Here is a 57,671-nt window from a genome sequence, read left to right as displayed (position 1 = left end):
ATATCCGCGCTGACATAATTCCCTGTAGGTATCTGAGTTATCAATTCATTAATAGCTGCATTTGCAACTTTAGTATCTAATTTATCCGGTTTCCTATGATAAATGAAAGTTCCTTCTTCATTAATGACATAAATATAACTAGACTCAAAGCCATTAAGACCTCTACCTTCAAGTACCGGCTTAAGGACCTCGTAGGTAACACCATCAACGCCATTAGCATTTATCTCCTGCTCAACCAACTCTGCGCAAAGAGTAGCTAAATCCTGCATGTTATGCTCATTAACAGTCTTTATTGTCTTCTTTGCACTAGGGATAATATATGCAAGATTAAGAACAATGAAGGCTATTATGCTTACAACAATAAGTAGCAAAATCTTTACATAAATAGAATGAATTGTAATTCTTCCTCTTTTTACTTTTTTGTCATCCATAATCAATCTCCTTCTAAAAGTCTTTTAGAAACCACTAGTAGGTTTATTTTAAACGTCATATATGTAATTTTCGTGAAAAAAAAAGCTGTGCAAAAAAAAGCTCTCGAATTTTTATTGTTCGAGAGCTTTTAATGTTTTTTATATGTCAAAGTTTTCCAGCTCTGACATAGCTGATAGCGCATCTATTTCTTTAATGCTATTGCTGTTAGTATTTAATCTACCAGATTCTTTTATAGGTTTTTTTAAACTGTCGGATGTAGTTTTTTCCTTAATCTCTGCCTTTACTTGCTTACTTGTAGTAAGTTTCCTACTTTCTTTTGCCTGCTTAGCCTCTGTAGTCTTCATTTGCTTGAGACTCTCCTGATACTGGGCTGCGTTGATGCCAGATTTAATTGTCATACCCCTCTCTCCAATCGTCCTGTTATAGAAAATATTATTGACACAATATTTGCATTTATTATAACACCTCGCAAGATTTCTGTCACCTGTATTTTTTGAAGCCATTTCCTCCCTCTATTTTCAGACATTTTAAATATATTTGCGCCTAACTGTCGAATAATATAAAATCAAAATTGTTATACAAAAATATAGGAGAAAAATAATGAAATCATTTTTAAAAAGAAAAAATATTGAAATCTCCGTAAAGCGTTACTTAATCGATGCTTTAGGAGCTATGGCCCAAGGTCTTTTTTGTTCCCTTTTAATAGGAACAATCATTAATACTATAGGCGGACAGCTAGGTATTGGATTTCTAATAGAGCCAGTTGCCACCATAGCAGGTACCGATTATACTGTAGGCGGTCTTGCTATGGCTATGAGTGGACCAGCAATGGCCATTGCTATCGGCTATGCACTTCAGGCTCCTCCACTTGTGCTATTTTCATTAATAACAGTAGGTTTTGCCTCTAATGCCCTAGGCGGAGCAGGCGGTCCTCTGGCTGTTTTATTTGTTGCAATCATCTCAGCAGAAGCTGGTAAAGCTGTTTCAAAGGAGACTAAAATAGATATTCTTGTAACACCACTTGTTACAATCGGTATTGGTATTGCCCTTTCTGCATGGTGGGCGCCAGCTCTTGGAAAAGCTGCCAATTACGTAGGTGACCTTGTTATGTGGGCTACAACAAAGCAGCCTTTTATCATGGGAATACTAGTTTCCGTTATTGTAGGAATCGCTCTCACACTTCCAATATCATCAGCCGCAATTTGTGCCGCTCTTTCTCTTACAGGTCTTGCTGGCGGAGCAGCTGTTGCCGGATGTTGTGCACAGATGGTAGGTTTTGCTGTAATGAGTTTTAAGGAGAATAAATGGGGAGGTCTTATTTCTCAGGGTATCGGCACATCAATGCTTCAAATGGGAAATATTATTAAAAACCCTAGAATATGGATTGCGCCTATTCTATGCTCTGCTATTACAGGCCCTCTTGCTACATGTGTATTTAAGATGGAAATGAATGGAACTCCTGTTGCCTCTGGAATGGGCACTTGTGGACTTGTAGGACAAATCGGCGTGTATACCGGTTGGGTTAATGATATAGCTGCTGGTTCTAAATCAGCTATCACTGGAATGGATTGGGCTGGACTTGTCATTATCTGTTTTGTTGCTCCAGCAATACTTTGCCCTCTCTTCAATAGATTTGCAAACAAGTTAGGCTGGGTAAAACCTGGTGACATGAAGTTAGGATAGAATATAAAAACTAGAAAAGTGCTGCCTAGGCAGCACTTTTTGTATGTTATAAAATAAGGGAGGTTTATTAATTATTTCCCACAACTGTATTTCCTGCACTGTACTCGCCGTACATTTCTTGATACTTAACGGCTGTACCTTGGGCATCGAATACGTTGTCCGAAATAATATTTGAGGAATTGCATGCATATTGTACTTTGAAACAAGTCCCTGCGGTGTTTAATATATTATTATTTTTGAATACGCAACTTGTCGCACTCCCCGTGTTTGATACATCATAACCGCCGAAACTTATTCCAGCAAACGCATTATTATTTTTCAACTCGTTATCATGCACATTGATACCTGTTACGAATGTACCAACATGCTCACTAGCCACCTCTATTCCAATATCACAAAACGATACACTATTTCCGTATATTTCAATGTCTCTTGCACCGTCAACATAAATACCTCCGGCACATTTGTCATCATAGGTAACATTGACCTCTGGATCTGATGATATGTACTCAACTATATTGGATACTATCTCACCATTTCGCGCTCTATCAGCCTCATCATATTCTTCAGCTTTTTCATAGCCAATAGCATCAATTCCAATGTTATCGCAATTATGAATGTAATTATTCGAAACTATAAAATTAGAAACATTACCGTTTAAAGCAAGAGATTCACTATTTCCAAGACTCAAGTTGTATAACTCGCATCCATCAATAGTAATCCCATCTATAGGTTCATCTACAGGAGCCGAAACAAGAATCCCATGTGCATTATAGGCATCTGAATCGTTCTTATAAATGCAACCCATATCGTGAATTTTGCAATGAGAAATGGTTATGTTGCTTGAACCCCCATCAACCTCAATTCCGATTGGCACAATTGATGTGGATGGTCCATCAAGCTTAAATTCTTTGATTTCCAGATTAGCAATTGAAACATCTGAGGCATTAACGCATATCATCGAATTGTCGCGTGAGTTAGGGGTTATTGTTGAGCCATCTAAGATAGCTCCATCTTCACCGACGATTGAAATCCCATCTGTTTCAATATATAGCTGCTCGATATAATTTCCTGCAGGAACGACGATAGTATCGCCAGAAACAGCCATATCAATAGCATCTGAAATTGTAGGCGCATCAGCTCCTACGACTATTTTATTGGTCGCAGCCTTCACTTTTTGGTTGCTAGGGGCACAGCCTAAAGCTAATACTGCAGTGAGAAAGAGTGAAGCAAAAATCTTACTTCTATAGTGCATTAGCAAATTCCTTTCGTTTTGTCTCAAAATCTAGTGTAACTGATCAGTACATGTAAAATGATAACACATCTCTTTTTAATTGTGAAGTGTTTATTACAATAAATGTAATATTTTTGAAATATATTTACTTTTCAGAATTTTCCCATGAAAACTCAGCAATGTGAATTTCCTATTTAGCAAAAACCCCCTAAAGCCAATTAGCTTTAGGGGATTTATTACAAAATTATTATAAATCTTCTCCATTGCTGGCAATAACCTGCTTGTACCAGTCAAATGACTTTTTCTTTCTACGAGCAAGTGTACCTGTTCCATCATCGTATTTCTCAACATAGATGAAACCATAGCGCTTAGCCATCTCGCCTGTTGATGCACTAACTAAATCGATGCATCCCCATGGAGTGTAACCAAGCAAGTCAACGCCATCCTTAACAGCCTCTCTCATCTCTGAGATGTGCTTTCTCAAATAGTCGATTCTATAGTCATCATTTATTGAACCATCAGCTTCGATTTCGTCTCTAGCGCCAAGTCCATTTTCAACAACCATAAGAGGAATTCTGTATCTGTCATAGATTTCATTGAGAGTATATCTAAGGCCCTGTGGGTCAATCTGCCATCCCCAATCTGAAGCCTCAAGGTATGGATTTCTTCCTCCGGCAATAAGATTGCCGTCTCCCTTATCAGCTTTAGGATCACTACTGATTATATTTGACATGTAGTAGCTGAATGTATAGAAGTCTACCGCACCTTCCTTGAGAATCTTGTCATCTCCTAGCTCCATCTTAATAGTGATGCCATGCTTATCCCAAATGCTCTTAGCATATGCTGGATACTCTCCACGTACCTGGACATCTGAACAATACCAGTTAACCTCTCTCATATGCTCCTGATTTGCAATAATATCAGCTGGATTGCATGTAGCTGGATATGAAGTAACAAAACAAATCATATTTCCTAATTTGTACTCTGGATAATTGTCATGAGCATATTTTACAGCAAGTGCAGATGCTAAAAACTGATGATGAAGAGCCTGGAATCTCTCCTGTGGTTTGTCTGGAACTTCATTAACAGGACCTGAGTATCCCTTTACTGTACCAGTTGAAAGCACAGCTCCCAGTGGCATTGTACCTGCATTGATTTCATTAAATGTAAGCCAGTACTTTACCTTGCCCTCATATCTTGCAAATATTGCCTTGCAATAATTCATGAAATACTCAATTAGCTCTCTGCCTTCCCAACCATTGTATTTTTCAACAAGTGCATAAGGAAGCTCATAATGAGAAATTGTAACAAGTGGCTCAATTCCATGTTTCTTACAGCAATCAAACACCTTGTCATAGAAGGCAAGACCTGCCTCATTTGGCTCTTTTTCCATTCCTGTAGGGAAAATTCTTGTCCAGTTGATTGATGTTCTAAATACCTTGAATCCCATCTCTGCAAAAAGGGCGATATCTTCCTCATAGTGATGATAGAAATCAATAGCCTCATGTGAAGGATAAAGAGTTCCCTCCTCTATTTTTGTTGTAAGTCTCTTTGGAACTGTGTGACTGCCATTTGTACACATATCTGAAACAGATGCGCCTTTACCATCCACATTCCATGCCCCTTCAAATTGATTAGCGGCTACAGCGCCTCCCCATAAGAAATCTTCTCTAAATGTTCCCATTATGTGCCTCTCTTTCTAACTTATTTCTTTATATGCATATTATAAATGATTATTTATAACAATGTAATCAAATCATTTCCATTAACAACTGTTTTTGCATCAGTTGGAATGATATCTGCGTATGCATCTGAATTTGTAATAACAACAGGTGTCTCTACTGAGTAGCCTGCTTCTTTAATAAAGTCAATATCAAACTCAAGAAGCAAATCACCCTTTTTAACTACATCACCCTGTTTTACCTTTGGCTCAAAGCCTTTGCCCTCAAGCTGAACTGTATCCATGCCTACATGGATGATAACCTGAGCACCGTTTGCTGTTGTAAGTCCAATAGCATGACCTGTATTAAAGAATGCTGAGATAGTACCATCAGCTGGAGCATATACTTTGCCCTCTTCTGGAACAATAGCTACACCTTTGCCCATTGCCTCTGATGAAAATACCTTGTCAGCAATTTCTGTTAAAGGCTTTACCTCTCCCTTAACTGGAGCTACAAGAACTTCACCGTTTGTTGTAGCTGAAGCCTCAAGCGACTTAGAAGAATCCTTTGATTCATTCTTGTAGAATAAAAGCTCTAAAATACATCCAGCTACTAAGCAAAGAAGTGAAATTACAATTGCGATAATCATACCTGATGTATCTTTAGTCTGTGCATTTACATATGCTGGATATGAGAAAATACCCATACCTGCTGACTGATAAGCCTTTACGCCTAATGTGCAAAGAGCTGCGCCTGCGATACCTGAGATAACGCATGTTCTAAAGAATGGAGCCTTCTTTGGAAGTGTAAGACCATAAATAGCAGGCTCTGTAACACCAGCCATACCTGAAACGATTGCAGCTGGAGCAAGTCCCTTAAGCTTCTTATCTCTAGTCTTAAGGTAAATACCGATACAAGCACCTGTCTGTGCAAATGTTGTACCAAGCATAGCTACAAGGATAACATCCTGACCTGTAGTAGCCATGTTTGAAAGTGAGATTGGTACAAGTGACCAATGAAGTCCAAAAATAACAAGTATCTGCCAGAAGAATCCTACGATTGCTCCCATGATAATTGGGCTGATTTCATTAAGTGTATTGAAGAAAAGTCCAAGTACATTAGCTATACCACTTGCAACTGGTCCAATGATGAAAAGTGTTAAGCAGTATGTAATAGTAACTGTTAAAAATGGAACTGCAAAAAGCTTGATTGTATCTGGAACAATTTTCTTTACTACTTTGTTCTCAAACCATCCAGCAAAAGCAACTGCTGCAATGATTGGAATAACTGATGATGTATAGTTACCTGATGGTGGCATTGTTACAGGAATGCCGAATAAATGAGATATTTCATGTGCACCATCTGTAAGGTATGGATATACAAGTGCAAGACCAAGTACTAAGCCCTCAAGCTCTGGAAGCTTAAACTTCTTAGCAGCTGTAACACCAAGGATTGGTGGAAGGAAATAGAAAGCTGCATCGCCTAATGCGTAGAGCAAATTATAAGTACTGCTGTCTCCTGCTAAAACACCTACTGCAGAAAGAAGTGCAAGAACACCCTTTAAGATACCACATGCAGAAAGAACGCCAAGGAAAGGTGTAAACACACTTGTTACAATGCTAATGAAAGCATTAAAAGGATTTTGCTTTTCCTTTGGTCCATCATCTGATTCACCAGCTGCAAGAGCTGATTTATTCTCAAGATGACCTACGCTTATTACTGCATCAAATACCTGAGGTACGTGATTTCCAATAACTACCATATACTGTCCGCCAGACTGAATTACTGTAACGATTCCGTCTGTATCCTTAAGGATTTCTGTATTAGCCTTGCTCTCGTCCTTAAGTTTAAATCTAAGTCTTGTAATACAATGAGTAATGCTTGTGATGTTGTCTTTTCCGCCTACATTTTGAATGATAATGCGAGCTAGTCCATCATATTTGCTTGCCATTTTTTAACCCTCTCTTTTAAATAACAATTTTTATCTTTTCCAGATCCTGCGCACTGATCTGTAAAATTCAAATAAAAAAACCTGCACAAAGACATAGAACTACTCTATATATTCGTACAGGTTTAGCCGGCTCTCACGCCGTAACTATCCATTAATTATTTTCTATCTGTAATTCGAGAAATATGCACTACCAAATAAAGCATTTCCTCGTCGGTAATTTCTTCTGGAAATTTGGATTCCATATAGCTTTTAATGCGTATTGCACATTTGTAAGCCTCAGGAAACTTTTTAATCATCATGTTAAACATGTCTACATTATCAGCTGGATAATACTCTCTCTTCTCAGCACGCTGTAAGAAGTATTTCAAATGAGTGATAAATCGCTCGTATGATAATGTATTCTCATCAAGTGTAGTATTGAATGTGTATTTTACAATACTAACTATGTCGCTAATCACCTCTGATGTCTCAAGAGTGTGATGCATGTTGCCATCAAGCTCCGCATTTACGATATGAAGGGCAAAGAACCCTGCCTCATCATCAGGAAGCGTAACACCAAGCTTTTCCTTTATCATATCAAGAGCATGGCATCCAATGCTGTACTCTGTCTTGTAGAAATTCTTAATTTCCCAAAGGAGCTTGTTTCTTAAAACAGTACCCGTCTTTGCTCGTTCTATTGCATATCCTAAATGGTCAGTAAGAGTGATATAAATATTATTGCAAAGACGTTTATTAAGCATGTCACCGGCGTATTTGATGATTTCATCTGCCACCTGAATCTGTTCATAAGGCATCTCCGAAACAAGCTGCTTGAACTGTTCGTTGGGCTTTTCCATGACAAAAGTCTTTTCTATTTTACCTTCATCTATCTCATCACCTATTTTCTTCTGAAAACATAGGCCGCATCCTGTATAAACTATCTCGTTCCCCTTGTCATCTAAGGCCAAGGCTGCATTATTATTTAAAATCTTTTTAATCTTCATTCTAGTGATTCTCTTTAAAAATTTCCCTTAAAATAAAAAATGACCAAATCATCCCCTTACATAATATCATAGTCCTAGACTATGTGTAATGGACGATTCAGTCTTGCCTGCCTTGCAGTAACAATCCGAACTTGTTTGTTTATGAGAATACTTTACCATAAACTTTACACTTGTAAAGATGCAAATTCCATTTTTTACGTTTTAGCAAATTCTTATAAACTCCTTTTGTATGGTTTTCACAAATTATTCACAAACTTAAAGGTTTAAATAAAGCGGGCAAGCAATTGCCTACCCGCTTAAATAAATATAATTAGTTGCTTTTCTTATTAAGTGCTCTGTAAATAATAGTGAAAATTACTCCCACTACTGAGAATACACATGCAATGAGGAATGCTCTCTGGTAAACACCATATTTTGCTACAGTGTTTTTCATAATCATTGGTCCGAAGTAACCTGCTAATGCAAAACCAATAAACATGATTCCGTAATTTACCGAATTGTTCTTTGGTCCAAACTGATCAGCTGTAAATCCAGGATAAACACCCATAAATGAACCAAAGCTAACACCTACTACAGAAAGGCCTACGTAGAACTGAGCAACAGAACCTGCACCTGTAAAGTAAAGGCAAAGAAGTCCAGCACCACCTAAAACACAGGCAAGTGTAAGTGTATTGATACGACCAATCTTGTCAGAAAGAGTACCTGCAACTATACGACCGAAAGCATTGAAAAGTGCTAATACAGATACTGCTGCTGCGGCAGCTGCTGGTGTCATACCAACCATATTCTGAGCGATAGGTGAAGCCATTGGAATAACCATCATACCTGTGAATGCACCGCATGTAAGAAGAAGGAGCATTGTATAGAATACTGGAGTCTTAATCATGCCCTTCCAGTCTAAATTCTTTGGCGCAACCCCTGCCTTCGCAACTGCTGGCTCCCATCCTTCTGGCTTGTAGCCTTCAGGACACTGCTCAAGGAATAGGCAAGATACAGCAATGAGAATAAGGAATGCAATACCTACTGCCTTAAATGCAAATGTTGCATCTGTGCTTGCTACAACCTTTGTTACGATTGGAGGAAGAATAACTGAGCCCAATCCATAAACAGCCGTTGTAATACCACCAATAAGTCCACGCTTATCTGGGAAGAACTTAACACATGTTGAAATAGTGCTACCGTATGCCATACCCAGTCCAAGACCACCAATGAGACCGTATGTCACTACTAAGAAATTAATGCTTGTAGCAAAACCTGAAAGGAACATACCAAGTCCCCACATGATACCACCTACAAGAATAACTTTCTTTGGTCCAATCTTGTCATTGAACCAACCGCCAGAAATCATTGTGATAGGTCCAACTGAGTTTGCTATAGTATATACAATACCTAAATCAAGGGCTGTAACATTCATACCAAGTGAATTGTTGAAGTAGTCAGCCATAGCTGAAGAAAAGATACTCCATGCATAAATAGAACCTAGGCATAGATTAATAAAACATCCTGCCAGTAAAATAATCCATCTTTTTTTGTCTAAATTCATTATTATTCTCCTTAATACGCAGTTTAACTAATAGATATTTTAGTTAAAGCAATCAATTTATCATTTTCGATTATTGCACCACACTTGTTATATTTTGCATATTATAACAGTATGAGCAACATCTCTCAATGTCCCGGGTTGATCAATTGCTCTTATTGATAATATTTTAACATTACCCAAATTATCTATACATCAACAAAAAAGCAGTGGGCATAAACCATAAGTTTATGCTCACTGTTGAAAAACAATCCCTTAATTAAAATGGAGATTTATCAAGCTTAATTAATTGTCCATCCACCCATAAATAATATTCATCATCTTCAGTTAACACCACTGCCGTATAATTGTTAAATGAACCTTCATCAGGATATAAAGCTTTGACATCACTTAATATTTCTACCGGGTCACTTGAAGCATACCTAGACCAATATAGGCTATCTTCAGATAAGAAGACTACATCTCCATCGCTTTCAACAACATAATCTTCAATTACATAATCATCACTCACCTGTTCCAGATTTAGATAATACTGATCACCACTGACATCAAGCCTGTACTGAAAGATACTTTTATCATCAACCACCAAAGTACATACAAATCCATCCACAAGATAATTTGCATAATCCCTATTTTCAAAATTTGTTGCAAGAATAGAAGGCTCTGTATCAGGTTTGCACCAATAAAGTGAACCATTTGAGTTAACCAACAGCCATTTTGTCGTTTTGTTAAAAACGGCATCTGACATTTTTGGTGCATTAATTTCCAAGTCCTCAAGTTGTTTTGTAGAAAAAGAAAACCTATATATTTCTCCATTATCCATGTCTCTTAGAAAAATATAATTACCATGATAACGCTTCGAAATTCCAAAAGGAGCCAGCTTCTTTTCTCCTCTTATTATCTCGATTACGGTATCCTCATCAGTGTAGTTTACTACATATTCTCCTTCATTCTCACATAGATATGCTACTGAATCCCCAAGTTCATCAACCGCCATAGTCATAACATTCTCGTAGCGTAGTGTGCTTTTGCATGTCTTGTCATCATAACTATAAACTTCACCATCTTTGGTGAGATAATAACTATCCTTTTCTCCAAATAGTCCTGTGCCATATATTTCACATACATTTTCAGCTATTTTACTTTTTTCACCATCAGCACCTATATATAAAATTCCGGATTCACCATCTTTTGAATCTGAAAAATCAATATAGCGACATCTAGTATTGGAATAATTAAACAAGACAGTGGTTTTCTGATCATCTATATTGGACTTACTACAATACATCTCACCATTGCTGTCATAAATACCATTGTTAAATGAGTAGTATCGAATCCTACCATCTGACTCTTCCATGTTTTCATAGGCCCATTCATTCTCATATATATGATTAACAAACGCTTTTTCTTCTCTTTCTTCAAAAAAAGATTTTCCTTTTAATATAGCTCCAACTGTAACTATGATGGCTATTACAAACAAGCAAATAAGTCTTACAGGGATATGCTTTTCATACTTATCTATCTCTTCATCTGTTTTTATACCTTCAATATCTTCTACAATATCTACTTCTATATCTTCTATATCTTCTTTAACTTCTTTATCTTGCAGTTCAAAAAAAGGGTCTGACACCTTATTAGCTGGTTCAGTATCCCAGTTAATTCCATAATTATTCTTTGTTCCAATAGTAACAAGTGCACCGCACTTCTGGCACATAATATGTCCATCTTCAATTACAGCACCACACTTTTCACAAGTCATTATTATATAGTCCTCCCTGTATACTGAGTATTATATTACTACTCTAGCATAGTCGTGTCAATTTATTTATACATAAAAAACGACAGCCATTCTAGTAATGGTTGTCGCTTTAAATTAGATAATCTAATTGGCCCCCAACAAATGATTGATGAACTGCTGGGCTGTACGACCTGATATACCTCCGTGGCTAAGCTCCCACTGCTTTGCCTCAGCTATAAGCTGCTCCTCATCCATAGTGATGCCTGCTCGCTTGGCAAGCTCTGTAACGATTACCACGTATTCCTTTGGCATAGGCTTTGAGTAGCATATTGTAACACCAAAACGATTAACAAGAGAAAGCTTCTCCTCCACTGTATCTGAGTGATGTCTGTCATTTGTATTATCCTGATCGTTTCTATCATTCCATGTTTCCTTAATAAGATGTCTACGATTAGATGTGGCATATATGAGAATATTATCAGGGCGAGTCTCCACGCCACCTTCGATGACAGCCTTAAGGAACTTGTACTCTATCTCATGCTCCTCAAATGATAAGTCATCCATATAGATAATAAACTTATAATTTCTATTTTTGATAGTAGCTATTATCTTTGATAAATACTTAAACTGATGCTTGTAAATCTCAATCATTCTAAGACCGTCATTATAGTACTGATTAACGATAGCCTTAATACTTGTAGACTTGCCTGTTCCGCTATCACCAAAGAGAAGTACGTTGTTGGCCTTCTTGCCAGCCACAAAGCTCTCAGTGTTTTCTACAAGCTGCTGCTTCTGATACTCGTATCCAATCAAATCATCTAGAACTACCTCATCCATGTTATTGATTGGAACAAACTTTATATCGTTATTTCCAACTTCCTCTAGTCTAAATGCCTTGTTAAGGCCAAACATACCCACGCCGTAAGACTTATAAAAATCCGTAATTACGTTAAAGAATTCCTTCTCATCAGCGGCTGCCTCTAGTGCCTTTGAGAGGGTTCTTACCTTCTCGCTTACATTGCGGTTGTACATCTGCTCGTTCTTGTGAACAGCACTGTAGTTGTTAAATACAGAAAATGAACCGATACCAAGCTCCTTTTCAAGAGGGCTAAAATCATAATCAAAAAGCTCTTTTAAAAGCTTAAAATCATTTTCCACAAGATAATTTACAGAGCCTGGCTTAACATCTGTCTTTTCTGTCACAAGGGAAAATGGATTCTCATTTGTAATAATGTAAAAGGCAATATAATTGTGCCAGAGATTGTCATCAAAGCCATAATCTGTAGCAAGCATCAGAAGTCGCTTTGACACAGCATTAATATCCTTTGTCACTTCACGTTTGTTATAGTCGCCTGACTCTACTTTATCTATTACATTCCCCATTTGATAGAGAATGCTCTCCTCGCTCAAATCCCCAAACATAAGAAGTCTTGATATCTTATCGTACATTATTATTGCCTCGCTTTCTTAAGTACCTTAACTACTGTAATTGATTCTTCAAGTAATTCTTTTGCCTTATCAAAATTTTTATTATCGATAATTGCTGCAAAATCAATAAATTCCTGAGTCATTCTATGTCTCATCTCAGGTTTTGTAAACTCCTCCTCATGGATTTGCCTTTTAATGGAGCCTGCTGCATCAAGTGTTTTGTCATCTGTAGATTTCATGGTAACTAAAGTCAGGCTATCACTTGAATTAGGTTTGCCATTTACTGTCATATATCCATCCTCGCCCTGTATGGTTACAAAGCTTGGACTGTCTGAGTCCTTAGCTCCTGTGCACATGGCACTAAATCCATCATAGGACAAAATAAGCATGCCTGAAGTGTCCACTCCATTAAATCCCTTATTAGGAAAATACTCCACGGAATTTGGCATTCCAAAGAGGGCTACCGCATAATGAATATTATATACATTAATATCTCCTAATGCGCCTCCACCAAGTTCAGGATCAAAGGCAGGAGCCACCACACCCTTTTTATAGTCATCATAACGACTAGAATACTGGGAATAGTTTGCCATAAACATCTTTTTAGGCCCTAGCTCATCAAGTACCGCTTTTGCCCTATCAAACACAGGATTGTGAAGTACTGTTATTGCCTCTAGTAAAAAGAGTCCCTTATCCTCAGCAATTTTCTTAAGCTCAAGGGCCTGCTCTAAAGTCTCAGTAAATGGCTTTTCCAAAATAACATTTTTCCCTGCCAGAAGAGCCTCTTTTGAATACTGAAAATGGGCACTATTTACAAGTCCTATATATACTGTGTCACAATCAGATTTCTCCAAAAGCTCATTGTAGTCTGTATAGACTTCCTTAATTCCGTACTTCTTAGCCAGCTCATCAGCTTTTTCCTTGCTGTGTGCTCTAGCATATATTGCCACCTTTTCAATTTCAGAAAGTTCCTCTATGGCAAAGAGGGCTTCGTGAACTATTTTACCTGTTCCTATTATTGCTAATTTCATTAAAGAAATCCCCCTGTAAAAATCTTTATAATATAAGATACTTCTACAGGGGGGTATTTTTCAACAAATATTTAATATTAAATTGAATGATTCCAAACTAAATGATTAGCCCAGAGCCACATCAAGGGCCATCATAAGAGTAAATCCAAGGGCAAACATAATAACTCCTATATTAGAATGCTCACCTGATGACATCTCTGGAATCAATTCCTCTACTACTACATACATCATAGCTCCAGCTGCAAAGCTGAGGAGATATGGCATAGCAGGAACTACAAGCCCTGCTGCTATGATAGTGAGAAATGCGCCTACCGGCTCAACGGCTCCAGATAAAGTACCATACAAAAAAGCTCTAGTCTTACTAACGCCCTCGCTATGAAGAGGCATAGAAATAATAGCTCCCTCAGGGAAATTCTGAATGGCGATACCTAAAGCAAGAGCCAACGCTCCTCCAACGGTTACAATACCGCTACCTGTGATAACACCTGCATAAACAACACCAACAGCCATACCCTCTGGTATGTTGTGAAGGGTCACCGCAAGTACCATCATGGTGGTGCGCTTTAACTTGCTTTTAGGGCCCTCAGCCTTTTCTGCATGCATATGCAAATGCGGGATAACACAGTCAAGCAATAACAGGAATAGAATACCAAGCCAAAATCCAACCACAGCAGGGATAAAGGCTAATCTGCCCATATTCTCCTCAGACTGTGTCATAGCAGGTATAAGCAAGCTCCATATAGATGCCGCCACCATAACTCCACTGGCGAATCCAGTAAGAGCTCGCTGCACCTTATCCTTTAATTCGTTCTTCATAAATACTACGCAGGCCGAGCCTGCTGTAGTACCTGCAAATGGAATCAAAAGTCCCAATAATACCTGCACTATCATGTTTTACCTCACCTATGCTGCCATGTATTCGTAGTAATCCTCTTCTGTGGCAAACAATTCATAATTACCATCTACAAGTCCCATATATCCAGCCGAAACAACATATCCTTTCATAAGTAATACCTCCATAAATCACTTACACATCATTAACTGTGTAAATAATAACCCACAGAGGTGTACCTATTTAGTCCCACAAAATGAACCTAGGGGACGGGGTTAGTGGTCCATTACTGAATCAGAATACTATATATGTGTTAAATATCAATGAACTGTCGCCTATTCATTATCCTCCTTTTTATCCGGCTTGTACATTAGCCTTATAGAAATAATTTCTCAACTGTCTCCATTACTCGTCCTATGTTTTTAATATCAAGGGCAACATCTCCTGTTTCAAGGGAATGATTAGCCCCTGGAACAACAGCATAGGTAAGGGATAATTCTTCGCACAGCTGAACACACATATCTGTATCGCAGAACGGATCAGCGCTGCCATGAAATACCAATCCCTCACAGTTTGACACATAATTAAATGTCTCTGGAATCGGTGTGTAGATAATCATATCCACGTCCAACTCATAGGTCATGTTGTATCTTGCCATTACAGCCGTACCAATGCTCTTGCCTACAAATACAACCCTATCGTATGCTTTAAAATCTATATTCTTAAGCTGCTCATCAACCTGCTTAAAAGCTTCCTCATATGCTTCCTGTATTTTCTCCTGATTCTTCTTCAAGTCTTTAGGAAGCTCACCAAATTCATAGCTGACCTCTACTATTTCATAGTCCGCATTTTTCGCAATCTTTTTTGTGTAGTACATAAGTGGCTTATCGTTGTGATAGCCAATTCCCGGAAATAAAACTACAATATTTTTACTCATAAATTTTCCTTTCTAAATGAACCAGGGGGACGGAGTTAGTGGACCATTTTCAAAATGGTCCACTAACCCCGTCCCCCTGGTCCATTATTAAAACATAATACCTTTAGAATTGTAATTTGAAGATCTCAATGCTCTTACCTTGCCTAAGATATCATTGATTGGATCTACACTTGCTGTTACAGACTTAATATATCCAGAATTATCTCCAAATACAGTCTTAAGCTTATTACCTGGAGCTCCAGATAATTTTTCCTGATTGATAGTAAGTTTGCCATCATCGTCTGAAGTGATTCCAATTTCCTCTAAAGCATCTTTATTAGCTGTAAATGAAGCCTTGAATTCCTTGGCAAATTCCTGATTCAATGCCCCTCCACAGTTATTTAGGCTTGTAATTTCGTTGTTGTATGCTGTAACAAAATTTGTAATGCTCTTAAGTAAAGGAGACTTATCGTATTCCTTGCCCTCTTGAACCTTATACAACTCCTCTTTTGTTACATCTTCAATTGCATCAAGTAAACTGTCAGAAGCCTTTGCTACGTTAGAATACTTATCCTTAGAGGAATCGGTGTAGATTCCCATAGACTCCATTTTTTTCTTAAAGGCAGCATCATTGTCTGAAATAATCTGATTAATTAACTTGTTACCGGTCTTCTTTTTATTAAGCATGCTAAGAAGACTCTGATTTCCCTCGTAATATTCATAGGAATTATGAATTGTACTCATTAAATTATCCTCCTTTAGAAATACAACTTCATTCCGTTGAAATATTCGCTGTCCTAGCTTTACAATTGTTCTCTCTTAAATTTGTATCGACAATTAATAGACAAAATTAATGTCGAGTCCAAATTTTCAATCATTATAACATATAACTTCCTATAGCACAAAAACTCCAGGGAGAACCCTTTCTCTCTGGAGTTAAAATTAATCATATTTTCAAGGTTAATAATCCATTTTCCACTGATACTTTTTTAAATCAACTCTACCATCTATGACTTCTACACCCTCGGATTCAAGTATTTCTCCCTGTTTCCATGCGCCGCCAAAGGCATACTGTCCTGCCAACTCTCCCTTGGCGTTAACAACTCTATGACAAGGAATGCTAAAAGGATCTGGATTCTTATGAAGGGCATTTCCTACAGCACGGGCCATGTTTTTATCACCGGCTACGCTTGCTACCTGACCGTAAGTCGCCACCTTGCCCTTTGGAATCTTCTTTACAGCCTCGTATATACGCTTTGAAGGGCTGTCTGAGATAAGATCATAACTCTCAGCTATCATAAGCTTTATGTCCTTCTCAGGGATACTTCCATCAAGGATAATGGTATTCCAATGGTCCTTGTTTTGATGGTATCCAGGAATCACTGCATCATAAATTCTGCGCCAATAGTAGGCATTATCTGGGTCCACCTTGACATTTAGATTTATAAATCCATCCCTCTCGTAAGTCCAAAGGAAAGCCTTTTTATTGTATTTATATCTGACTAATTGCCAGTTGGCATCATGGAAAGGTGCATCCTGATATGTGTCTGGAAATGAAAGGCCGTAGGTTAACGCTTCTTCTCTTGTTTGCATAACTCCCCCTGAAGTAAAATGGTGATTTCGTACTAAGGGCTACTGTATGCTGCTGGTGGCAACTTTAATAACCGCAATCAAAAATAATACTCTGATTTTACTTTCTACTCATTAAATCTTTGTCTATCTTTTGTAAGATTATCTTCTGATTTACTCTTCCTCAGGATATTTCAATCCCCATTCATTTCTAAGCCTTGTCATAATATCCATTACATCAATCGAATACTGTAGTTTCATAACAGAAGCATCTCCGCTAGTAATTGCTGTTTCCATATCTGTAAGCTCATAGTACAAAGCATCTGCCGTATTCCCTGCTGATATTTCCCTTTTTTCGCCGGTTAAGGCTTCTGTAATAATCGCTTTATCAGCACGTGGAAACTCCATTATCTCTATATAGCCCTTTTCACAACTTATCATTACTCGTTTAGGTTGCTTTGAGTGCATGGTAAGAGCTACAGTTGCCATCTGATTCTTATCATTTTGTAATAGAATAGTCGCCTGCTCATCAACTCCGGTCGGTGCACTCTTCCACTGGCTCATCAGATTTTCGGGTTTTTCTTCCATGAAGCTACGGACAATGCTTAGGGCATATACTCCAATATCAAGCATTGCTCCACCTGCCAATTTTCGATTAAAAAACCTGTTCTTCATATCATAATCTTTGAAGCTTCCAAAGTTCACCGTTATCATCTGAACTTTTCCAAGCTCTCCATTTTCTATGATCTTCCACAGTTCCTTGTATATCGGCATGTGCCAGATTGTCATTGCTTCTGCAAGTATAAGGCCTCTTTCATTTGCCAGGCTGATCATTTCGCATAGTTCTGAAGAATTCAAAGTGATAGATTTTTCAACCAGGATGTGTTTACCATTTTCCAAAGCTTTCTTCATAAAACCATAATGAGTATTATGAGGAGTCGTTATGTAGATAATATCCACATCTTCATCGGCAAACATTTCATCGATTGACGGATAGACTTTTTCGATACCATACTTTTCTGCAAAAGCAACCGCTTTATCATAGGTTCGATTTCCTACTGCATAAAGAGATTTACCCATTTTCTGAAGACCTGCAGCCATTTCATTTGCAATTACACCTGTTCCCAGTACAGCCCATTTTATCTCTTTGCTCATATTTTTCTCGAATCTCCTTCCCTGTAGTTCATCTGTCTTATAATCAGTTATTATATAAGTTAATCTATTCAGAAATACTTAAATTTTTTCTTTGTAGCAACTGTTTATAATTATACCTATATCTACCATCCTGTTCAACGGCACACAAAAAAGACCCCAGGACAGATATCTATATTCCGCGATGCCATTCGCAGACACTTCGTGTCTTGCTCATCATTTCTTGTTTTCCAATAAAGTACAGGATTGTTGCAAATCCAAGAAACAATTCGCAGAAAAGAGATAAGGATTCCTGCAAAACAAGAATTGCAAGTTCAGCAAGAGATTTTCTTACTGCCAAGATTGAGATGGAATATTCTTGACCTTCGGTCAAGAATCCCATCTCAATCTTCCAATAAATGCAAAAAAAGAACCAGTAGCAAATAAATTTGCTCTGGTTCTTTGAATTTGCATTTGCAGTAAGATTATCTCTTGCTGAACTGTGGTGCACGACGTGCAGCTTTGAGACCGTACTTCTTACGCTCTTTCATACGTGGATCTCTTGTGAGGAATCCAGCAGCCTTAAGTGTAGGTCTGTACTCAGCGTCTACCTCAAGGAGTGCACGTGAAATACCGTGTCTGATAGCACCAGCCTGGCCAGTGTATCCGCCACCCTTTACGTTAACGATAACGTCAAACTTCTCTACAGTGCCTGTAGCTACAAGTGGCTGACGAACAACTACCTTTAATGTCTCAAGACCAAGGTACTCGTCGATATCTCTCTTATTTATTGTGATCTTACCTGTGCCAGGTACAAGATATACTCTAGCAACTGAAGACTTTCTTCTACCAGTTCCGTAATACTTTGTTGTATTCTTAGCCATGATCTACCTCCTATTAAAATGTAAGCACTTCTGGCTTCTGTGCCTGCTGCTTATGATCTGGTCCAGCGTAAACGAAAAGCTTTGTGTACATCTGACGACCAAGTGGTCCCTTTGGAAGCATGCCCTTAACAGCGTGCTCGATTACTCTATCAGGGTGTGTGTTGAGCATCTCACGAAGAGTTGTCTCCTTCATACCACCAACATAGTCTGAGTGATGATAGTAAATCTTCTGATCAAGCTTCTTACCTGTAACCTTAATCTTCTCTGCATTAACTACGATAACATAGTCACCACAATCAGCGTGTGGAGTGAAGACTGGCTTATTCTTACCTCTTAAAACCTTTGCAACTTCTGCTGAAAGACGACCAAGTGTCTGGCCCTCAGCGTCAACTACATACCATTTTCTCTCAATCTGAGATGGGTTTGGCATATAAGTATTCATTGAGAATTCCTCCTTAAATAAATCTAAAGCTCCAAGCCGGTGATGTCCGGGCACCTGCATGGATAATTATAGTAAAACTCGCCTCCGGGCTAATGGACGCAAGTTACCTTACTACATCAACCGTTACATTTTACAATAGGAATTAGCTTTCGTCAACAAGAAAATGAATAAAAAAGAGGGTGCCGAAAGCACCCCCATTATACTAGAAATTTTTAAATACAGCAAACTCATAAGGTCTAAGTTTTATCTGCCCCTTAGTTGAATTTACTGCGCTGTCATAATTGCCTATCAGTCTGTCATATCCTTCATCTGACCAGCTATAATCAGCTTCATTTTCAGATAGATTTCCAACAACCTTAAGGACTTTATCCCCTAATTTTCTCTCATAGCTTATTATCTCCTCAGGGCTCTCATCAAATGAGATTCCTCCATCTGAGATAATCTTGTACTCTTTTCTGAGATAAATCAGCTTCTTGTAGAATGAAAAGATAGATGTCTCATCATTTATCTGGGACTCTGCAGTAATATGCTTGCCATACTCTGGAACTTCAATCCAAGGTGTGCCTGTTGTAAATCCATCATTTGCTGAGGAATCCCACTGCATTGGTGTACGGCAGTTGTCTCTAGAGCGCTCATTAATAATAGCAAGAGCCTCATCAGAAGACTTCCCTTCCTCCTGCAAAATCTTGAAATAATTCAGGCTTTCCACATCGCGATACTGGCTAATGTCAGTAAAGTGAGTGTTTAACATTCCAATCTCCTCTCCCTGGTAAATATAAGGAGTACCTCTCATAAAGTGGATAATACCGGCAAAAAGCTTGCCCGATTCCTTCCAGTACTTTTCCTCGTTACCAAATCGAGAAATGGTGCGAGGCTGGTCGTGGTTAGTCCAAAAGACTGCATTCCAGCCGCCATTTTTTGACATCTGTTCCTGCCAATCCTTAAACAGCTTTTTAAGAGCAGATTTGTCATAAGGCATAAGCTCCCACTTGTTTCCATTTTTGTAATCCACCTTAAGATGATGGAAGCTGAATACCATGGAAAGCTCTTTTTCTGATGGATTAGAATACTTTATGCAGTTATCTATTGTGGTAGATGACATTTCCCCTACTGTTATCATGTCAGCTATACCAGTATCTGCCACCAGTTCCTTTAAAAACTCATGAACTCGTGGACCGTCAGTATAGAATCTTCTACCATCACCCTCATAATCATTCTCCAGATTCTCAGGCTTTGATATTAGGTTAATTACATCAAATCTAAATCCGCTAACCCCCTTTGCCTTCCAAAATCTGATGATATCCTTTAGCTCATCTCTAACCTCTGGATTGTCCCAGTTAAGGTCTGCCTGAGTTACATCAAACAAGTGTAAATACCATTTATTCAGGCTATCTACATATTCCCAAGCATTGCCACCAAACTTTGACACCCAGTTTGTAGGTGGACAATCTCTTGTTCCATCCACAAACTTGTAGTAATTGATGTATTTCTCGTCCCCAGAAATAGCCTTTTGAAACCACTGATGCTCTGTGGAAGTGTGATTGAAAACCATATCAAGCATTATGCCTATGCCCCGTTTCTTAGCTTCACTTGATAGTTCTTCAAAATCTTCCATAGTGCCAAATCGTGGATCAATCTGGCGATAATCAGCAATATCATAGCCATTATCCCTCTGAGGAGAAATGAAAAAAGGTGTAATCCAAAGGAAATCTACCCCAAGCTCTTTTAGATAATCAAGCTTAGCTGTGATACCCTTTAAATCTCCAAAGCCATCTCCATTGGTGTCATAAAATGATCTAGGATATATTTGATAAACAACTTTATCTTTGAAATCTAACATTTAACTGCCTTACATTACAACGCAGACTACTGTGTCAGCCTTGCCTGCTGCTGCAATCTCCTTTTTACTAAATTTAAGAAGTGGCTGGCCGGCCTTTACTGCCTGATTCTTCTCTACCAAATATTCAAAACCAGCGCCGTTCATCTGAACTGTATCGATACCTACATGTATCAATACCTCTCCCCCCTTATCAAGCTTCATTCCAATTGCGTGTCTGCTGTCATCCATTGTAACTGCAATAACGCCATCAGCTGGAGCATGAACTACTTCTTCATCTGGAATAATAGCAATTCCATCACCCATAAGCTTCTTAGAGAAAACCTCATCCTCAACCTGCTCAAGTGGAATAACCTTTCCTGCTACAACTGTTGTTAAATCAACATCTGCAACCTTTATTACTTCTTCTGTTTCCTCGTCTTCACTCTCGCCGTATATATCTTCTGTTGTAAGTCTCTTCTTGCCAACAACAACTGTGAGCACAAATGGAACAATAATAGCAACCAGCATGCAAATTGCAAAAATAAGCATATATCTTGTCTGGATTGAAAGAATTCCAGGGATACCACCTACACCAATTGAATTTGCCATAACTCCGCTACCTACAGAAATGATAGCTGCGATACATGAACCAATCATGGCGCTAAAGAATGGGAATCCATATTTTAAGTTAACACCGAACATAGCTGGCTCTGTTACGCCAAGGTAACATGAGATACATGCTGGAATAGAAACTTCCTGAGTCTTTGTATTCTTCTTCTGAAGGAAAATCATACCTAAAACTGCAGAACCCTGAGCAATGTTTGAAAGTGCAATCATTGGCCACAGTATTGTACCACCGAAATCAGCAACAAGCTGTGTATCAATGGCATTTGTCATATGGTGAAGGCCAGTGATAACAAGTGGTGCATAGAACATACCAAATACGCCTGCAAACAACCAGTTAACTGAACTTGTAAGACCAGCGTGAACACCTGCTGAAATCCATGAGCCAATCTTCCAACCGATAGGTCCTAAAATAAAGTGTGATGCCATAACTGCAAGTACTAGTGAGAAGAATGGCACAACAATCATTGATATTACCTTTGGACAAATCTTTGTAAAGAACTTCTCAAGGAACACAAGGCAAAAGCCTGCAAGAATAGCTGGAATTACCTGTGCCTGATAACCAATCATGTTAACCTGTGCAAAACCAAAATCCCACTTTGGAATAGCATCAGCTGCTGCACCTGCAACGCCATAAGCGTTAAGGAGCTGACCAGATACAAGTGTACAACCAAGTACAATACCAAGAATCTGAGTTGTACCCATCTTCTTTGTAATAGACCAGCAGATACCAACAGGTAACATATGGAAAATAGCCTCACCTATAAGCCATAAGAAACTATGGACACCTGCCCAGAACTGTGACTGTGAAACGATAGTGCCATTACCAAAATCGATTTCACCAATTACATTTCTAAAACCTAAAATCAAACCTCCGACTACAAGAGCTGGAATAATTGGAGCAAAAATTTCTGCGATTGAAGACATAATCTGCTGAAGAAGATTCTGATTCTTCTTAGCTGCCTTTTTAACCTGGTCCTTAGAAACTCCCTCTACTCCTGCTACTGCAACGAAATCATTGTAGAATTCCTGAACTTCCTGACCAATAATAACCTGGAACTGTCCAGCCTGAGTAAATGTACCTTTCACACCTTTGATTTTCTCAATTCCCTTAATATCAGCCTTTGCAGGGTCATTGAGAGCAAATCTCATTCTCGTAACACAGTGTGATACTGCTGCAATATTACTCTTTCCGCCAATCAAATCGAGTAATTGCTTGCTTTCCTCTGTAAATTTTCCCATGACAATCTCCTTTTTCTATAAATACTTCACACGCTAACCTGTTTAAACAGGTCTCATAGTTATTTTATATCACAGCTGTTTAAACAGGTCAATATATTTCATAAAAAATTCTTACCTTATAATTTCAAAATCCCCTAAAACACAAAAAGTACCTAGCAATGCTAGATACTTTTATAAGTCTATTTATTTGTTGTATCACTGCGGACAGCTGTGTCCATGAAGCAGAAATACTCAGGCACATGTCGAGACTGGGTATATTCAAACATAATACCCATTCCATTAAATGTCTGGCTAGTGACAACCGCAAGACAATTGTAATCCCCAAGGCTTAGGTATTTTGAATCCACCTCAGTGACTCTCTCTACTGTCATCTTACGCTTACTCATGCCTATCTCCATCTTCAGCTCATTTTCGATGTAGTCATAGATGGACTTTGCTGCAATCTCAGGAGTAATGCCTGTGACAATTGACTTGTCAAACATATTGATATCCATAATACATGGCTTGCCATCAAGCTTTCTAAGTCTCTGGATGTAGTAGAGCTCAGTCCCCTCAGCAAATCCAGTTCTTTTAGCAACTCTGGCGTCTGCCACTATCTCAGCAAACATCACTACCTCAGTGTCACTATTTAGCTTGTTTCTAGCAGCAGTCTCCTTAAATGTCTCGATACCACCAATGATAAAGCTGGCCTTGTCATAAGGCTGGTAGATAACTCTGACACCTACACCATTAATAGCCTGAACATAGCCTATCTCTGCAAGCTGGGCCAGAGCACGTCTTACCGTATTTCTAGAACAATCATATACTCCCACCAAAGTACTCTCCGATGGCAAAATACTCTGGTACTCATATTCCTCGTCTTCTATCTTAAGTTTTAAATCTCTATAAATCGATTCATACTTCGCTTTTGCCATAAAACCTCCGCCTGTTACGGTAACAATCCTGAGAGTCTCTTTCGATGACTCCACGTCATTCTTCAGAGACCTCAGAGATTGTTATCTACAGGCTATACATTACTAATACTTGATATCAATCCGCCAGTTACGTTAACAATCCTGAGAGTCTCTTTCGATGACTACATGTCATTCTCCAGAGACCTCAGAGATTGTTAACTACAGGCTTATATATTACTCATATTCGATACCTATCATAGTTAAACCATGGGCAGGGGCAGTTGGACCTGCCAATTCACGGTTGCGTCCACGGAATATTTCAAGCATATACATTGGGTCCATCTCGCCTGCCCCCACCTTAATAAGGGTACCTGCAATAATACGAACCATGTTATAAAGGAAACCGTCACCTGTAAGACAAATGTGGATTACATCGTCCTCCTTATAAACCCTAGCTGTATAAATAGTGCGTACACGGGATTTAACCTGGGCTTTTACAGAAGAAAAAGAAGTAAAATCATGCTGGCCTATCAAATAGGCTGCTGCCTCGTTCATCTTTTCCACATCCAAATCATAGTAATAATGGAATGTATCCTTGCGCTTTGTAGGATCAGGCATTTTACGATTTAAAATTTTATACTCGTATGTCTTTCTACAAGGGGCATATCTTGGATGAAAATCATCATCAACCTGACATGAATACTGTACCACAATATCATCAGGCAATCTCTGATTGAGAGCAAAGCTAATTTTGTCAGCAGGCATTCTAGAATTAGTATCAAACACTGCCACATTGCCAAGAGAATGAACTCCTGCATCAGTACGGCTAGCTCCCATTATAGAAATAGGCTCTTGCAATAAATCTGTAAGGGCCTCATTAAGCTTTTGTTCTATTGTCACTCCATTGGGCTGAATCTGCCAGCCACTATATCCGCTGCCATCATAGGCAACCACTATCATTACTCGCATTCTACAAAATTCCTTTTACAACAAAAAATCCTATGGTGTAAGCTGCAATACAAATGTAAGCTCTCTGATCAAGTGAGCTGTACTTAAGTGGCTTCATTTTGGTTCTGCCTTCACCACCATTATAGCATCTTGCCTCCATAGCGTAAGACAAATCATTGGCACGACGAAAAGCTGATACAAAAAGTGGTACTAAAAGTGGCACCATATTCTTAGCCTTTTTAATAAGTCCACCTGTCTCAAAATCAGCACCTCTAGCCATCTGTGCCTTCATGATTTTATCTGTCTCCTCAATCAAAATAGGAATAAATCTAAGGGCAATAGACATCATCATAGAAATCTCATGGACAGGAACACCTACCTTCTTAAGGAATCCAAGTGATTTCTCCAAACCATCTGTCAGCTGATTAGGTGTTGTTGTAAGTGTAAGAATGGATGTACCAATAATTAAAATAATCATACGACTAGTCATTAATACTGCATTCTTTAGACCTACATCAGAAATAGAAAAAATCCAAAATGAAACTAAGGTCCTTCCCGGTGTCAAAAACAGGTTAAAAAGACCAGCGATAATCAAAAGCATGACGATAGACTTAAGACCCTTAACCATAAATGAAAATGGTACATGGCTCATGCGGATAATTCCAAATAAAGTCACAAGAACAATTGCAAATAACACCACATTGTTAGCAGCAAACAGAGTAATTATAAAAACAAGCGTAGAAAACAGCTTCACTCTAGGATCAAGTGAGTGAAGAACTGAATCTGCTGGATAATATTGTCCTAATGTTATTTCACGCAACATAAAATCTCTTCCTTTGCCTCTTCTACTGTAGTGGCGTCTGTCTTTACGTCAAAACCTGCAGCCTTTAAATCATTCATCACATAAGTAACCTGTGGCGCTGCAAGGCCTATCTTTTCAAGTTCTTTATAGTGAGCAAATACTTCCTTTGGTGTGCCATCATATACTGGCTTGCCACCATCCATTACTATGATTCTATCTACATAGTTGGCCACATCTTCCATGGAATGCGATACTAAAATAACTGTATCTCCTCGCTTTTCATGCATATCGGAAATGAGTCCTAAAATATCATCTCTACCCTTTGGATCAAGACCTGCTGTTGGCTCATCCAAAATAAGAACAGCTGGCTTCATTGCAATAACCCCTGCAATAGCAGCACGTCTCTTTTGACCACCAGAAAGCTCAAATGGCGATGCCAGATAAAATTCCTCTGGAAGACCTACTAAACCAAGGGCCTCATAGGCTCTTTTAATCTGTTCCTTCTCATCAAGGCCCTGATTCTTAGGACCAAACTGAACATCCTTGAAGACTGTTGTCTCAAAAAGCTGATGTTCAGGATACTGGAATACCATACCTACCTGTGTACGAAGATCTCTAATATCGTAATCCTTGTCGTAAATATCCTGACCACGATAATAAATAGAACCCTCTGTAGATTTAATAAGTCCATTCAAATGCTGAACAAGAGTGGACTTGCCAGAGCCAGTATGACCGATAATGCCGATGAACTCACCCTCTTTTATATTAAGGCTAACGTCATCTAAGGCTGTAACCTCATAGCTGGTTCCTGGGCTGTATTTATATGATACATGATCTAAAATCATCACATTGTCTGCTGGATTATTCTGCTTTTTATGGCTCTCTGGAAAATCTAACTTTCCTCCTAACTGAGTTCTGATTAGATGGCCATAGTTTTCTTTTAAAGCCTCAAGCAATTCTTTTCTAGTAAGTACACATTCAGGAAGGTTCACTCCTGCTTTTCTAAGCTCATGTGCAAGCAGTGTAACCTGTGGTACATCAAGGCTGTGCTGCTTAAGCAAATCAACATCCTTAAAGATTTCACGAGGCTTGCCCTCCATGAAAACTTTACCCTTTTCCATTACAAAAACATAATCGGAGTCTACAACCTCCTCCATGTAATGGGTAATAAGGATAACTGTAATGCCCTTTTCCTTATTGAGGGTATGAACAGCCTGAAGCACATCTGCTCTACCATCTGGGTCAAGCATGGCTGTCGGCTCATCCAAAATAATACACTTTGGCTCCATTGCCATAACACCAGCAATAGCTACACGCTGCTTTTGACCGCCTGATAGCTTGTTTGGAGAATGACTCTTGTATTTGTACATTCCCACCATCTTAAGAGCCTTCTCAACTCTTGTAATAATCTGTTCAGTAGGTACACCGATGTTCTCAGGACCGAAAGCAACGTCCTCATCTACTACAGATGCAATTATCTGATTGTCTGGATTCTGGAAAACCATACCTGCAGTCTGACGGACTGCAAATGTATACTCATCATCAGACACATTCATGCCATCTACATAAAGTGTGCCCTCTGAAGGTGTAAGAAGCGCATTAATATGCTTAGCGAAAGTAGACTTACCAGAACCATTATGTCCTAAAATGGAAATAAACTGACCTGGCTCTACATTAAGATTAACGTGATCAAGGGCAACCTGAATTGCTTCAACATTGCCCTCTTCATCACGTCTAATATATTCATGAACTAATTCTTTTGCTCGAATAATTGACATTGGTACCCACTATTCCTTCCAGTTGAGTCTATGTAAATTACCCTCAGTCTCAAGGCCGAGGAAGTCATTTTGTCTCAGAGCCTCATACAAAATTACTGCTACCGAATTGGATAAATTAAGAGATCTAATATCATGTCCCATTGGAATACGAACACAATTCTCCTCATTGTCTACAAGGATTTCCTCAGGAATACCTGCGCTCTCCTTGCCAAACATTATGTAGCAGTCTGGCTCATAATTCACCTGGGTGTGTGTCTTTTTAGCCTTTGTAGTGGCCATGTAGACCTTGGCATCAGGATTCTTAGCCTTGAAGTCATCCCAGTCATCATAACGGAACACCTCAAGCTTGTCCCAATAATCCATTCCAGCACGCTTTACAGTCTTGTCTGTAAGGACAAAACCAAGTGGCTCTATCAAATGAAGTCTTGTGCCTGTGGCACAGCATGTGCGGCCGATATTTCCCGTATTCGCAGGAATCTCAGGCTCATGCAAAACTATATTAAGCATTTTAAAACCTACGCTGGTTACATTCACAATCCTGAGAGCCTCCTCCGATGACTACATGTCATTCTCCGGAGACCTCAGAGATTGTGAACTACCAGCTTACTCTTTCTAATATTTCTAATGTATATATCGTTTATTATATACCACTTTTCCGCCTTTGCTTGCGGTTTGGAGCAAAATCCAGTTAACAATCTATTAGTATTCTGAAAGTGACATGTAGTCACTGGAAGAATATCTAATGATTGTGAACGTAGGATTTTGTACACAACCCCTAGCCACGAAGTTCGTTGATGAATTCTTCGATGCGGTCCATGGCTTTTTTAAGGTTCTCAAGTGAATATGCGTATGATATACGTACATTGCCCTCACCAGATTCACCAAAAGCTGTACCAGGAACTACTGCCACTTCCTTTTCTTTTAAGAGGCGTGTACAGAACTCCTCAGAGCTCATACCAAACTCTGCAATTGAAGGGAAAATGTAGAATGCACCGTAAGGCTCAAAGCATTTAACATTCATCTTCTTAAAGCGATTAAGAAGGTAACGACGTCTGTCATTGTACTCCTCTCTCATGTTAGCCACATCCTCATCGCAATCACGGATAGCTGTAACTGCTGCATACTGGCTAGTTGTAGGAGCACACATAATAGCAAACTGGTGAATCTTAGTCATCTGCTGAATAATCACATGTGGTGCGCAAACATAACCAAGTCTCCATCCTGTCATAGCATGACTCTTAGAGAAGCCATTGATGTAAATAGTGCGCTCTTTCATGCCTGGGAAGCTGGCAATAGATACATGACCGCTTCCTGTGTATGTAAGCTCACCGTAGATTTCATCAGTGAGAACAAATAAATCGTATTTCTTAACAAGCTCAACGATTGGCTCAAGATCTGCCTTCTCCATAACTGCACCTGTTGGGTTGTTAGGAAATGGCATGATAAGTATCTTAGTCTTGTCGGTAATAGCTGCCTCTAATTCCTCTGGCTTAAGGCGGAATTCATTTTCCTCCTTGAGATTGATAGCCACTGGAACACCGCCAGCAAGAATTGTACATGGCTCATAAGAAACATAAGATGGCTGAGGAATAAGTACCTCATCACCTGGATCAAGCATTGCACGAAGTGCCACATCGATACCCTCAGAGCCACCTACTGTCATAAGCATCTCTGTAAGTGGGTCATACTCAAGACCATAGTGACGCTTGAGAAATTCTGCGATTTCTATTCTAAGTTCCTTTAAACCAGAGTTTGAAGTATAGAATGTACGACCTCTCTCAAGAGAATAGATAGCCTCGTCTCTAACCTTCCATGGTGTATCAAAATCAGGCTCGCCAACACCAAGTGAAATAGCCTCTGGCATTTCAGCTACAATGTCAAAAAACTTACGAATTCCTGATGGTTTAATTTCTGTAATTGTTTTATTTAGAGGGTTTCTCATAAGCTCACCTTCTCCCTCTCATCAACATGCTTTTCTGCCATAATTATGCCGTGATCCTTGTACTTCTTCAAAACGAAGTTAGTCTGTGTGGAAAGCACTGAATCAAGTGGAGAAAGCTTAGCTGATACAAAATCAGCAACCTCTCTAAGTGTATGTCCCTCAATAGAAACCATGAAATCATAGCTTCCTGAAATCAAATATACTGCATCTACCTCTGGGTAGTTGTAAATGCGCTCTGCCACCTTATCAAAACCCATGCCTCTTTGAGGTGTAACACGCACCTCGATAAGTGCTGACACCTTTTCAACAGAAGCCTTGTCCCAATTGATAAGTGTAGGATAACCACAAATTATATGCTCATTTTCCATAGCCTCAAGCTCATTAACAATCATAGCCTGCTCTGTGCCAAGCATCATTGCCAAATCCTCAAGGTCAATTCTACTATTGTGTTCTATGTAACTTAATATTTTTTCTCTCATAATATGCCCCAATCTGTCTGTTACACTTGATAGGCCTCAAATCTCTTTGCTATATAACCTAAGAGATTGAAAGCTTATTAGCTACAGACTCTTTATTATTTATTAACAGTAACATTGTAAAGCGCATCAGTTTTCGGAGGCTCGAGGAATCGAACTTCTTCGCCATTAATGATGCGTCTATCATTCGAAGAGTTGGACTTCCCGATAATGGCGGATGCTACCCCCGCGTCCGCTAATTTTCTAACCAAACCGTTGCCATCTTCTGTAGCAATGAGCATGGCTCCAGAAGAAATAAGCTCATAAGGATTAATTCCAAAGAATTCACATACCTCTATTGTCTCCTGCTTAACAGGAATGTTCTTTAGGTCAACATCAATTCCAACACCTGATGCTTCACCCATCTCCCAAAGAGCTCCAAAGATACCGCCCTCTGTCACATCATGCATTGCAGCAACGCCATGTTCCACTGCAATCCTGCTCTCAGGTAAAACACTAAGGTACTGGTCAAATGATTTCGCTGTATCGATTAATGATTGAGGAAGTCTGGTCAAAAGCTCCTTCTCATGGTCCTTAGCAATAATAGATGTGCCCTCAAGACCAATCCACTTTGTAAGGACTAGGTCCATATCTGGCTTGGCGCCGCCAGTAGAAATCATCTGGCTCTTTTTCACCTTGCCAACTGCTGTAACCGAAATAAGTGGCTGATTAACCGCCTCTGTAACCTCTGTATGTCCGCCTATTACCTGGACATTGTATCTTCTGCAGGCAGCATCTACCTGCTCCATAATCCCTTTTAACTTGGCCTCACGCATGCGAGGAGTGAGAAGAACTGTAAGAAGTATACCCACAGGCTCTGCCCCTGCACTGGCCAAATCATTTACAGAAATTGTAACTGCCAGCTCTCCAATATCTGAAGCTGTACCAGTAATTGGATCTGTAGATAAAACCATCTCCTCATCAGGACCTAGCGCCACTGTAGCGCAGTCCTCGCCTACATTAGGTCCACTGGTGACCTCTGGGCGTGTCACATGAAGTTGTTTAATAACCGAACGCTTTAATACGCTCTCTGGTAATTTTCCGATTTCCATTTTATTTCCTATATAGGTGCATTTTGTGTGTCTACTGTTGTTGTGTCTGGAACTGTTGTCTCTGCAGGTGCTGGCGCAGGCTCTGCTGGCGCAGCAGGCTGAGAATTGCTATTGCCTGGATTTGTAACCTGATACTTAGGTGTAATCACAAATGGAGTAGAATTAGAAACTCCTGGTGCGTATGTTGCAATAGCCGCCGCAATTGTATTTGGATCCTGTGTAGAAACTGCCTGTAGCATAGCCGCTGAAAGATTAGGATCTTCCGATGCAATACCTACCACAACAGTTCTATTTGATGGATTGTATTTACTGTTGTTGTATACAGTACGGCTAACTTCCTGACCGTTCTCATATACTATCTTCCATAATTTAGCTGTAACGCCTGTATGACCACCTACTGTAGTAGCCATCTGACCAAGAGGTCTGGCTGCATCTGCAACCCATGTTGTGTTTTGTACATTGACAGCTGTAATCTCTGTCTCGTACTTAACCTCATGTCCTGGGTCGTCCTCTTCCTTGCCGTAGATGTTGAAGTAAGCGTGACCGCCATCGCAGTATCCCTCAATATAGATAGGATAATTCTTATTGTTGCGAATCTGGAAGTCCTTGCCACCAGACTCTGAAATAGCTGCATCCTGAGATGCAGGAACATAAGTAACAATCATAGAGTGACAATTTCTAGTAACAACCTCAAGCTCTGCCTCTCTGACTGCACCGTAGAATGTAGTAGATACCTGGCAAATACCGCCACCGTATGTCTCTACTGTAGTACCATTTTCATATGAACCAGCAAGCTGGTAACCATTTTCTGCTGTAAATGGTGTGATAGCATTAAGCACTGAAAATTCATCCCCTGGATATAAAATAGTGCCATCTATAAAGCTAACACCATTGGCAACATTTTGCTTTCTGTTAGCAGATGATGAGCTATAGTCTGTGCTAAATGAGCCAAGGCAATCCTTGATCTCTGCAAGCTCTTCCTTGCTGCCTCTAGGTTCCTTAACCTCTGTAACAAGATCTACTGTGGCATCATTGCCATCCCACTTGTTCTCAATATAATCAACAAGAACGTCAGCCGATTCTTCGATTTGAACTACAACACCTGATGTACCCTCATGGAAAACGAACTCACCATTTTCTCTAGTAAGATAATCATCGCTAGCCTCATCGTTAACCTGCGCTGAAGCTGCATTCAAATATGTAATAAGACCTGTCTTGTTGGCACCTGTAGAAAGAGCAAAATCCTTTGTACGTCCCTCTTCCATGTCCTTAGATGCCTTGAAGCGCTCTGCAAAGTTTCCGTATGAACCGTATGTAGCTGCCTTTACAGTAACCTCTGGATCCTTAGGTCCGATGCAAAGATCTGCGCCTGTCGCTGTAAAATTCTGCTCATTGGCATTAAGTGTAAATTTAACTGAATCATACTTAGAGTAGTAATCGTCAATAACGCCGTTGGCCTCATCAACTGTAAGCCCTGCCACATCCATTCCTCCGATTGTAACGCCCTTAGGAATGATGCGTGTATCAGGCTCTCCTTCCTCTTCTGCTACAGCCTCTGCTTCGTCATTTAACAGCTCCTCATCTGAAGCTTCCGCTGCATAAACAGTAGAAGGTGTACCCATAAATAAGGTAAAATTACTTATACACAATAAAATTGTAAAAAATACTTTTATTTTTTTCATAACAACCTCTATAATCTAGTATAATATATTATAGTAATGCAGCGGCAACAGTAGTAAATAACATGCAAATAACTACAATCACTAATACTACACCCGCAAACATCTGCTGTTTTTTTGTACGCTTCATTATAATACCTCACATTCAGCAAAGGAGAAACCATGGGCTTCCCAATTTTACCTTTTTTCTTAATCTTTTTAGTATGGCTGGCATTTCGCTTGAGAAAGCTTGATACCAAGCAAAAACAGGAAGAACATGACTTTTGGGCTAAAGAGCGCCAGGCCAATGTAACCCCTGCAAAAGATATATCAAATCTAAGATATATTACCATTCCAATGGAAAAATTTCCATTAAATTTTAGCAATGATGAAAAAGTAATTGAAATCGAAAAAGAATTACAAGAATTGTCTACCCACAAGCTGTTAAACCTTATCGGTGTGACCAATACAGATTTGAAACTTACTTATGGTGTTCCTAATTTTCAGACCATGTCTCAAATCGGTGACGATTTCGACAGAGTATGCGTTCTTCTGAACAGTTACGCCCATGCTCTTATGGAGGCAGAACGAGTTGATGACGTAATCACAGTTCTTGAATTTGCAGTAGGTGTAGGCACTGATATCAGTGAAAGCTACACACTTCTGGCCCACTGCTACGAGCAAAAAGGAATGCATGAAAAGCTGGAATTATTAAAAAGACAAGTTGAGCAAAGTAAGCTTCTTCTTAAAAATTCTATTCTTTCAAAAATCGAATCTACTAGAACTATTATCTCAGATGAGGATCAGCAGGCTGTAGATATGAAATTATAATATTATATAAGAAAAGGGACGACCAATTGGCCGTCCCTATTATTTTACTTGTTATGCCTCTTCCACCTGAGGTTCAACTTCTTTTTTAAGCTTAAGATACTTCTTAATTGCCTTGAAGCAAAGGAATGCAAGAAGTGCAATTAATACTACGTCTACTGCGTATACAATCTTAACCCATGTTGGCTTGCCAGAGATTACTTCATTCTCATAAGCACGGCTGTTTACAACTGTGTAAAGAATGTTCTTAGAAGCCTGTCTCATAGCGATTACTGAAGTAGCTGAAGTCTGATCAGTTACTGTAGACTGTGGAGTCTCATATGTTGCAAGCATAAGGTCGCAACCATTTCTAATCATTCTGTCAGAATCCTGATATCCATATCCACCAAAGTAATCTGTCTCTGCAAGACCTCTGAATCCCCACTCATCACGAAGTACTGTGTTAAGAAGTGGTGAGCAAGCCTCAGCTGGAATAGTACCAATGTTATTAAATGCTACCATTGTTGCAGCTGGGTTAGAGTTCTTAAATGTAATCTCAAATGACTTTAAGTAAACCTCACGGAGTGACTGCTCATTGAGCCATGTACATAAGAATCCTGTACGGTTTGTCTCCTGGTCATTTGTTGCAAAGTGCTTAACGTATGAATATACACCGTGCTCTCTTGCACCATTTACAGCGCTAGCGCACATCCAACCTGCAAGAACTCCATCCTCTGAGTAGTACTCAAAGTTACGTCCTGCAAATGCAGATCTGTGTGTATTTGTTGCTGGAGCATACCATCCTGATACGTCCATCTCATTTGCCATCTGGCCGATTGAATCGCCAAATGAATATGCTAATTCCTTGTTCCATGTGCAAGCAATCATAACTGCTGCAGGGAATCCGATAGAACCCTGGCCTGTAAAGTTATTGTTGATTGAAGCTGGACCATCGCAGTCATATGTCATAACCTTGCCAATTGAATCAACTGCTGATGTCTCATAACCACCAAGTGCAATAAGTGTGTTCATATCAGCAACTGTAAGCTCGTCAAGAAGCTCATCCCACTTAGCATCATCATAGTCAAGACCACGAAGCTCTGCCAACTTAATTCCGTTGTTAGCGCCTGTTGTAGGCATTACATCAGAATCGTTGTTGTAATCTGTTGGGTCATAATTTGTCTCGTTGAAATATGTAGCCTTAAGCTCATCTCCCATCTCAAATGATGTAGGAGCTGCTGTTGCCTCATCATAGTTTGCAAATCCATCTGCTCTTGAAAGGTATGTGAAGTTCTCACCCTTTGCAAAATCAAACTGATTTGTAGCAACTACCTGATCAGACTCACGCTTGTTAGACTCGTCATAAACTACCTTTGAAGCTACATTTACATTATCTGTAGCAATCTTGTGATGAGAATCTGCATTAATTGAAATCTCATAGTCGCCAGCATCAAGTACATAGCAACCTTCGCCATCAGCATCGTATGATGCCATATCTTCTACTGCAAATGAAACATTTACTGTCTCTGAAGCGCCTGGCTCAATTACACCTGTCTTCTCAAATGTAATAAGATTTGCTGCAGACTTTTCAATTCCACCATTTGTGTATGGAGGATTGAAGTAAACCTGAACTACATCCTTACCAGCCACATCACCTGTATTAGTTACAGTTACGTCAAATGAAACTGTCTTGCCATCGTTTGAGATAGCTCCCATTTCCTGGTTAAATGTTGTGTATGATAATCCATAACCAAATGGATATACAACCTGTGAATCATAATCAAATTCCATATTACCAGCCTGTGCTTCTGCATAAGCTGTCTCATAGAATCTATATCCAACATAGATACCTTCTACATAGTTTACAAATGTTGGATAAGACATGCCGCCTTCTGCGAACATATTCTCATATCCAAACTCAGACATGTTTGTGTAATCAAAATCACCAAAGTTGTTAATTGTTGGTGTTGCAAGCAAGTCTGCTACAAAAGTATCAGCTGTCTTACCAGAAGGGTTAACCTGGCCTGCAAGGATTTCGCCAAGTCCATCGAAACCAGTCTGACCTGTTCCTGGGCAATATACTACTGACTTAATCTGTGAATAGTCATTTACAAAGCCAAGCTCCATAGCATTAGCTGAGTTAACAACTACAATTACCTTATCAAAATTAGATGTTACTTCATCAAGAAGTGCCTGCTCTCTGTTTGTAAGCTCAAGATATGATTTAGAAGCATCCAAATCGTCCTTGTACTCAGAATAACGCACACCAGTAACACCAAACATTCCTGAACCATCATCGTGGAATGTATCCTCACCATCGTAAGACATTGGAAGATCTGCGCCTTCACCACCTGAACGTGCGATGAAGAAAATAGCTGTATCAGAGAAATCCTTAGCATCTGTAATAAGGCTGCCATACTCTGAAAGCTGTGGTTCTGGAACTGTCCAATCCTGTCCCATCATGCCTACTGTTGGTCTTGTATCTCTCCAACCTGTGTAGAAATCTACAAGGTCCTGATTATACTCAATACCTGCATCCTTTAATCCTGTAAGGAAATCAATTGTCTCATATGCTGCTGAAAGAGCACCTGAACCTGTTCCACCGTAAATAGGATTAGTTGATGACCATCCAAATACATTAACCTTTGTTCCTTCTGCAAGAGGAAGAGCACTTTCTTCATTCTTTAAAAGAACAATACCCTCTTCTGCAATTTCTGTACATAAAGCCTGGGCTTCATCGATTGACTTGCCTGAAATCTTTCCACCGCCCATTGCCATGTTTACCATTGAGTAAAGTGGCGAAAGCAAAATGTTTGAAACAACAAGTACAAGTGTAAGTGCAAAAGCTATCCATGAACCCTTTCTAATGAGCCCACGTAGTGGCTTTTTCACCTTTATTACTGCGATTGTAATAATAATCGCAAGTGCAAGTACCACGCCTAAAATAATAAGCTGTGGCTGAATCTGTTGGAGGACCGCCTTCACGTCCTCAGGATTGATACCTAACATTCTCTCTTCTCCTTCCTTCTCTCCGCTGGTCACGCCCACAAGCCTTAAAGTCTCTTCCGATGACTACATGTCATTCTCCAGAGACTTAAGAGCTTGTTGTCTACCAGCTCCTGTATATACCAGTCAGTAGTAGACAATCTCTTAGATTTCTTAAGCGAAAACATCATGCTAAAAACTGACTGAAAGGAAAGTTTTTAGTATGTACACATGCTCTGCATGTGCTAAGTTTCGTGTTAGATGAGCGAAGAAATACTAAGGATTGTCGACGTAACTGACGGAATATCGATAGTTACATAAAGTTATTCATTCTTTGGTGTTTCTGGGAAAATAATCTTGTTCACGAAGAAGAAGACTATCATTGAAACGCCTCCGTTTAGTACTGTTGTTCCGATGTTGTATACAAATGGAGCGACGAATTTTCCTGCAACAGCAACCCAGATACAATTAATTGAGTTTACGATGCAAGTGATAATAATAAATGCAACAATATACCATGCTATCTGCTTGCCTGGCTTGTCATGATTGCGGAAAACGAATAATTTCTGAATTGGGAAATTAATACATTCTCCAATAACCATTGCAATCATATAAGCTGTAAAATATGCCAATCCGCCATGGGCTTGGTCGTAGCCTAATATGTTCCACTGGAATGTCTCTCCTGCGATTGTAAGAGGTATTCCAGGCCATCCAAATGACCTGTCACCCATAAATGCAAATGCTGCAGGTAAAAATGTGAGAAGCAAATACTTGAAAACTGTAATCAAATTACTAACAATTACAAACAAGCCACCTTCTCGAACCCACTTAGCAATAGCAGGATGTTTCTCTACAAAATCCTTCCAAAATCTCATTTCTACTCCTTCACTAATCCGTATTTACGATAGTTATTCCACATGATTAAGATGTGCTTCGTATTTTTTATTAGCACGGCGATTCTTGAAGAATCCACCAATGACACCGCCTAGGCCTCTGAAGAAATGTCCGTTAGCGATAGTTACAATGCTCTCGGCCATATCTCGGGATACTGCACCGGCTGTCATCTTACTCATAGCTCTAAATGGCATGTTGTAAATAAACATAGTATTTAAATCTGGAATACCCTTTTCATAAGATTTATCAAGATTGTTCTTTAATATTTTGTAAACCAAACGACAAAGACCGCTTTTGGCATCCTTCATCTGACAAAGAGCATCATTAATATCAAGTGGACCTACCTTTTCCTCTGGAAGTGGTCTAGCATAAAGCTTTTCAAATTCTTCATAGTGAACATTTCTTACCTTGCCACTCTTGTAACTTGGCAAATCATCTATGTTATATGGTAATTCTGCGATAGTACCTTCCTTTGAAATCTCTCCAGAGAGCTTAATATCAGCTACATTTGCTCCAACGTAGATTTGATACTCTCCTGCCTCAATCTCCCACTTGTTAGAAACAGTTGAGAAATAGCGGAATGTCTTGTCGTCAAATGGAATTTCTACCTCTGCAGACTCTCCTGCATTAATCCATACCTTCTTAAATCCCTTAAGCTCTTTCTTTGGACGAATAAGACCGGTATCTTTTTTACCTACATATAACTGAGCAATCTCTGCACCATCTCGGCTTCCAGTGTTTGTTATCTTAAATTTCACTCCACTGTCAGTTACTGTTAAATTGCTGTAGTCAAATGTTGTATAGCTAAGTCCATATCCAAATGGGAACTGAACTGCCACGTCAGCTGTATCGTAATAGCGATATCCAATAAATGGTCCTTCGCGATACTGAAGATTTCTCTTTTCTGTATCTGCATAATTTACGATTGAGCAATCAGTGTAGGCAAATGGATATGACTCTGACAATTTACCTGTAGGAATTTCCTTCCCTGTAATAATGTCAAGGAGGGCTGATGCACCTGCCTGACCTGTAAGGTATCCATGGAGCAATGCCTGAAGATTATCAAGCCATGGCATCTTCACAGAAGAACCTGCACTCATTACGCCTACAATATGCTTATTAAATACTGTAAGATTCTCCAGCTCTTTGATTTGATATTCAGGAACATCAATAGACATTCTGTCTGCTCCTTCGCTTTCAGCGATTTCATCAAGTCCAAAGAAGAAAAGCACTACGTCAGCTGCTTCTGGATTATCTTCAATTACAAGGTCATACTTTTTAATTTCCTCTGCGATTGTCTCAACCTTTGTTGAATTAACTTGTGAACTACCTGATCCCTGGTAACGAGGCTTATCCACAAATGGTCCCCTCAAACAGACCTTTGTTCCCGCCTTAAGCGGAAGAATATCTTCATCATTCTTTAAAAGCACTGCAGAATTCACTGCCGCTTTCTTTGCTATAGCATGATGAGCTTCTTTATCAAATCCCTTATTATGATCATTTTCTTTAAAGTAAATAGCTGCCTCGATAATAGGAAGAATCGCTCTATCAATCTCCTCTTCTGTGATTCTGCCCTCACCCTCAGTAGCTGCCTTTATAATTTCTCTTGCAGAATCAAGTCCTGGATTTGGCATCTCTACATTTGACTGGCATTTAACACCTGCCACATGGTCATTGCTTGCGCCCCAGTCTGTTACAACAAGGCCATCAAATCCCCATTCATTTCTCAGAATGTCTACTAGAAGATGCTCGTTTTCATTGGCGTATTTTCCATTTACCTCGTTGTAGGCTGACATAATTGTCTTTGCCCCACCTTCTTTTATTGCTATTTCAAAAGCTGTAAGGTAAATCTCTCTAAGTGTTCTCTCGTCCACAACAGCATTCATTGCCATTCGACGATACTCTCTTGAGTTAACTGCAAAATGCTTTGGGCAAGAATACACATGCTTGCTCTGAATTCCTCTAACATAAGATGCAGCCATTTTTCCAGCCAAAATTGGATCTTCAGAAAAATACTCGAAGTTTCTACCGCAAAGAGGTGAACGCTTCATATTAAGTCCTGGCCCCAAAAGCACATCTACATTTTGAGCTAATGCCTCTTCTCCAAGTGCTTCACCAATTTCTTCGCCAAGTTTTTCATCCCAACTATTGGCAACTGTTGCCGCCGTTGGAAAACATGTTGCTGGAAGTGAAGCATTTAGACCTAGATGATCTCCCGCTCCTTCCTGACGTCTCAAACCATGAGGTCCATCAGAAAAAGAAATTGACTGGATATTAAGTCGTGGGATATCTCGGGTTTCCCATTCATTTTTTCCGCTTAATAGAGCAGCCTTCTCAACCAAAGAAAGCTGTGCAATTATTTCTTTTGCGTCCATTTAATTCCTCCGTTAGCTCCATACATATTAAACATAAGCTTGAGAATAATTTATCACGGAGGTAAAAAAAAAGTTGCCCCGAAGGACAACTTGTAAAAAATCAAGGATAACTTGCAATATAAAATGTTACTATTCACAGTTATAAATATTTAAAGATTAATTCTCGTCATGCTTGCATGTAAGAGAATGATCTTTAAATATTTATAAACTGGAATCAGTGACTCCACCCACATGAATAATGTTAAGTGCGTTAGCACTGAGAAAGAAGTCTGTAAGACTTCCATTATGAATGCGAGTGGAGTCACTGTGAATAGTAACATACAATAGTACTTAAATTTTAGTGCTCAGCAGCACTTTAACTTTAAACCAACCATCTTCGTATGAGCAGTTCATTGCTCCGCCGTACTTTTCAGCCACTTGAGCAATGGACTTAAGGCCAAATCCATGCTTAACATTATCTTTCTTTGTAGTGCGAGGAAGATTATCCTTTCTAAATCTGCGCTTATTATGACTAGAACGAAGCCTTACATTTTCACTATCTGAACAGTTCTCACATTCCACAATAATAAACTGATTACGTCTTCTCACTGAAAGGGTGATGATTCTCTTTTCCTCATCCTCAAGCTGCTGCGTTGCTTCAATAGCATTATCTAAAACATTTCCAAATAAAGAACAAATATCCTTTACATGTATTTCTCCAAGCAAATCTCCATCCACCATTGCATTTAAAGTGATTTTCTTCTTTTGGCACTGAAGACTCTTGGTGGTAAGAATAACATCTAGGACCTTGTTGCCGGTATTCATAAATGATTCTTGAATAGCGATGGCCTGTTCCATATCGTCTAGAACTTCCGCTCTCTTTTCAGGATTATCCTCGTTTTTAAGAGCCATAACATAATGCTTCATATCATGCATTTCCTTGCGAAGAGCCTCAGAATTATCTACCGCAAGCTTGTACTGCTCGTACTGCTTCTGGAAAAGCTGGTTGATCTCATTACTCTCATTTTTCAAAGTAAGCTCATTTCTTCGACCCATCTGAGTCATAAGCATAAGCATGCCTCCGAAATCAACTAAAGTTCTAACATACAGCATATTTTCTGTAGCTGAAAATGGTGTACGCGTATTTACAAAGCTTATGTTTGACATAATAAAGGCACCAATGCCTGTTGCAAGTACACTTATAAGCTCTCTGTTATTAATATTGATATTTCTGTCTGGAGCAATATTGCCCTTCTCAATCCTGTAGTAAAGCATATAAGTCAGGGCAAAGACAATAACCATAATGACAAACGAAGAAATAAAACCATCCCTGCCTGTAATAGCCACAAACCATACAAAAAGCTGCTTATATAAGCTGGCTGCAAACTCAGCCAAAACAAATGCATGTGTAGTGATAACTCCACAGTCCTTTGGCTTAATCTCTAAGACAAAATAAAGAGATGCATACATGAGTCCTACTGCACCTATCATTGTAGGAATCCAGAAACTAAGTGGCAAAATACCTGCCACAAATTGAAAGGCCCCAATCAAGATAAAGGTGAATATACATTGAAAAACAAACACCTTATCATGATGGCGTCTTTTATAGATATTGAAATAAACAAAAACCGCCAGCCATTCAGCTATAGCGGTAAATAATCTAGGTGTGTCCTGCAAATTAGCAGGGGTTAAAAAAGCTGTAAAATCCATAGAACTTAACCTCTTACCATTTTTATAAAATATCCTCAGTCAGTGCAGCCATAAATTCCTTTTTCTTGGCTCTACTGATTGGTAGTATCACCCCAGAAGTAAGTATTACCTCTTCCTTCTGTACTGCCTCTACACAAGATAAATTGATAAGATATGCATTGTGGCACTTACTAAATCCATGACTAAGTAGCATTTCCTCAAATCGCTTTAAAGGTCCTGCCGTCACATAATCCTGCTCCTTGCAATGAATAATCACATTATTGCGCTGGCTCTCAATGTAATAGATGTTGTCACAATCCAGTTTTATCTGCTTATCATCAACGGATACTTTTACATATACATGCTTTTGTCTTGCCTGAACTCTAACAATAGCCTTGTCAAAAAGCTGCTCAAACTGGGCGTAAGGCACTGGCTTAAGCACATAACCTAATGCATCCACAGAATATCCCTGAACCGCATACTGGACCGTGGATGTAATAAAAATAATCACTACATCCGGATCCACCTTGCGAATCTTCTCCGCAGCTGCCATTCCATCAAGATGCTTCATCTGAATATCAAGCAAAATAATATCGAATTGACCGCTGTAATCATCTACAAGGTCAATTCCATCTGGCAAATAATGAATGGAAAACTGCTGATTCTTTATGTCACTATACTTATCAATATAGCTCTTAAGCAAATTGGCTTGTTCTAATTCATCTTCTACAATACATACATTAATCATGGTTATAAAATAACTCAAAATTAAATCACGTGCAAGCGAACTTATTGTGTACAAGCTTCACGTTGTAAAAACCTAATAATGTAAAAAATTATCTGTCAGCTTCATCTACAGAAGTTCCCTTTATAGTCTCAAAAGGAACTTTAACAGAGCCATCAAATGTAAAGCCTACTTTAATCTGCCAAACACCTGATTCCTGTAAAGCCTTAGCCTCATCAATAAGCCCAGGATTGTCTGAGCAATCTATTGTAAGGAAGTGGTCGAAGTATGCATTGCCAGCAGTGTAATCATCACCATAAGGATACTCAAGATAAATCCAATTGTTTGTCAAATCGTAATCTAAAATATCACCATACACATAATGTGTCTTGTTGTCTGCTTCAAGCGACTCAGTTGTCTCCGTCTTCTCTAAAGAAACTACATTGTAACCATCAAAACAGCTATATGGATCCTTCTTTAAAACAACCTTTACATCAAAAGCGTGATCTGGATCACCTGGCTCAGAAGCTGCTATTTCTTCATACTTAGAATATTTAACAGTAATTTCTACTGTGTCATCTTCCTTGTCATATTTATCAACTGTATATGAGTCAATCTCTCCTATGCCAAATCCACTAGAAGCCTGACTCAAATCTACACCATCGTCAAATTCAATATAGGTTCCTGTAAGCGAATACTGGGCATATTCTACCTGCTCCTTAGACATGATTCCATCAGAGTTCTCTCCAACTTGATTCATATAGTCAAAAGAAAACCAGCTATTCTGAAGATATGAGCTAATAAATGAATCCTTCCAGCTATCATCATCTGCTAGCTTGCTATTATCCCATTTTCCATCTTCATAGTCAGGATATATAAGGTTTGTAAGACCAGCCTTAAGATTCTCACCCATTTCAAACTCATCACCATATTCTACTGGTTTTATGCCAAGAGCGTCATAATCAAAGAGTGCCTCTTCTTCCTTTTCCTCTTCTGGTTTAGCTTCTTCTTTTGAATCATCAGTTGCCTCTACAGTAGGCTCTACCACTTCAGGAGCCTCCTCTTTTGCACAACCTGCAAATACCATAGATGAAAGCAATAAAACTGCTACCATTTTCTTTTTCATAAACTATTCCTCCTATATAAAAAGTAAATTATCCCTATTAATTTTCATTACTCTGTATACCATTTTACACTTTGTTGATGGATTAAGCAAAAATGGGACGACTGCGTCGTGGGAAACACGCCCATTTAAATGCGCTTCGCACGGGGCCGGGATCCGTCACGGGAAGACGCAGCCATTAAAAATTTGCCTTCGGCAAATGGGCTGCGTTTCGGGAAGCCCCGCCCATTTAAATGCGCTTCGCGCGGGGCGGTGCGTGATAAACGAAAAATGCCCAGGCAATCTGCCTGGACATTTTTGCGTTTATTTTTCATTCATCTTTGCAAGCTTAGCAGCCTGATCTGCTGCAATAAGTGCATCTAATATTTCCTGGATATCTCCATCCATAATCTTATCAAGCTTGTAGAGTGTAAGGTTGATTCTGTGGTCTGTTACACGTCCCTGTGGGAAGTTGTAAGTACGAATCTTCTCAGCACGATCGCCTGTACCAATCTGTGAGCGGCGCTCTGCTGCCTCAGCATCCTGCTGCTTCTGCATCTCTAAATCATAGAGCTTTGCACGAAGGAGTGCGAAAGCCTTCTCTTTATTCTGAAGCTGTGACTTCTCTGTCTGGCTGTAAATAACAATACCTGTAGGATAGTGAGTAAGACGTACAGCTGAGTCTGTTGTGTTGACACACTGACCACCATTACCGGAAGCACGCATTACGTCTATACGGATATCCTTCTCTTCAATCTGAACATCAACTTCCTCTGCCTCAGGCATAACTGCTACTGAACATGTAGAAGTCTGAATGCGTCCCTGTGACTCTGTCTCAGGAACACGCTGTACACGGTGTACACCTGACTCATACTTAAGGATTGAGTATGCACCAGTTCCCTTAACCATGAACTCGATATTCTTCATACCACCGATGCCTGTCTCATCTGCCTCAAGAAGCTCTACCTTCCATCCACGAGACTCTACATAGTGTACATACATACGATAAATCTCTGCAGCAAAAAGTGCAGCCTCTTCTCCACCGGCACCTGCTCTGATTTCCACGATAACGTTCTTGTCATCATTAGGGTCCTTAGGAAGAAGTAAAATCTTAAGCTCCTGCTCAAGGCGCTCTACCTCAGCCTGAGATTCCTTTAACTCTTCCTTAGCAAGCTCCTTCATCTCCTCATCAGATTCCATCTCAAGAAGCTCTAAAGAATCCTCAATATTCTGCTTGTGCTGTGCATATTGCTTGTATGCCTCAACGATTGGTGCAAGATCTGACTGCTCCTTCATAAGTGCTCTAAATCTCGCATTATCATTGGCTACATCTGGCTCAGAAAGAAGGTTCATAACCTCCTCGTATCTTAAAACCAAATCTTCTAATCTATCAAACATCTTCTATACCTCCATAAATCGCTAAAGAACTAATATCTAACCAACAAACTAAAAAAGCTACAAATGTCCCTTAACGACACGATTATTTCCAGCCAAATCTCTAATAACCTCTACTTCCTTAAATCCATTATCATTAAACAACTGAGAAACTGACTCTCCTTGATCATATCCAATCTCAACTAGAAGCCAGCCACCTTGATTTAGATAATCATGGGCTTCTTTTGTAATATTTCTATAGAAAAGCAATCCATCTTCTGTACCATCTAAGGCAAGTCTAGGCTCATGGTCCTTAACCTCAGGCTCAAGCTCCTCAATATCCTTGGATGGAATATATGGTGGGTTAGAAACTATACAGTCAAATTTACCTGTAACCGAATCAAATAAATCACTATGGATAAAATCAACTCTATCACCAGCTAGTCTGGCGCCATTGTCTCTTGCAACGGCAAGTGCTTCATCAGAAATATCCACACCTACTCCAGTAAGCTCTTTTCCTAAAACAACAAGTGAAATAATAACACATCCACTGCCAGTGCACAAATCTAAAATGCGACTACCTTCAGGGATTTCCTTAAGAGTCTGCTCAACAAGAGTCTCCGTGTCCTGACGAGGAATCAAAACATGCTCATTGACTCTAAATGTAAGGCCCATAAAATCCTGTTCTCCAGTAATATGCTGAAGAGGAATATGGCTAGCACGGCACCTAAGAACCTCTTGGTATTTGGCATAAGACTCTTCATCCATTGCATCATTTTGCCTCAAAAAATAGTCAGCTCTACTAATGCCTGTTATAAAAGAAAGCAAATACCAGGCATCAATCTTAGCATCACTAATTTTTGCTGATTCAAGCAATAAAACGCCCTCATCTAAAGCCTGCTTAAGTGTCATCTAAAAACACTCCTTGTTCTTCTCGATAAAATCCTGCCAATCAAAGACTGCCTCAACTGAAGCTATACCAACCTCAATCATATCGTCATCTGGCTCCATAACCGTAAGACGCTGCAGCCAAAGTCCTGGCTTTGAAAAAATATCAACAAACTTATTCTCATAACGACCGGCAAGTCTAATGAACTCATAAGAAATACCTGCAATAACAGGAATCAAAAGCAAACGAGCCAAAAGCTTGAGCCACATGTTGTCAAAAGAAATAAACATAAATACAAATACAGAAATAATAAATACAATAAATATAAAGCTAGTACCGCATCTCTTGTGGAATCTGGTTGCGCCTCTAACATTATCAACTGTAAGTGGTAGCCCTGCCTCAACACAATTAATGCACTTGTGCTCTGCTCCATGATACATAAATGTACGCTTTATATCTTCCATTCTGGAAATAACAACTATATATCCGATAAAAATAGCAATTCGGATAATACCCTCCACAAAAGCAATCACTGCATTAGATAGAGAAAAATGATTAAGTCCCATGGCTATGAAATAAGGTAGTGCGAAAAAAATACCAAGTGCAAGGGCAAAGGAAACAACAAGTGTGCCACCTATTTCTGCCTTTTCTTTGCGCTCTAACTTTTTAAGCTCCTCTTCAGAAAGCTTTGACTTGTCTACTGGCTCCTCATCATCTTCAAAAAAGCTAGCTGAGTACATAAGAGTGCCTATACCAATAACAAGCGACTCTATAAATGAAACTACGCCTCTGATGATTGGAATCTTGTGCCAAATATCATTTATATTTTTTGTATTTTTAACATCTACGACTATTTCCTTGTCTGGCTTTCTGACAGCGACAGCATATTGCTTGCCATTGCGCATCATAACGCCTTCCATAACAGCCTGACCACCTATACCCGAATATTTCATTGCCTCTCCTTAACGTAATAAAGGGCTGAGACAATTCATCTCAACCCTTAAATGTCCATACAAAAGACTACTTTGCGTCAATACCATACTTCTTATTGAACTTATCAATACGTCCACGAGCCTGTGTAGCTTTCTGCTGGCCTGTGTAGAATGGATGGCACTTAGAACAAATTTCTACGTGGATGCTCTCCTTTGTAGAACCTGTTACGAATGTGTTACCGCAGTTGCAAGTAACTGTAGCCTGATAATAATCTGGATGGATACCCTGTCTCATTTAGTTCACCTCTCATTTAATAATGTTTACAATTTCCAACTGTAAGTGTGAGATAAAATCTCGAAAGTACTGTTAAATGCGAGGTCCTCGCATTTCATCCCGATTAACAGCTCTATAACTATAACATGCTCAATGACAAAAATCAAGGGTTTTCTAATCGACAGCTAAATAGAGAATCCTGAATATCTCCTACAGTGGCTATATGTCACCTATAGAGATATCAGAGATTGTCTATTACTGTCCCATTAAAAACCCTAGGTCATTAAAATGTCCATGATTGACATATACACATCATCTGACTTGACTTTCCAATTGTTGCAAAGTGTCTCTGCCTGTTCCTTGGATGCCACATGGAAAGATAAATCCATTGTAGGCACGTCATTTTCAGTAATGCGAAGCTGAACTACATACCCACCACGATCAGCCTTGAAATAGGTGGCCTTGTAGGAATTCTCTTCCTTCATAGTTATGGAGTTAGCTTTTAAATATTTATTGATATCCTTGGAGAGGGCTGGAGTTATTTTCTCCTTGAAAAGCTCAAGTGTCTTTTTGCCCTCTTCTGTAATGGAATAAGTTGTGTTGTTGTGATTAGTAGTCGAAACAATAAGTCCGGCGTCTTCGTCATCACTAATAGCCTGCTGGGCGGTGAAATAGTCGGTCAAATCTCCCTCTAAAAAGAAATCTGTAATCTGACTATTGCTAAGCGGGAAACCACTTCGTTGAAGTAATTCTAGTATTGTAATCTTGTATATCATGGTTGGTTCAGCCATGGTATCCCCCTCCTTTATAACTAAAAATATATCTAAAAATCAAAGGAGCCAGCCCCTATATAAATTAGCTAAGCTATATCCTTTATTTGCAAGCCTTAATAGCATTGGCAACTGCAACAGCTACTCTTGGATCAAAGGCTTCTGGAAGGATAAAGTCATCTGATAACTGACTGTCTTCTACAAGACCTGCAATAGCATTAGCTGCTGCAAGCTTCATTTCCTCTGTGATAGCTGTAGCTCTGCACTCAAGGGCACCTCTGAAAATACCAGGGAAAGCAACTACGTTGTTAACCTGATTTGGGAAATCAGAACGTCCTGTACCAATGATTCTAGCTCCAGCTTCCTTAGCAAGATCTGGCATAATCTCAGGTGTTGGATTAGCCATAGCAAAAAGAATAGAATCCTTTGCCATAGAAGCTACCATTTCCTTTGAAACAATGCCTGGTGCTGAAACACCAACAAAAATATCAGCTCCAACTAAAGCATCTGCCAAAGTACCTGTCTTGTGAGAAAGGTTAGTAACCTTTGTCATCTCCTTCTGCATCCAATTCAAATCTGGATAATCTGGGCCAATAATACCCTGACGGTCGCACATTGTAACATCCTTAAATCCATATCTAAGGAGAAGCTTTGTAATGGCAACACCTGCTGAACCTGCTCCGTTAACAACAACCTTGCAAGTCTCTTTGTCCTTGCCAACAACCTTCAGCGCGTTGATGATACCTGCAAGTACAACAATTGCTGTACCATGCTGATCATCGTGAAATACTGGAATATCTAATTCCTTCTTAAGTCTCTCCTCGATTTCAAAACATCTAGGAGCTGAAATATCCTCAAGATTAATTCCTCCAAATGTAGGTGCAATAGCCTTAACAGCTGCAACAATCTCATCTGGATCCTGAGTATCTAAAACGATAGGGAATGCATTGACACCACCAAACTCTTTAAAAAGTACACACTTGCCTTCCATAACAGGCATTGCTGCAAGTGGACCAATGTTACCAAGACCCAGTACAGCTGAGCCATCAGATACAACCGCTACTGTATTAGCCTTAAGGGTGTAATTGTATGCCTGCTCACTGTCCTCTGCTATTATTCGGCAAGGAGCTGCTACACCTGGTGTATAAGCGATTGATAAATCCTCTCTGTTCTTAACTGGTGCCTTTGAAGTGGTCTCGATTTTTCCGTTCCACTGCTTGTGTAAAAATACTGCTGTTTCGTCAATTGATGCCATGACATTCTCCCTTCTATAAATAACTCAGTTGCATACCTGCCATTATAATTGCTTCTGGCAATGGGCAGTTTAATGTATTAAGAAATCTTCCTAAAGAGCCTTCTTAATAGATTTTATATAACTCTTTTTCTAATAACCATATCAATATACTCATCATTGTTCTTTGTATGAGCGAACATGTTGAGTATGGTCTCTATAGCATCCTCTTTTCGAGCACTGTTGATAGCTCTACGCATGATTTCCATAGCGTCAAGCTCCTTTGGCGAAAGAAGTAAGTTTTCGTTACGTGTGCCCGAACCTGTAATATCAATAGCTGGGAAAATACGCTTTTCTGAAAGCTTTCTGTCAAGGACAAGCTCCATGTTACCAGTTCCCTTGAACTCCTCGAATACTACATCGTCCATCTTTGAACCTGTATCCACAAGAGCTGTAGCAAGAATAGTAAGCGAGCCGCCCTCTCTCATATTTCTGGCAGCACCAAAGAATTTCTTTGGCATGTGAAGTGCTGCAGGGTCAAGACCACCAGAAAGTGTACGGCCTGATGGCTGCACTGTCAGGTTGTAAGCACGGGCAAGTCTTGTAATAGAGTCAAGCAGAATCATAACATCCTGACCATGCTCAACAAGACGTCTTGCTCTTTCAATAACCATCTCAGCAACTCTCTTGTGATGCTCTGGGCTTTCATCAAATGTAGAATAGATAACCTCTACATTTTTGCTGTTTCTCATTGTGTCCTTCATATCTGTAACTTCCTCAGGACGCTCATCAATGAGAAGAATGATAAGGTGCATATCTGGATGTGTGTAATTGACAGATGTAGCAACCTCTTTTAAAAGTGTAGTCTTACCAGCCTTAGGCTGAGAAACAATCATTCCACGCTGTCCCTTACCAATTGGGCTCACCAAATCAACGATTCTCATAGCAACAGAACTATGTGGACGCTCGAGACGAATTCTCTCATTTGGGAAAACCGGTGTAAGGTCCTCGAAATTAGGGCGCTTAGTAGCAGCCTCTGGGGAATAATTATTGATAGTATCAATAATCATCAAGGCAGCAAACTTGTCAGTAGGATTGTTAAAGCGCTTCTTTCCTACGATAATATCTCCTGTCTTGAGGTTAAACTTCTTAATCTGTGACTGACTAACATACACATCTTCCGTTCCTGGCATGTAGTTGTCACAACGAATAAATCCAAATCCGTCGCCCATTACTTCAAGAATACCGCGAGCAGGAATAAGTCCATCAGTAGGAAGGTCTGCTGGAATCTCTCCCTTTTCGCTGTTTGAAGCTGGCTTCTCAGCTCTCTCTGCACGCTCAGGTCTCTCCGCAGAACCCTCTGGTCGTCTAGGTCTTCTAGGAGCAGCCCCTCTAGGTACCTTTTCTTCTTTTTCTGTGTCCGCAGTAGTTGCCTCAGCCTTTGCTGCATCGATTTCGTCCTGTGCAAGCATAGCTTCGACTAATTCAGCTTTCTTCATAGAGGATGCGCCTTTTATTCCTCTAGCTTTAGCTAAATCACGTAATACGGCAACCGCTAAACTCTCATATTTTTCTCTCATTCATCTCTCCTTAAAAAAATTTAACAACATTTAACATTTTGTGGAATTAAAAGTCGAATCGACTAATGAATTAAACTTTGATGATAAATGCATTATATACTCAAATCTCACTTCTGTAAACAATTAAAATTAGGCTAATCTCTTTGGCTTCTTCTCAAAAAATTCCTGAACAGTCTCTACAGGAACCGGTTTAGCGAAGCGATACCCCTGGATATATTCAAATCCAAGTTTTATAGAAAGAACCTCCTGTTTCTCGCTCTCAACGCCCTCTACAAGCACTACCAATCCATGGTTTTTAAACATATCTACCATGTTCTGAATAAGTTGCATAAGTATCGGATCATCCTCTGATTTGTACAGAAGTGTCTTGTCAAATTTAATAGTTTTAAATGGCAAACTAACAATACGCTCAAGGTTAGAATAACCTGTTCCAAAGTCATCCAAATAGAAATGAACTCCCGCATTGTTAAACTCTTCCATGTTGTGTGCAATGGCATCAAACTCATCACTTGTCATAGTCTCTGTCATCTCAAGACGAATCTTCTCACATGGAACACCGTTGCTCTTAATTATCTCAATAAGCTCATCGTGAAGATTGTAATCCATAAACTCAGATAAAGATACATTTACAGATACAGCATCAAAAACATAATAATCCTGAATCTCATATATCTTTTTACAAACCTTGTTAAGAATGATTCTTGTAAGTGTATGAACACAGCCCACTCTCTCTGCAAGGGGGATGAAAATATCAGGTAAGATTATCTCTCCCTCAACATCAAGCCTCATCAAAGACTCTGCATTCTTATACCCGCCATTTAATACATCAAAAATCGGCTGAACATAGACTATTACTCTAGGGTCATCAAGATTATCCTTGTTTCTAATGTCTACGATTACTCTTTCAATACGTCTAATTTCCATGCAATCTAAGTAATCCTGATGTACAGCCTCGTAGCAATTGCTCTTTTTTAATTTTTCATGCTCGAACAAGAAACCACTGTAAGAAGACAGCACATTCATGTTTTCAATGTTCTCGGCATGGTCAATGACAACCATCTTATACTCTGGTCTATTGGAATATTCCCAGGTCATCATTGTCTCATCAAGACGCTTCTTAACATACTTAATAGTATCCTTGGTCTCGAAATCAGTTATACGTTCAAAAATAATGGCGTAAGTATAGTCATTAATCTGATACATGTATGCTCTTTTATTTTTAGTCTCAAGAGAATGAATCTCTGTAGACATTTTCGACTTAACCACATCCATAAGCTCTATGTTTTGTACTATCTCAAGCTTTGGAAGTTTAATGTAGATAATTGTACACTGCTTATTCTTAGCCTTCAGGGTACAAAAATGTGATTCAAAGGCAAGCTTGTTCTGACATCCTGTAACTTCATCAAACAAAATGCTGTGGAAGATTATATAGCACAGGATAAATGGCAAAACGTATGTAACATTTAAAAATACATACTTTGGATATAGCAATTGAATGCCCAAAAGTACCAACTCTACCGGAATAAATAAATAGAGATACTTCATTACTATCTTTGGAATAGCCTCTCTATTTGCAACAACTGACACTGTCACAATCAAAAGATTAACTATCGCAAAGATAATGTTGCAATTAAATAGATTGGTAAATACATACCTATCATTAACTATTTTAATGTATGAATCTGTAATATAGACTCCACCTACAGTAACCATATAGGCACCAGCCAAAAATATTATCAATATATTCAGAAAATCGCGATTTTCTCTTTGCTTGACACTAAGCAAATGAACGTAAGAAAACAAATGGATAAGTATGCCTAGATATGAAACATAGTAAAGCATTACCACTAGCCTAAAAACTATGCCTTGTAATGAAGTAGAAAAGTCCAGCAGTAAAATGCTGGCCATGTGAAAAACGATATTAACTATAGATAAAATCTGGCCATAAAATACGACAGAAAACACAGCGGTCTGTCTAGGACGACTAACCACTGTGAGATAAAACACTGCAAGCGCAAATATTAACCCTACTTCTTCTGCCGCAACATTATAGCCATTAAAATTCATAATGTATTTTGCCTCATACTAATAAAATTTTAGCTATTCCTGCAGAGACTCCATAATAGCTGGAATAAGCTGCTTCTTACGCGAAACAACACCCTTTAATACATAACTCTCCGCAGCAACAGGCATTCTAAAAGCATCGGCAATTATTTTGTCAGCCTCCCCGCCAACGAATAGAAGCTCTGTTGTCTCATCAAGAATATCTGTAAGCATAACAAACACAGCATTTAAATCTGATGAGTTAAGTACAGTATTCATGTAAGCTTGAAGATCGGACTTAATTGAATTTAACTGACTCTTTGAAATAGAACTAACCTGAGCCACGCCAAATTTAACATCCTCACTCGAAAATACCTTGTAATCCTGATTGAAAATCTGCTCAGCTGTACGACCCTTGAAATCGCTACCTGCCTCAAACATTGATGTAGCAAGCTCTTCGATTTCTACCCCAGCGATCTTTGCCAACTTAGTGCACTGCTTTTCATCAACAGTTGTACATGTAGGTGATCTGAACATCAAGGTATCTGATAAAATTGCAGAACACAATAATCCTGCAATATGCTTTGGAATCTCAACTCCCCTCTCATCATACATTAGAGAAACAATTGTAGCTGTAGATCCAAGCGGTTGGTTTCTGAAAAGAATTGGAGAAACAGTCTCCAATGAACCAAGTCTATGGTGATCAATAATTTCAAGAACCTCTGCCTGATCAATACCATCAACAGCCTGAGTCTTTTCATTATGATCTACTAAAATCACTCGTTTCTTCTGCATATTTAAGAGAAGACGACGTGATACCATACCAACATAGTGTCTATTCTCATCGAGGATTGGGAAATCTCGGTGACGAACAGTCTTCATAATATCCCTAACGTCATCTACATAGTCATCAAGCTCAAAGCTAATGATGTCCTCTGTCTTCATAAACTGACGTACAGGCATAGACTGGTGAATAAGTCTGGCAACTGTGAAAGTGTCATACTCAGTTGTGATAACAACACACTGATGCTCCTCAGCAAGCTGAGCTACTCTCTCCTCTACGCCACTGCAACCACATACAATAAGGCAGCTGCATCCAGCCTCAATACAAATAATCTGGCGCTCAGGAATGCTACCAACAATAACTAAATCGTCACGATTGATGTCTTCCTTAAGACCTTCTCTGTTGTTTGATGCAATTACTACTGCACCCTTTACAAAATAAGCATGTGGATTACCTGTAACAAGTCTTCCATTCAATGTACCGATGATATTGCTGTACTGTGTACGGGCTCTTGAAAGGATATTGTTGTCATAAACATCCATATAAGAGTAGGCAATATCACCATTGACAATAACGCCCTCAAGCTTGCCAGTCTTTCCAACAACTGGAAGTGTGGCAACGTCTTTATCAAGCATCTTCTCCCAGGCCTTTTTAAGGGAGATATGGCCATCGACACCCTCAAGGCGTCTGTATTCAATATCCATGAGCTGAGCGCCTACATCTGATATAGTCTCTGGCTCATCTACATTAAATCTCTGTAATACATAGCGGGTCTCCTCATTAAGGGAACCTGCCTTTTTAGGAACGTATTCTTCCTCTGAGCTTAAAGTATTCTTTAGGTTAGCATAAGCTATAGCTGCACAAATACTATCGGTATCTGGATTCTTGTGACCGATAACAAAAACCTTATTTGGCATAAAACCTCCATGACTCACTTTTACTCAGGGGGGCTACTAAAAAATACCAAGCGAAAAAATAAATGCTGCTACTGAAACACCCATTGTGAGTAAAAGTAAAATAATAATAACTATTGATAACTTCTTAAGTGAGCCGTAGTGTTCTAAAGCCTGTACTGCCTGTTCTTCGCTATTGTCATGCTCCTTCAGTAAATCCTGAATCAAGCGATAAAGATGAACAGACTCAGAGTGAGTCTTCTCTGAAAGCTCATTCTGAATAGTATCTAAGCCATCTGAGACACTACGTAAAGTGTCCTGAAGATTTCTATTGTGTTCTTCATAGGACTCTTGATTATCGTTCACCTGTCCCTTAATGTCAAGCTCTAATTGATCCATGTTGTTTTTAACAACCTGCATCATTCTATCTACCTGAGTCTCAACATCAGCAACTAAGGTGTCCGCTTCTTCTTGTTTTCTGCTAAGCTCATCCTGAAGCTTAACATTGATTGCTTCCTTTTCTCTTACGAGGGCTTCAAGCTCTGCTGCCTTTTGCTCTTTAGCTGCAATAAGCTGCTGAAGCTGTGTAGCCTTTTCTCTGAAAGCGTCTATCTGGGCGATTAATAAATCCTCGCCATTGTCAACAGCTGGAGCCACAGTAGGAACTGGTTGAACTGGTGGCTCAGCTGGCTTTTCTGTGTTAGAAATCTCGACTTCGTTGTAGTCTACTCCCGCAACATTAACGTTTTCCATAGCATCTCTCCTCCTATACTAAAATTCGAACTTATCTGCAAAGTATGAATCTAAGTCAGCGATTGCGATTCTTTCCTGCTCCATAGAATCACGGTGACGAATTGTAACCATGTGATCCTCTTCAGAATCGAAGTCATATGTGATACAGAATGGTGTACCAATCTCATCCATACGACGATAACGCTTTCCGATTGTTCCTCTGTCATCAAATTCACAATTGTATTTCTTAGAAAGCTCTGTAAATACCTTCTCTGCTCCCTCATTAAGCTTCTTTGAAAGTGGAAGCACACCGATCTTAACTGGTGCAAGTGCTGGATGGAATCTAAGTACTGTACGAATATCGCTCTTTCCATCCTTACCAACTTCTTCCTCATCGTATGCTGCACAAAGGAATGCAAGAACTACACGGTCAGCACCAAGTGATGGCTCGATAACATAAGGAAGATACTTTTCATTGGTCTCATCATCGAAGTATGTAAGATCCTGACCTGAAACATTCTGATGCTGAGTAAGGTCATAATCTGTACGGCTGGCGATTCCCCAAAGCTCACCCCAACCGAATGGGAACAAGAACTCGATATCAGTAGTTCCTGTTGAGTAGAATGAAAGCTCCTCAGGATCATGGTCACGAAGACGCATCTCATCCTCTTTCATGCCAAGGCTGATAAGCCAGTCACGACAGAAGCTTCTCCAATACTGGAACCACTCATCCTGTGTACCAGGCTTGCAGAAGAACTCAAGCTCCATCTGCTCAAACTCACGAGTACGGAATGTGAAGTTACCAGGTGTAATCTCATTTCTAAATGACTTACCAATCTGTCCAATACCAAATGGTACTTTCTTTCTAGATGTACGCTGTACATTCTTGAAGTTTACAAAAATACCCTGTGCTGTCTCAGGACGAAGGTAAACTGTATTCTTAGCATCCTCAGTAACACCCTGGAAAGTCTTAAACATAAGGTTGAACTCACGGATGTCTGTGAAGTTGTGCTTGCCACATGTAGGACATGGAACATTATTGCTATCGATGAATTCCTTCATCTCTTCCTTGCTCCAACCATCAACTGATGACTTTAGCTCGATATTGTTCTCTGCAGCAAAGTCCTCAATAATCTTGTCAGCTCTGAAACGCTCGTGGCACTCTTTACAATCCATAAGTGGATCTGAGAAAGAACCAAGGTGACCAGATGCAATCCATGTCTGTGGATTCATAAGGATGGCACAGTCAACACCAACATTGTATGGGTTCTGCTGAACGAACTTCTGCCACCATGCTTTCTTAACATTGTTCTTAAGCTCAACGCCAAGATTGCCATAATCCCATGTATTAGCAAGACCACCGTAAATTTCGGAACCTGCGTATACAAAGCCTCTCGCTTTAGCAAGAGCAATAATTTTGTCCATTGTCTTTTCCATAAATTATATTTCCTCTCGTATCTTTATTTATTCTGCTCTGTAAACAATGTATACAAGACTAGTAGAATCATTGTTTCCATCAGCAGGAGAAATCTTAATTGTATTGTTTGAAATCGCCTCAACATTGGCATCAGATACATATTCAATTATACCTGGCACAACAACAGTGACATTTTCATTAACTGCCACTACCCTCTTACCTGCAAAGACTGTATCAGTATCAACTGACTGGCTCTCTGTAAGAGTTGGAGCTGAATCCTTTGTACCCTCATTAAGCATTGAATATTTAGTATTGAAATCATATCCAGCCTCTATTGCGCTCTCATATGTGTCATTAAAAGTCTGGTATGAGGTGAATCCACTGTATGTTGCTACATCCTTGTATGTAGTCTTAACGTATGCCTTGTTGTCTGAAACCGATACCTTGTTAAGCTTGATAGAATCGTCTTCATTAGCATCGTTATAGCTAGATATCATATCATTGGTATAGTCTTTTAGGTCTGACTTAGAGTAGACTTCTGTATCAAAATCCACTACCTCCTCAAAAACCACCTTACCATCTTTGTCAAATGTAATAGTAGAGGTCTCTGCCTTTTTACCTACGCCTGAAATAAATCCAAATAATTTTACAATTAATAAAATAATGATTAGTAGGACTGCCACACATCCGCCGCCGAATATAAGTCGGTTGCGCATAACCTGCTTTTGTCTCTTTTTTCTTCGTGCTTCCTTTAACTGCTGTGAAAGTGCCCCTTGCCTGTCAGGTCTTGCGGCAGGTCTTGCGGCTGTACTTCTGCTACGCATACCGGAAGTTTTACCTCCTGGTGTCTTACGTGTCATAAAAATTCCTCACTCTTATATTTATGCGAGATATAGTTTAATCGATAACTCGCTAAAATTCTAGTCAATTCTTCTTCAGTTTCATTATTCAAAACAAAAGTATACAACTTTTCTATCTTAGATGAAACAATGAATTGCATAGCATATAGTGTTGATTGTCCTATTTCTATCCCAGCTTCCATAGAACCACAATCACTACAGAGCATACCATGATGTTTTATGGAAAAATATTTAAGAGAATCAGTGCGCCCACAGAGCATACACTGAAATACATTTGGGTATTCTCCATTTAATACCCAGGATTTTAAATCGTAAATATTCTTTAGAAGTCTGTTGGAAAATTTACCAGACTCTAAAGCCTTAAGACTCTGATACAAAAGAGCCAGACGAGCCTTCTCATCTACCCCCTCCACAGAATTATAATCTGCAACTTCTAAAAAATATGAGCCAAGACATACCTTTTCGTAGTCTGTAACTAAATCCCTAAAGTAATTGGTAATATTAGCCTTGCTTATATGGTAGGAATTCCTTCCCTCGAAGGCGTCAAATGTTCCAAAGCAAAAAGGTGAACATGCTGCAATAAGCGGGTTGTTCGGTCGCCTTGCCCCC

At 39.3% G+C, this 57,671-nt stretch carries 50 protein-coding genes (2 of these 50 running past the window's edge); 2 read left to right on the top strand and 48 right to left on the bottom strand.

Features of this window, described 5'->3' with window-relative positions; translation table 11 throughout:
• A protein-coding gene (locus F0Q01_RS02690; protein ID WP_090485949.1) for a methyl-accepting chemotaxis protein crosses the window boundary here: on the bottom strand, positions 1-431 show its 5' portion. It extends 1,285 nt beyond the left edge of the window; only the first 431 of its 1,716 coding nucleotides appear in the window; it begins with the start codon at positions 429-431; its stop codon lies off the left edge, out of view.
• 138 nt (positions 432-569) lie between these two features.
• Complete coding sequence (locus F0Q01_RS02685; protein WP_090485946.1) at positions 570-830, bottom strand: hypothetical protein; 261 nt, start codon at positions 828-830, stop codon at positions 570-572.
• Between the two features lie 202 nt (positions 831-1,032).
• Between F0Q01_RS02685 and F0Q01_RS02680 the strand changes: the two genes are divergently transcribed.
• Entirely contained in the window at positions 1,033-2,115 is a 1,083-nt protein-coding gene (locus tag F0Q01_RS02680; protein WP_090485943.1) for a PTS transporter subunit IIC, read from the top strand.
• A gap of 67 nt (positions 2,116-2,182) precedes the next feature.
• Here F0Q01_RS02680 and F0Q01_RS02675 read toward each other — a convergent pair whose 3' ends face one another.
• From F0Q01_RS02675 to F0Q01_RS02545, 27 genes are all read right to left on the bottom strand, one after another.
• Entirely contained in the window at positions 2,183-3,370 is a 1,188-nt protein-coding gene (locus F0Q01_RS02675; RefSeq protein ID WP_090485941.1) for a right-handed parallel beta-helix repeat-containing protein, read from the bottom strand.
• 226 nt (positions 3,371-3,596) lie between these two features.
• Positions 3,597-5,033 (bottom strand): glycoside hydrolase family 1 protein, encoded by a 1,437-nt coding sequence (locus F0Q01_RS02670; RefSeq protein WP_090485938.1) that lies wholly within the window; start codon positions 5,031-5,033, stop codon positions 3,597-3,599.
• A 53-nt stretch (positions 5,034-5,086) separates the two neighbouring features.
• On the bottom strand, positions 5,087-6,961 hold the full coding sequence (locus F0Q01_RS02665) for a beta-glucoside-specific PTS transporter subunit IIABC (protein WP_090485935.1): 1,875 nt from the start codon (positions 6,959-6,961) through the stop codon (positions 5,087-5,089).
• A gap of 155 nt (positions 6,962-7,116) precedes the next feature.
• Complete coding sequence (gene licT / locus F0Q01_RS02660) at positions 7,117-7,944, bottom strand: BglG family transcription antiterminator LicT (RefSeq protein WP_090150132.1); 828 nt, start codon at positions 7,942-7,944, stop codon at positions 7,117-7,119.
• A 310-nt stretch (positions 7,945-8,254) separates the two neighbouring features.
• The gene (locus F0Q01_RS02655) at positions 8,255-9,487 is read right to left on the bottom strand and encodes an OFA family MFS transporter (RefSeq protein ID WP_090485932.1); all 1,233 of its coding nucleotides are present in this window, start codon (positions 9,485-9,487) and stop codon (positions 8,255-8,257) included.
• 256 nt (positions 9,488-9,743) lie between these two features.
• Positions 9,744-11,243 (bottom strand): hypothetical protein, encoded by a 1,500-nt coding sequence (locus tag F0Q01_RS02650; RefSeq protein WP_090485929.1) that lies wholly within the window; start codon positions 11,241-11,243, stop codon positions 9,744-9,746.
• Between the two features lie 123 nt (positions 11,244-11,366).
• Positions 11,367-12,671: an ATP-binding protein gene (locus tag F0Q01_RS02645; protein ID WP_090150126.1), complete on the bottom strand. Its 1,305-nt coding sequence runs from the start codon at positions 12,669-12,671 to the stop codon at positions 11,367-11,369.
• A gap of 2 nt (positions 12,672-12,673) precedes the next feature.
• The gene (locus F0Q01_RS02640; RefSeq protein ID WP_090485926.1) at positions 12,674-13,681 is read right to left on the bottom strand and encodes a Gfo/Idh/MocA family protein; all 1,008 of its coding nucleotides are present in this window, start codon (positions 13,679-13,681) and stop codon (positions 12,674-12,676) included.
• A 105-nt stretch (positions 13,682-13,786) separates the two neighbouring features.
• Positions 13,787-14,572: a ZIP family metal transporter gene (locus F0Q01_RS02635; RefSeq protein ID WP_090485923.1), complete on the bottom strand. Its 786-nt coding sequence runs from the start codon at positions 14,570-14,572 to the stop codon at positions 13,787-13,789.
• 317 nt (positions 14,573-14,889) lie between these two features.
• The gene (locus tag F0Q01_RS02630) at positions 14,890-15,450 is read right to left on the bottom strand and encodes a hypothetical protein (protein WP_090485920.1); all 561 of its coding nucleotides are present in this window, start codon (positions 15,448-15,450) and stop codon (positions 14,890-14,892) included.
• Between the two features lie 87 nt (positions 15,451-15,537).
• Entirely contained in the window at positions 15,538-16,173 is a 636-nt protein-coding gene (locus tag F0Q01_RS02625) for a hypothetical protein (RefSeq protein ID WP_090485917.1), read from the bottom strand.
• A 216-nt stretch (positions 16,174-16,389) separates the two neighbouring features.
• Positions 16,390-17,022: a methylated-DNA--[protein]-cysteine S-methyltransferase gene (locus tag F0Q01_RS02620; RefSeq protein WP_090485914.1), complete on the bottom strand. Its 633-nt coding sequence runs from the start codon at positions 17,020-17,022 to the stop codon at positions 16,390-16,392.
• Between the two features lie 150 nt (positions 17,023-17,172).
• Positions 17,173-18,153 carry a Gfo/Idh/MocA family protein gene (locus F0Q01_RS02615; protein ID WP_090485911.1) on the bottom strand — a complete coding sequence of 327 codons (981 nt, stop codon included), beginning with the start codon at positions 18,151-18,153 and terminating at the stop codon, positions 17,173-17,175.
• 169 nt (positions 18,154-18,322) lie between these two features.
• The gene (locus F0Q01_RS02610; protein ID WP_090485908.1) at positions 18,323-18,532 is read right to left on the bottom strand and encodes a hypothetical protein; all 210 of its coding nucleotides are present in this window, start codon (positions 18,530-18,532) and stop codon (positions 18,323-18,325) included.
• An 82-nt stretch (positions 18,533-18,614) separates the two neighbouring features.
• Positions 18,615-19,013: a 30S ribosomal protein S9 gene (gene rpsI / locus F0Q01_RS02605; protein WP_028234846.1), complete on the bottom strand. Its 399-nt coding sequence runs from the start codon at positions 19,011-19,013 to the stop codon at positions 18,615-18,617.
• 13 nt (positions 19,014-19,026) lie between these two features.
• Positions 19,027-19,455: a 50S ribosomal protein L13 gene (gene rplM / locus F0Q01_RS02600; protein ID WP_090150102.1), complete on the bottom strand. Its 429-nt coding sequence runs from the start codon at positions 19,453-19,455 to the stop codon at positions 19,027-19,029.
• Positions 19,456-19,657: 202 nt separating this feature from the next.
• A complete protein-coding gene (gene treC / locus F0Q01_RS02595) occupies positions 19,658-21,295 on the bottom strand; it encodes an alpha,alpha-phosphotrehalase (RefSeq protein WP_090485905.1) in 1,638 nt (545 codons plus the stop codon).
• Between the two features lie 9 nt (positions 21,296-21,304).
• Complete coding sequence (treP, locus tag F0Q01_RS02590; protein ID WP_090485902.1) at positions 21,305-23,140, bottom strand: PTS system trehalose-specific EIIBC component; 1,836 nt, start codon at positions 23,138-23,140, stop codon at positions 21,305-21,307.
• A 179-nt stretch (positions 23,141-23,319) separates the two neighbouring features.
• On the bottom strand, positions 23,320-24,054 hold the full coding sequence (locus F0Q01_RS02585) for a UTRA domain-containing protein (protein WP_090485899.1): 735 nt from the start codon (positions 24,052-24,054) through the stop codon (positions 23,320-23,322).
• A gap of 213 nt (positions 24,055-24,267) precedes the next feature.
• The gene (gene truA / locus F0Q01_RS02580) at positions 24,268-25,002 is read right to left on the bottom strand and encodes a tRNA pseudouridine(38-40) synthase TruA (protein WP_090485896.1); all 735 of its coding nucleotides are present in this window, start codon (positions 25,000-25,002) and stop codon (positions 24,268-24,270) included.
• A gap of 1 nt (position 25,003) precedes the next feature.
• Positions 25,004-25,804 carry an energy-coupling factor transporter transmembrane component T family protein gene (locus F0Q01_RS02575; RefSeq protein WP_090150085.1) on the bottom strand — a complete coding sequence of 267 codons (801 nt, stop codon included), beginning with the start codon at positions 25,802-25,804 and terminating at the stop codon, positions 25,004-25,006.
• Positions 25,789-27,561: an energy-coupling factor transporter ATPase gene (locus F0Q01_RS02570; RefSeq protein ID WP_090150082.1), complete on the bottom strand. Its 1,773-nt coding sequence runs from the start codon at positions 27,559-27,561 to the stop codon at positions 25,789-25,791. Before F0Q01_RS02570 ends, F0Q01_RS02575 begins: the two co-directional genes overlap by 16 nt.
• 9 nt (positions 27,562-27,570) lie before the next feature.
• The gene (gene trmL / locus F0Q01_RS02565) at positions 27,571-28,068 is read right to left on the bottom strand and encodes a tRNA (uridine(34)/cytosine(34)/5-carboxymethylaminomethyluridine(34)-2'-O)-methyltransferase TrmL (protein WP_090150079.1); all 498 of its coding nucleotides are present in this window, start codon (positions 28,066-28,068) and stop codon (positions 27,571-27,573) included.
• Positions 28,069-28,336: 268 nt separating this feature from the next.
• Positions 28,337-29,503, bottom strand: a complete 1,167-nt coding sequence (locus F0Q01_RS02560) for a pyridoxal phosphate-dependent aminotransferase (protein ID WP_090150075.1) — start codon at positions 29,501-29,503, stop codon at positions 28,337-28,339.
• Positions 29,500-29,982, bottom strand: a complete 483-nt coding sequence (locus tag F0Q01_RS02555) for an Lrp/AsnC family transcriptional regulator (RefSeq protein WP_090150072.1) — start codon at positions 29,980-29,982, stop codon at positions 29,500-29,502. The genes F0Q01_RS02560 and F0Q01_RS02555 overlap by 4 nt, the downstream gene beginning before the upstream one ends.
• A gap of 95 nt (positions 29,983-30,077) precedes the next feature.
• On the bottom strand, positions 30,078-31,070 hold the full coding sequence (locus F0Q01_RS02550) for an AIR synthase family protein (protein ID WP_177209268.1): 993 nt from the start codon (positions 31,068-31,070) through the stop codon (positions 30,078-30,080).
• A gap of 8 nt (positions 31,071-31,078) precedes the next feature.
• Entirely contained in the window at positions 31,079-32,752 is a 1,674-nt protein-coding gene (locus F0Q01_RS02545; protein WP_090485889.1) for a VanW family protein, read from the bottom strand.
• A gap of 159 nt (positions 32,753-32,911) precedes the next feature.
• On the opposite strand from F0Q01_RS02545, the gene F0Q01_RS02540 reads away from it, so the two are divergent.
• Positions 32,912-33,559 (top strand): hypothetical protein, encoded by a 648-nt coding sequence (locus tag F0Q01_RS02540; RefSeq protein WP_090150063.1) that lies wholly within the window; start codon positions 32,912-32,914, stop codon positions 33,557-33,559.
• Between the two features lie 51 nt (positions 33,560-33,610).
• Here the strand turns inward: F0Q01_RS02540 and F0Q01_RS02535 are convergent, their stop codons facing one another.
• From F0Q01_RS02535 to recO, 19 genes are all read right to left on the bottom strand, one after another.
• Entirely contained in the window at positions 33,611-36,544 is a 2,934-nt protein-coding gene (locus F0Q01_RS02535; protein ID WP_090485887.1) for a glycoside hydrolase family 3 protein, read from the bottom strand.
• A 299-nt stretch (positions 36,545-36,843) separates the two neighbouring features.
• Positions 36,844-37,395, bottom strand: a complete 552-nt coding sequence (locus tag F0Q01_RS02530; RefSeq protein ID WP_090485884.1) for a GtrA family protein — start codon at positions 37,393-37,395, stop codon at positions 36,844-36,846.
• Positions 37,396-37,428: 33 nt separating this feature from the next.
• Positions 37,429-39,789: a glycoside hydrolase family 3 C-terminal domain-containing protein gene (locus F0Q01_RS02525; protein ID WP_090485880.1), complete on the bottom strand. Its 2,361-nt coding sequence runs from the start codon at positions 39,787-39,789 to the stop codon at positions 37,429-37,431.
• Between the two features lie 330 nt (positions 39,790-40,119).
• Complete coding sequence (locus F0Q01_RS02520; protein ID WP_090485877.1) at positions 40,120-41,478, bottom strand: GHKL domain-containing protein; 1,359 nt, start codon at positions 41,476-41,478, stop codon at positions 40,120-40,122.
• Between the two features lie 22 nt (positions 41,479-41,500).
• On the bottom strand, positions 41,501-42,205 hold the full coding sequence (locus tag F0Q01_RS02515) for a LytR/AlgR family response regulator transcription factor (protein WP_090485874.1): 705 nt from the start codon (positions 42,203-42,205) through the stop codon (positions 41,501-41,503).
• Positions 42,206-42,293: 88 nt separating this feature from the next.
• Positions 42,294-43,307, bottom strand: a complete 1,014-nt coding sequence (locus F0Q01_RS02510; RefSeq protein ID WP_090485871.1) for a hypothetical protein — start codon at positions 43,305-43,307, stop codon at positions 42,294-42,296.
• Positions 43,308-43,607: 300 nt separating this feature from the next.
• Positions 43,608-44,681: a peptide chain release factor 1 gene (gene prfA, locus F0Q01_RS02505; protein WP_090154555.1), complete on the bottom strand. Its 1,074-nt coding sequence runs from the start codon at positions 44,679-44,681 to the stop codon at positions 43,608-43,610.
• A 57-nt stretch (positions 44,682-44,738) separates the two neighbouring features.
• The gene (gene prmC, locus F0Q01_RS02500) at positions 44,739-45,569 is read right to left on the bottom strand and encodes a peptide chain release factor N(5)-glutamine methyltransferase (RefSeq protein WP_163927120.1); all 831 of its coding nucleotides are present in this window, start codon (positions 45,567-45,569) and stop codon (positions 44,739-44,741) included.
• On the bottom strand, positions 45,570-46,499 hold the full coding sequence (locus F0Q01_RS02495) for a DUF1385 domain-containing protein (RefSeq protein ID WP_090154560.1): 930 nt from the start codon (positions 46,497-46,499) through the stop codon (positions 45,570-45,572).
• A 67-nt stretch (positions 46,500-46,566) separates the two neighbouring features.
• Complete coding sequence (gene rpmE, locus F0Q01_RS02490) at positions 46,567-46,773, bottom strand: 50S ribosomal protein L31 (RefSeq protein ID WP_015550865.1); 207 nt, start codon at positions 46,771-46,773, stop codon at positions 46,567-46,569.
• A gap of 254 nt (positions 46,774-47,027) precedes the next feature.
• Positions 47,028-47,543, bottom strand: coding sequence for a DUF4364 family protein (locus F0Q01_RS02485; RefSeq protein WP_090154562.1), 516 nt, complete (start codon positions 47,541-47,543; stop codon positions 47,028-47,030).
• A gap of 82 nt (positions 47,544-47,625) precedes the next feature.
• The gene (locus F0Q01_RS02480; protein WP_090154564.1) at positions 47,626-48,777 is read right to left on the bottom strand and encodes an NAD(P)-dependent malic enzyme; all 1,152 of its coding nucleotides are present in this window, start codon (positions 48,775-48,777) and stop codon (positions 47,626-47,628) included.
• Between the two features lie 113 nt (positions 48,778-48,890).
• The gene (gene rho / locus F0Q01_RS02475) at positions 48,891-50,333 is read right to left on the bottom strand and encodes a transcription termination factor Rho (protein ID WP_090485868.1); all 1,443 of its coding nucleotides are present in this window, start codon (positions 50,331-50,333) and stop codon (positions 48,891-48,893) included.
• A gap of 129 nt (positions 50,334-50,462) precedes the next feature.
• The gene (locus F0Q01_RS02470) at positions 50,463-52,400 is read right to left on the bottom strand and encodes an EAL domain-containing protein (protein ID WP_090485865.1); all 1,938 of its coding nucleotides are present in this window, start codon (positions 52,398-52,400) and stop codon (positions 50,463-50,465) included.
• Between the two features lie 33 nt (positions 52,401-52,433).
• Positions 52,434-54,077: a putative manganese-dependent inorganic diphosphatase gene (locus tag F0Q01_RS02465; protein ID WP_090485862.1), complete on the bottom strand. Its 1,644-nt coding sequence runs from the start codon at positions 54,075-54,077 to the stop codon at positions 52,434-52,436.
• Between the two features lie 36 nt (positions 54,078-54,113).
• On the bottom strand, positions 54,114-54,806 hold the full coding sequence (locus tag F0Q01_RS02460; protein WP_090154572.1) for a hypothetical protein: 693 nt from the start codon (positions 54,804-54,806) through the stop codon (positions 54,114-54,116).
• A gap of 18 nt (positions 54,807-54,824) precedes the next feature.
• A complete protein-coding gene (locus F0Q01_RS02455; RefSeq protein ID WP_090154574.1) occupies positions 54,825-56,222 on the bottom strand; it encodes a glycine--tRNA ligase in 1,398 nt (465 codons plus the stop codon).
• A gap of 27 nt (positions 56,223-56,249) precedes the next feature.
• Positions 56,250-57,062 carry a hypothetical protein gene (locus tag F0Q01_RS02450; protein WP_090154578.1) on the bottom strand — a complete coding sequence of 271 codons (813 nt, stop codon included), beginning with the start codon at positions 57,060-57,062 and terminating at the stop codon, positions 56,250-56,252.
• Positions 57,059-57,671, bottom strand: partial view of a DNA repair protein RecO gene (gene recO / locus F0Q01_RS02445; protein WP_090485859.1) — the 3' portion only. Its footprint extends 113 nt past the window's final position; 613 of the gene's 726 nt are visible here — the last part of the coding sequence; its start codon lies beyond the right edge, outside the window; the stop codon is at positions 57,059-57,061. The genes F0Q01_RS02450 and recO overlap by 4 nt, the downstream gene beginning before the upstream one ends.

This window comes from Pseudobutyrivibrio xylanivorans (assembly GCF_010906925.1).
Taxonomy (GTDB): domain Bacteria; phylum Bacillota; class Clostridia; order Lachnospirales; family Lachnospiraceae; genus Pseudobutyrivibrio.
The sequence above is the reverse complement of the archived record's forward strand: the minus strand, read 5'-3'. Positions and strand labels throughout refer to the sequence as shown.

What these genes read in the sequence shown, in the direction of transcription:
- F0Q01_RS02685 (WP_090485946.1), bottom strand. Translation starts at nt 830, where the DNA reads ATGACAATTAAATCTGGCATCAACGCAGCCCAGTATCAGGAGAGTCTC.
- F0Q01_RS02680 (WP_090485943.1), top strand. Translation starts at nt 1,033, where the DNA reads ATGAAATCATTTTTAAAAAGAAAAAATATTGAAATCTCCGTAAAGCGT.
- F0Q01_RS02675 (WP_090485941.1), bottom strand. Translation starts at nt 3,370, where the DNA reads ATGCACTATAGAAGTAAGATTTTTGCTTCACTCTTTCTCACTGCAGTA.
- F0Q01_RS02670 (WP_090485938.1), bottom strand. Translation starts at nt 5,033, where the DNA reads ATGGGAACATTTAGAGAAGATTTCTTATGGGGAGGCGCTGTAGCCGCT.
- F0Q01_RS02665 (WP_090485935.1), bottom strand. Translation starts at nt 6,961, where the DNA reads ATGGCAAGCAAATATGATGGACTAGCTCGCATTATCATTCAAAATGTA.
- licT (WP_090150132.1), bottom strand. Translation starts at nt 7,944, where the DNA reads ATGAAGATTAAAAAGATTTTAAATAATAATGCAGCCTTGGCCTTAGAT.
- F0Q01_RS02655 (WP_090485932.1), bottom strand. Translation starts at nt 9,487, where the DNA reads ATGAATTTAGACAAAAAAAGATGGATTATTTTACTGGCAGGATGTTTT.
- F0Q01_RS02650 (WP_090485929.1), bottom strand. Translation starts at nt 11,243, where the DNA reads ATGACTTGTGAAAAGTGTGGTGCTGTAATTGAAGATGGACATATTATG.
- F0Q01_RS02645 (WP_090150126.1), bottom strand. Translation starts at nt 12,671, where the DNA reads ATGTACGATAAGATATCAAGACTTCTTATGTTTGGGGATTTGAGCGAG.
- F0Q01_RS02640 (WP_090485926.1), bottom strand. Translation starts at nt 13,681, where the DNA reads ATGAAATTAGCAATAATAGGAACAGGTAAAATAGTTCACGAAGCCCTC.
- F0Q01_RS02635 (WP_090485923.1), bottom strand. Translation starts at nt 14,572, where the DNA reads ATGATAGTGCAGGTATTATTGGGACTTTTGATTCCATTTGCAGGTACT.
- F0Q01_RS02630 (WP_090485920.1), bottom strand. Translation starts at nt 15,450, where the DNA reads ATGAGTAAAAATATTGTAGTTTTATTTCCGGGAATTGGCTATCACAAC.
- F0Q01_RS02625 (WP_090485917.1), bottom strand. Translation starts at nt 16,173, where the DNA reads ATGAGTACAATTCATAATTCCTATGAATATTACGAGGGAAATCAGAGT.
- F0Q01_RS02620 (WP_090485914.1), bottom strand. Translation starts at nt 17,022, where the DNA reads ATGCAAACAAGAGAAGAAGCGTTAACCTACGGCCTTTCATTTCCAGAC.
- F0Q01_RS02615 (WP_090485911.1), bottom strand. Translation starts at nt 18,153, where the DNA reads ATGAGCAAAGAGATAAAATGGGCTGTACTGGGAACAGGTGTAATTGCA.
- F0Q01_RS02610 (WP_090485908.1), bottom strand. Translation starts at nt 18,532, where the DNA reads ATGGGATTCTTGACCGAAGGTCAAGAATATTCCATCTCAATCTTGGCA.
- rpsI (WP_028234846.1), bottom strand. Translation starts at nt 19,013, where the DNA reads ATGGCTAAGAATACAACAAAGTATTACGGAACTGGTAGAAGAAAGTCT.
- rplM (WP_090150102.1), bottom strand. Translation starts at nt 19,455, where the DNA reads ATGAATACTTATATGCCAAACCCATCTCAGATTGAGAGAAAATGGTAT.
- treC (WP_090485905.1), bottom strand. Translation starts at nt 21,295, where the DNA reads ATGTTAGATTTCAAAGATAAAGTTGTTTATCAAATATATCCTAGATCA.
- treP (WP_090485902.1), bottom strand. Translation starts at nt 23,140, where the DNA reads ATGGGAAAATTTACAGAGGAAAGCAAGCAATTACTCGATTTGATTGGC.
- F0Q01_RS02585 (WP_090485899.1), bottom strand. Translation starts at nt 24,054, where the DNA reads ATGGCAAAAGCGAAGTATGAATCGATTTATAGAGATTTAAAACTTAAG.
- truA (WP_090485896.1), bottom strand. Translation starts at nt 25,002, where the DNA reads ATGCGAGTAATGATAGTGGTTGCCTATGATGGCAGCGGATATAGTGGC.
- F0Q01_RS02575 (WP_090150085.1), bottom strand. Translation starts at nt 25,804, where the DNA reads ATGTTGCGTGAAATAACATTAGGACAATATTATCCAGCAGATTCAGTT.
- F0Q01_RS02570 (WP_090150082.1), bottom strand. Translation starts at nt 27,561, where the DNA reads ATGTCAATTATTCGAGCAAAAGAATTAGTTCATGAATATATTAGACGT.
- trmL (WP_090150079.1), bottom strand. Translation starts at nt 28,068, where the DNA reads ATGCTTAATATAGTTTTGCATGAGCCTGAGATTCCTGCGAATACGGGA.
- F0Q01_RS02560 (WP_090150075.1), bottom strand. Translation starts at nt 29,503, where the DNA reads ATGAGAAACCCTCTAAATAAAACAATTACAGAAATTAAACCATCAGGA.
- F0Q01_RS02555 (WP_090150072.1), bottom strand. Translation starts at nt 29,982, where the DNA reads ATGAGAGAAAAAATATTAAGTTACATAGAACACAATAGTAGAATTGAC.
- F0Q01_RS02550 (WP_177209268.1), bottom strand. Translation starts at nt 31,070, where the DNA reads ATGGAAATCGGAAAATTACCAGAGAGCGTATTAAAGCGTTCGGTTATT.
- F0Q01_RS02545 (WP_090485889.1), bottom strand. Translation starts at nt 32,752, where the DNA reads ATGAAAAAAATAAAAGTATTTTTTACAATTTTATTGTGTATAAGTAAT.
- F0Q01_RS02540 (WP_090150063.1), top strand. Translation starts at nt 32,912, where the DNA reads ATGGGCTTCCCAATTTTACCTTTTTTCTTAATCTTTTTAGTATGGCTG.
- F0Q01_RS02535 (WP_090485887.1), bottom strand. Translation starts at nt 36,544, where the DNA reads ATGTTAGGTATCAATCCTGAGGACGTGAAGGCGGTCCTCCAACAGATT.
- F0Q01_RS02530 (WP_090485884.1), bottom strand. Translation starts at nt 37,395, where the DNA reads ATGAGATTTTGGAAGGATTTTGTAGAGAAACATCCTGCTATTGCTAAG.
- F0Q01_RS02525 (WP_090485880.1), bottom strand. Translation starts at nt 39,789, where the DNA reads ATGGACGCAAAAGAAATAATTGCACAGCTTTCTTTGGTTGAGAAGGCT.
- F0Q01_RS02520 (WP_090485877.1), bottom strand. Translation starts at nt 41,478, where the DNA reads ATGGATTTTACAGCTTTTTTAACCCCTGCTAATTTGCAGGACACACCT.
- F0Q01_RS02515 (WP_090485874.1), bottom strand. Translation starts at nt 42,205, where the DNA reads ATGATTAATGTATGTATTGTAGAAGATGAATTAGAACAAGCCAATTTG.
- F0Q01_RS02510 (WP_090485871.1), bottom strand. Translation starts at nt 43,307, where the DNA reads ATGAAAAAGAAAATGGTAGCAGTTTTATTGCTTTCATCTATGGTATTT.
- prfA (WP_090154555.1), bottom strand. Translation starts at nt 44,681, where the DNA reads ATGTTTGATAGATTAGAAGATTTGGTTTTAAGATACGAGGAGGTTATG.
- prmC (WP_163927120.1), bottom strand. Translation starts at nt 45,569, where the DNA reads ATGACACTTAAGCAGGCTTTAGATGAGGGCGTTTTATTGCTTGAATCA.
- F0Q01_RS02495 (WP_090154560.1), bottom strand. Translation starts at nt 46,499, where the DNA reads ATGAAATATTCGGGTATAGGTGGTCAGGCTGTTATGGAAGGCGTTATG.
- rpmE (WP_015550865.1), bottom strand. Translation starts at nt 46,773, where the DNA reads ATGAGACAGGGTATCCATCCAGATTATTATCAGGCTACAGTTACTTGC.
- F0Q01_RS02485 (WP_090154562.1), bottom strand. Translation starts at nt 47,543, where the DNA reads ATGGCTGAACCAACCATGATATACAAGATTACAATACTAGAATTACTT.
- F0Q01_RS02480 (WP_090154564.1), bottom strand. Translation starts at nt 48,777, where the DNA reads ATGGCATCAATTGACGAAACAGCAGTATTTTTACACAAGCAGTGGAAC.
- rho (WP_090485868.1), bottom strand. Translation starts at nt 50,333, where the DNA reads ATGAGAGAAAAATATGAGAGTTTAGCGGTTGCCGTATTACGTGATTTA.
- F0Q01_RS02470 (WP_090485865.1), bottom strand. Translation starts at nt 52,400, where the DNA reads ATGAATTTTAATGGCTATAATGTTGCGGCAGAAGAAGTAGGGTTAATA.
- F0Q01_RS02465 (WP_090485862.1), bottom strand. Translation starts at nt 54,077, where the DNA reads ATGCCAAATAAGGTTTTTGTTATCGGTCACAAGAATCCAGATACCGAT.
- F0Q01_RS02460 (WP_090154572.1), bottom strand. Translation starts at nt 54,806, where the DNA reads ATGGAAAACGTTAATGTTGCGGGAGTAGACTACAACGAAGTCGAGATT.
- F0Q01_RS02455 (WP_090154574.1), bottom strand. Translation starts at nt 56,222, where the DNA reads ATGGAAAAGACAATGGACAAAATTATTGCTCTTGCTAAAGCGAGAGGC.
- F0Q01_RS02450 (WP_090154578.1), bottom strand. Translation starts at nt 57,062, where the DNA reads ATGACACGTAAGACACCAGGAGGTAAAACTTCCGGTATGCGTAGCAGA.